General features: G+C 62.3%; 67 protein-coding genes (1 of these 67 only partly in view). All 67 read left to right on the plus strand.

Features of this window, described 5'->3' with window-relative positions; translation table 11 throughout:
* The first annotated feature begins 52 nt into the window (after positions 1-52).
* The gene (locus tag AQY21_RS20195; protein WP_152988289.1) at positions 53-3658 is read left to right on the plus strand and encodes a hypothetical protein; all 3606 of its coding nucleotides are present in this window, start codon (positions 53-55) and stop codon (positions 3656-3658) included.
* An 87-nt stretch (positions 3659-3745) separates the two neighbouring features.
* Positions 3746-4054, plus strand: a complete 309-nt coding sequence (locus AQY21_RS20200; RefSeq protein ID WP_065169970.1) for a DUF6127 family protein — start codon at positions 3746-3748, stop codon at positions 4052-4054.
* Between the two features lie 26 nt (positions 4055-4080).
* Positions 4081-4788 carry a hypothetical protein gene (locus AQY21_RS20205; RefSeq protein ID WP_058099389.1) on the plus strand — a complete coding sequence of 236 codons (708 nt, stop codon included), beginning with the start codon at positions 4081-4083 and terminating at the stop codon, positions 4786-4788.
* Entirely contained in the window at positions 4785-5051 is a 267-nt protein-coding gene (locus tag AQY21_RS20210) for a hypothetical protein (protein ID WP_058099390.1), read from the plus strand. Before AQY21_RS20205 ends, AQY21_RS20210 begins: the two co-directional genes overlap by 4 nt.
* Positions 5052-5116: 65 nt before the next feature.
* A complete protein-coding gene (locus tag AQY21_RS20215; protein ID WP_058099500.1) occupies positions 5117-5638 on the plus strand; it encodes a lysozyme in 522 nt (173 codons plus the stop codon).
* A 1-nt stretch (position 5639) separates the two neighbouring features.
* Entirely contained in the window at positions 5640-5996 is a 357-nt protein-coding gene (locus AQY21_RS20220) for a hypothetical protein (RefSeq protein ID WP_058099391.1), read from the plus strand.
* A 590-nt stretch (positions 5997-6586) separates the two neighbouring features.
* Positions 6587-8125, plus strand: a complete 1539-nt coding sequence (locus AQY21_RS20225) for an AAA family ATPase (protein ID WP_161906071.1) — start codon at positions 6587-6589, stop codon at positions 8123-8125.
* A gap of 105 nt (positions 8126-8230) precedes the next feature.
* Complete coding sequence (locus AQY21_RS20230) at positions 8231-8893, plus strand: hypothetical protein (protein WP_058099393.1); 663 nt, start codon at positions 8231-8233, stop codon at positions 8891-8893.
* 92 nt (positions 8894-8985) lie between these two features.
* Complete coding sequence (locus AQY21_RS20235) at positions 8986-9438, plus strand: DUF1257 domain-containing protein (protein ID WP_058099394.1); 453 nt, start codon at positions 8986-8988, stop codon at positions 9436-9438.
* 16 nt (positions 9439-9454) lie between these two features.
* Positions 9455-9664: a DUF2997 domain-containing protein gene (locus AQY21_RS20240; protein WP_058099395.1), complete on the plus strand. Its 210-nt coding sequence runs from the start codon at positions 9455-9457 to the stop codon at positions 9662-9664.
* Complete coding sequence (locus AQY21_RS20245) at positions 9661-10017, plus strand: hypothetical protein (RefSeq protein ID WP_152988290.1); 357 nt, start codon at positions 9661-9663, stop codon at positions 10015-10017. Before AQY21_RS20240 ends, AQY21_RS20245 begins: the two co-directional genes overlap by 4 nt.
* 308 nt (positions 10018-10325) lie before the next feature.
* The gene (locus AQY21_RS20250) at positions 10326-12011 is read left to right on the plus strand and encodes a hypothetical protein (RefSeq protein WP_152988291.1); all 1686 of its coding nucleotides are present in this window, start codon (positions 10326-10328) and stop codon (positions 12009-12011) included.
* On the plus strand, positions 12008-12574 hold the full coding sequence (locus AQY21_RS20255) for a hypothetical protein (protein ID WP_058099398.1): 567 nt from the start codon (positions 12008-12010) through the stop codon (positions 12572-12574). Before AQY21_RS20250 ends, AQY21_RS20255 begins: the two co-directional genes overlap by 4 nt.
* Complete coding sequence (locus AQY21_RS20260; RefSeq protein WP_058099399.1) at positions 12571-13857, plus strand: DnaB-like helicase C-terminal domain-containing protein; 1287 nt, start codon at positions 12571-12573, stop codon at positions 13855-13857. Before AQY21_RS20255 ends, AQY21_RS20260 begins: the two co-directional genes overlap by 4 nt.
* On the plus strand, positions 13854-16592 hold the full coding sequence (locus AQY21_RS20265; RefSeq protein ID WP_161906073.1) for a DNA polymerase: 2739 nt from the start codon (positions 13854-13856) through the stop codon (positions 16590-16592). Before AQY21_RS20260 ends, AQY21_RS20265 begins: the two co-directional genes overlap by 4 nt.
* Positions 16593-16661: 69 nt before the next feature.
* Entirely contained in the window at positions 16662-17147 is a 486-nt protein-coding gene (locus tag AQY21_RS20270) for a hypothetical protein (protein WP_058099401.1), read from the plus strand.
* A gap of 186 nt (positions 17148-17333) precedes the next feature.
* Complete coding sequence (locus AQY21_RS20275) at positions 17334-18356, plus strand: hypothetical protein (protein ID WP_152988292.1); 1023 nt, start codon at positions 17334-17336, stop codon at positions 18354-18356.
* Positions 18357-18733: 377 nt separating this feature from the next.
* Positions 18734-20374: a hypothetical protein gene (locus tag AQY21_RS29420; protein WP_058099403.1), complete on the plus strand. Its 1641-nt coding sequence runs from the start codon at positions 18734-18736 to the stop codon at positions 20372-20374.
* A 154-nt stretch (positions 20375-20528) separates the two neighbouring features.
* Positions 20529-23009: a Hint domain-containing homing endonuclease gene (locus AQY21_RS20285; RefSeq protein ID WP_058099404.1), complete on the plus strand. Its 2481-nt coding sequence runs from the start codon at positions 20529-20531 to the stop codon at positions 23007-23009.
* 7 nt (positions 23010-23016) lie between these two features.
* Positions 23017-23613 carry an AlpA family transcriptional regulator gene (locus tag AQY21_RS20290; RefSeq protein WP_058099405.1) on the plus strand — a complete coding sequence of 199 codons (597 nt, stop codon included), beginning with the start codon at positions 23017-23019 and terminating at the stop codon, positions 23611-23613.
* Between the two features lie 3 nt (positions 23614-23616).
* Positions 23617-24042 (plus strand): hypothetical protein, encoded by a 426-nt coding sequence (locus AQY21_RS20295; RefSeq protein WP_058099406.1) that lies wholly within the window; start codon positions 23617-23619, stop codon positions 24040-24042.
* Positions 24043-24159: 117 nt separating this feature from the next.
* The gene (locus AQY21_RS20300; protein ID WP_058099407.1) at positions 24160-25239 is read left to right on the plus strand and encodes a hypothetical protein; all 1080 of its coding nucleotides are present in this window, start codon (positions 24160-24162) and stop codon (positions 25237-25239) included.
* Entirely contained in the window at positions 25236-25604 is a 369-nt protein-coding gene (locus AQY21_RS20305; RefSeq protein ID WP_058099408.1) for a hypothetical protein, read from the plus strand. The genes AQY21_RS20300 and AQY21_RS20305 overlap by 4 nt, the downstream gene beginning before the upstream one ends.
* Before the next feature lie 178 nt (positions 25605-25782).
* On the plus strand, positions 25783-26637 hold the full coding sequence (locus AQY21_RS20310) for a hypothetical protein (RefSeq protein ID WP_058099409.1): 855 nt from the start codon (positions 25783-25785) through the stop codon (positions 26635-26637).
* 2 nt (positions 26638-26639) lie between these two features.
* A complete protein-coding gene (locus tag AQY21_RS20315; protein ID WP_058099410.1) occupies positions 26640-27245 on the plus strand; it encodes a hypothetical protein in 606 nt (201 codons plus the stop codon).
* 90 nt (positions 27246-27335) lie between these two features.
* Positions 27336-28628 carry a hypothetical protein gene (locus AQY21_RS20320; protein ID WP_058099411.1) on the plus strand — a complete coding sequence of 431 codons (1293 nt, stop codon included), beginning with the start codon at positions 27336-27338 and terminating at the stop codon, positions 28626-28628.
* A 512-nt stretch (positions 28629-29140) separates the two neighbouring features.
* On the plus strand, positions 29141-31450 hold the full coding sequence (locus AQY21_RS20325) for a ribonucleoside-diphosphate reductase (protein ID WP_152988293.1): 2310 nt from the start codon (positions 29141-29143) through the stop codon (positions 31448-31450).
* A gap of 58 nt (positions 31451-31508) precedes the next feature.
* Positions 31509-32738, plus strand: coding sequence for a hypothetical protein (locus AQY21_RS20330; RefSeq protein WP_058099413.1), 1230 nt, complete (start codon positions 31509-31511; stop codon positions 32736-32738).
* Positions 32739-32813: 75 nt separating this feature from the next.
* Positions 32814-33944 carry a hypothetical protein gene (locus tag AQY21_RS20335; RefSeq protein ID WP_152988294.1) on the plus strand — a complete coding sequence of 377 codons (1131 nt, stop codon included), beginning with the start codon at positions 32814-32816 and terminating at the stop codon, positions 33942-33944.
* Positions 33945-34041: 97 nt separating this feature from the next.
* On the plus strand, positions 34042-34464 hold the full coding sequence (locus AQY21_RS20340; protein ID WP_058099415.1) for a hypothetical protein: 423 nt from the start codon (positions 34042-34044) through the stop codon (positions 34462-34464).
* 126 nt (positions 34465-34590) lie between these two features.
* Entirely contained in the window at positions 34591-35409 is an 819-nt protein-coding gene (locus AQY21_RS20345) for a ParB N-terminal domain-containing protein (protein WP_058099416.1), read from the plus strand.
* A 5-nt stretch (positions 35410-35414) separates the two neighbouring features.
* A complete protein-coding gene (locus AQY21_RS20350; protein WP_152988295.1) occupies positions 35415-37034 on the plus strand; it encodes a ParB N-terminal domain-containing protein in 1620 nt (539 codons plus the stop codon).
* Between the two features lie 7 nt (positions 37035-37041).
* Positions 37042-37791: a methyltransferase domain-containing protein gene (locus tag AQY21_RS20355; protein ID WP_161906075.1), complete on the plus strand. Its 750-nt coding sequence runs from the start codon at positions 37042-37044 to the stop codon at positions 37789-37791.
* A gap of 47 nt (positions 37792-37838) precedes the next feature.
* On the plus strand, positions 37839-38930 hold the full coding sequence (locus AQY21_RS20360; RefSeq protein WP_161906077.1) for a hypothetical protein: 1092 nt from the start codon (positions 37839-37841) through the stop codon (positions 38928-38930).
* Between the two features lie 23 nt (positions 38931-38953).
* Entirely contained in the window at positions 38954-40987 is a 2034-nt protein-coding gene (locus tag AQY21_RS20365) for a hypothetical protein (protein WP_058099420.1), read from the plus strand.
* Between the two features lie 82 nt (positions 40988-41069).
* Positions 41070-41327 (plus strand): hypothetical protein, encoded by a 258-nt coding sequence (locus AQY21_RS20370; RefSeq protein ID WP_058099421.1) that lies wholly within the window; start codon positions 41070-41072, stop codon positions 41325-41327.
* On the plus strand, positions 41324-41623 hold the full coding sequence (locus tag AQY21_RS20375; RefSeq protein WP_058099422.1) for a hypothetical protein: 300 nt from the start codon (positions 41324-41326) through the stop codon (positions 41621-41623). The genes AQY21_RS20370 and AQY21_RS20375 overlap by 4 nt, the downstream gene beginning before the upstream one ends.
* Positions 41624-41732: 109 nt before the next feature.
* Positions 41733-42002, plus strand: a complete 270-nt coding sequence (locus AQY21_RS20380) for a type II toxin-antitoxin system Phd/YefM family antitoxin (RefSeq protein WP_058099501.1) — start codon at positions 41733-41735, stop codon at positions 42000-42002.
* Positions 41999-42268, plus strand: a complete 270-nt coding sequence (locus tag AQY21_RS20385) for a Txe/YoeB family addiction module toxin (protein WP_058099423.1) — start codon at positions 41999-42001, stop codon at positions 42266-42268. Before AQY21_RS20380 ends, AQY21_RS20385 begins: the two co-directional genes overlap by 4 nt.
* A 137-nt stretch (positions 42269-42405) precedes the next feature.
* Positions 42406-42630: a hypothetical protein gene (locus tag AQY21_RS20390; protein ID WP_058099424.1), complete on the plus strand. Its 225-nt coding sequence runs from the start codon at positions 42406-42408 to the stop codon at positions 42628-42630.
* A 22-nt stretch (positions 42631-42652) separates the two neighbouring features.
* Positions 42653-43063, plus strand: a complete 411-nt coding sequence (locus AQY21_RS20395; protein ID WP_058099425.1) for a DUF6283 family protein — start codon at positions 42653-42655, stop codon at positions 43061-43063.
* Positions 43064-43320: 257 nt separating this feature from the next.
* Entirely contained in the window at positions 43321-43536 is a 216-nt protein-coding gene (locus AQY21_RS20400) for a hypothetical protein (protein ID WP_058099426.1), read from the plus strand.
* Positions 43537-43560: 24 nt separating this feature from the next.
* Entirely contained in the window at positions 43561-44112 is a 552-nt protein-coding gene (locus AQY21_RS20405; RefSeq protein ID WP_058099427.1) for a hypothetical protein, read from the plus strand.
* A gap of 322 nt (positions 44113-44434) precedes the next feature.
* Positions 44435-45235: a hypothetical protein gene (locus AQY21_RS20410; RefSeq protein WP_058099428.1), complete on the plus strand. Its 801-nt coding sequence runs from the start codon at positions 44435-44437 to the stop codon at positions 45233-45235.
* A gap of 131 nt (positions 45236-45366) precedes the next feature.
* Positions 45367-45702, plus strand: a complete 336-nt coding sequence (locus tag AQY21_RS20415; protein ID WP_058099429.1) for a hypothetical protein — start codon at positions 45367-45369, stop codon at positions 45700-45702.
* Positions 45699-46349 carry a hypothetical protein gene (locus AQY21_RS20420; protein ID WP_058099430.1) on the plus strand — a complete coding sequence of 217 codons (651 nt, stop codon included), beginning with the start codon at positions 45699-45701 and terminating at the stop codon, positions 46347-46349. Before AQY21_RS20415 ends, AQY21_RS20420 begins: the two co-directional genes overlap by 4 nt.
* A gap of 84 nt (positions 46350-46433) precedes the next feature.
* Positions 46434-46595: a hypothetical protein gene (locus AQY21_RS29080; protein WP_161906079.1), complete on the plus strand. Its 162-nt coding sequence runs from the start codon at positions 46434-46436 to the stop codon at positions 46593-46595.
* A 7-nt stretch (positions 46596-46602) separates the two neighbouring features.
* Positions 46603-46848, plus strand: a complete 246-nt coding sequence (locus AQY21_RS28795) for a hypothetical protein (RefSeq protein WP_152988297.1) — start codon at positions 46603-46605, stop codon at positions 46846-46848.
* Positions 46845-47006, plus strand: coding sequence for a hypothetical protein (locus AQY21_RS29425; RefSeq protein WP_203416591.1), 162 nt, complete (start codon positions 46845-46847; stop codon positions 47004-47006). The genes AQY21_RS28795 and AQY21_RS29425 overlap by 4 nt, the downstream gene beginning before the upstream one ends.
* Positions 47003-47284 (plus strand): hypothetical protein, encoded by a 282-nt coding sequence (locus AQY21_RS20425; protein WP_058099431.1) that lies wholly within the window; start codon positions 47003-47005, stop codon positions 47282-47284. Before AQY21_RS29425 ends, AQY21_RS20425 begins: the two co-directional genes overlap by 4 nt.
* Entirely contained in the window at positions 47271-47618 is a 348-nt protein-coding gene (locus AQY21_RS20430; protein WP_058099432.1) for a hypothetical protein, read from the plus strand. Before AQY21_RS20425 ends, AQY21_RS20430 begins: the two co-directional genes overlap by 14 nt.
* The gene (locus tag AQY21_RS20435) at positions 47578-47877 is read left to right on the plus strand and encodes a hypothetical protein (protein ID WP_152988298.1); all 300 of its coding nucleotides are present in this window, start codon (positions 47578-47580) and stop codon (positions 47875-47877) included. The genes AQY21_RS20430 and AQY21_RS20435 overlap by 41 nt, the downstream gene beginning before the upstream one ends.
* Positions 47878-48200: 323 nt before the next feature.
* Positions 48201-48404, plus strand: coding sequence for a hypothetical protein (locus AQY21_RS20445; protein WP_058099435.1), 204 nt, complete (start codon positions 48201-48203; stop codon positions 48402-48404).
* Between the two features lie 26 nt (positions 48405-48430).
* Positions 48431-48733 carry a hypothetical protein gene (locus tag AQY21_RS20450; RefSeq protein ID WP_058099436.1) on the plus strand — a complete coding sequence of 101 codons (303 nt, stop codon included), beginning with the start codon at positions 48431-48433 and terminating at the stop codon, positions 48731-48733.
* Positions 48734-48857: 124 nt separating this feature from the next.
* Entirely contained in the window at positions 48858-49097 is a 240-nt protein-coding gene (locus AQY21_RS20455) for a hypothetical protein (protein WP_058099437.1), read from the plus strand.
* Complete coding sequence (locus AQY21_RS20460; protein ID WP_058099438.1) at positions 49094-49282, plus strand: hypothetical protein; 189 nt, start codon at positions 49094-49096, stop codon at positions 49280-49282. Before AQY21_RS20455 ends, AQY21_RS20460 begins: the two co-directional genes overlap by 4 nt.
* Before the next feature lie 67 nt (positions 49283-49349).
* On the plus strand, positions 49350-50111 hold the full coding sequence (locus AQY21_RS29185; protein ID WP_058099439.1) for a hypothetical protein: 762 nt from the start codon (positions 49350-49352) through the stop codon (positions 50109-50111).
* The gene (locus AQY21_RS20470) at positions 50104-50406 is read left to right on the plus strand and encodes a hypothetical protein (protein WP_058099440.1); all 303 of its coding nucleotides are present in this window, start codon (positions 50104-50106) and stop codon (positions 50404-50406) included. Before AQY21_RS29185 ends, AQY21_RS20470 begins: the two co-directional genes overlap by 8 nt.
* Positions 50403-50555, plus strand: coding sequence for a hypothetical protein (locus AQY21_RS29085; RefSeq protein WP_161906081.1), 153 nt, complete (start codon positions 50403-50405; stop codon positions 50553-50555). Before AQY21_RS20470 ends, AQY21_RS29085 begins: the two co-directional genes overlap by 4 nt.
* A gap of 34 nt (positions 50556-50589) precedes the next feature.
* Positions 50590-50865, plus strand: a complete 276-nt coding sequence (locus AQY21_RS20475) for a DUF4031 domain-containing protein (protein ID WP_058099441.1) — start codon at positions 50590-50592, stop codon at positions 50863-50865.
* A 52-nt stretch (positions 50866-50917) separates the two neighbouring features.
* Positions 50918-51160, plus strand: coding sequence for a hypothetical protein (locus tag AQY21_RS20480; protein ID WP_058099442.1), 243 nt, complete (start codon positions 50918-50920; stop codon positions 51158-51160).
* Between the two features lie 48 nt (positions 51161-51208).
* A complete protein-coding gene (locus tag AQY21_RS20485) occupies positions 51209-51544 on the plus strand; it encodes a hypothetical protein (RefSeq protein ID WP_058099443.1) in 336 nt (111 codons plus the stop codon).
* A gap of 5 nt (positions 51545-51549) precedes the next feature.
* Positions 51550-51729, plus strand: coding sequence for a hypothetical protein (locus AQY21_RS20490; protein ID WP_058099444.1), 180 nt, complete (start codon positions 51550-51552; stop codon positions 51727-51729).
* Between the two features lie 170 nt (positions 51730-51899).
* A complete protein-coding gene (locus AQY21_RS20495) occupies positions 51900-52196 on the plus strand; it encodes a hypothetical protein (RefSeq protein ID WP_058099445.1) in 297 nt (98 codons plus the stop codon).
* An 86-nt stretch (positions 52197-52282) separates the two neighbouring features.
* The gene (locus tag AQY21_RS20500; RefSeq protein ID WP_058099446.1) at positions 52283-52591 is read left to right on the plus strand and encodes a hypothetical protein; all 309 of its coding nucleotides are present in this window, start codon (positions 52283-52285) and stop codon (positions 52589-52591) included.
* Positions 52588-52836 (plus strand): hypothetical protein, encoded by a 249-nt coding sequence (locus AQY21_RS20505; RefSeq protein WP_058099447.1) that lies wholly within the window; start codon positions 52588-52590, stop codon positions 52834-52836. The genes AQY21_RS20500 and AQY21_RS20505 overlap by 4 nt, the downstream gene beginning before the upstream one ends.
* Positions 52833-53502 carry the 5' portion of an N-6 DNA methylase gene (locus tag AQY21_RS20510; RefSeq protein ID WP_058099448.1) on the plus strand. It continues 83 nt past the right edge of the window, so 670 of the gene's 753 nt are visible here — the first part of the coding sequence; its start codon is at positions 52833-52835; its stop codon lies off the right edge, out of view. The genes AQY21_RS20505 and AQY21_RS20510 overlap by 4 nt, the downstream gene beginning before the upstream one ends.

Genomic DNA, 53502 nt, shown 5'->3' on the forward strand with positions numbered 1-53502 from the left:
CGGSGCTATCGAAGCTGCCAGCATCGCCTCTGGTGCGACCMCAGCAGACAAGTTGTCCGCCAATGCGGTGACTGCCGACAAAATCCAAGCCAACGCTGTGACCACGGCCAAGATCGCGACGAATGCTGTCACGGCCAACGAAATCGCAGGCGCGACCATCATCGCCGAAAACATCCCGGCCAACGCCGTCACCACCCCGAAAATCGCGGCGGGCGAGCGCGAAACGGCCAAGGTGGGCGCCGGGTCTGTAGTCGCCGACCCTGTCGCCGCAGGCGCGGTGACCGCCGACAAAGTGTCGGCCAACGCCGTCACCGCAGACAAGATCGCGGCGAATGCGGTGACCACCCAGAAGATCGCGACAAACGCCGTAACGGCAAACGAAATCGCCGCTGAAACTATCGTTACGGCTAATACCGCGCCGAACGCTGTCACGACTGCCAAGAACGCGGCGGGTTCTGTGACGGCCAATGAAAACGCCTACGGGGCGATCACCGGCGATAAGGTCCCAGCCAATGCCATCACGGCTGGAAAGATCGCCGCTGGGGCCATCACTTCTACCGAAATCGCGGCCAACGCCATCACGGCAGACAAGGTGCTGATCGGCAATACCGCGAACCTTCTGGCCGAACCCGACTTCAATGCAGGTGGCGCGGGTTGGACTGGTGTCCCCAGCGCCAACTTCAACATCGTCAGCGGGATAGGCCCGCAAGGCAGCAGGAGCAACGTGATGCGGGCCACCCCAACAGCGGCGGACGTCAGCGTCAACAACSGGGATTGGCGCGTCACTACGCAGACGCTTCGCCAAGTCGTTCCGGGGTCGGCATTCCGATACACGATGACGGTTCGCCTTGTGAGCGGGAATTCTGGCTCGATACGCATCAACCCAGTTGAGTGCGTGACCCCGGATGGATCGAACCACTGGATCAATCCGGGTATCGCCGACGCCGCGACCATGACGCCCGGAGAATGGGTCACCCTGACCGGAGAGAGGGCATTGCCGTTTGCCCGGGGCTTCATGGGCCTGCGTGTCCAATGCTCCAACGCGGTCGGGACAGTTTTCGAGGTTGCCGACGTCTCCATGCAAATGATGGGGACGGGGGAATTGATTGTTGACGGGGCCATCACCTCGCTCAAGATCGCCACCGGCGCGGTTACCGCAGACGCTGTTGCGGCCAATGCGATCACCGCTGACAAGGTTGCGGCCAACGCCATCACGGCAGCCGCCATTTCGTCGGGCGCTGTCACCGCTGCCAAGGTCGCGGCTGGTGCCATCAAAACGGCCAACTTGGCCGCCGGGGCTGTGAACGCCGACAAGCTGGCAGCCAACGCCGTCACCGCAGACAAGATCGTATCCAATGCGGTGACCACCGCAAAGATCGCGGCGGGCGCTGTCACGGCGAACGAAGTCGCGGCCAATGCGATCACCGCCGTCAAGATCGCGGCGGGCGCAGTCGAGACTGCCAAACTGGCCGCCGGGTCGGTTGTGGCAGACAAGCTGGCTGCGGGCGCGGTCACGGCTGATAAAGTTGCTGCAAACGCCATCACCGCCGACAAGCTGGCGGCGAATTCGGTTGTCGCTGGAAAGATCGCTGCCGGGGCTGTCACCGCCACCGAGATTGCGGCGGGCGCGATTACGACCTCGAAACTCGCCATCGGCGACTTCACCAACCTGATCACCAACAGCGATCTGACCAATGACCTCGGAGCCACCGGATCGAGTGACGGCTTCACGCTGAACAACGCCACGATCTACGGCTCCCCCTCGAACCAAGAGGGGAAATGGGCAATCCGGTTCGAGGCTGTGGAAGGGGGCGCGTGGGCGCGTTGGAACCAGCGCATCCCGGTCAAAGAGGGAGACAAGTTCTACCTCTCCGGCATTTTCCGGGCCTCCACCACCACGCCCTACACGACTAACCGCATTTCGGTTAACCAATACGATGCAGACGGTGCATACACGTCCGTCTCTCATGTGGCGGTAGAGACCTTCCAGACTACCTCTCCGCAGCACATGTCTGGCGTCTACACCGTTGGCCCTGGGGTGGCTTACATCCAGCCGATCTTCTTCAGGGTTTGGAACGCTTCCCAAAGCGGCCAGACGTTCCTGACGAAGCCGACCATGCGGCACATGGCGAGCGGAAGCCTGATCGTTGACGGGGCCATCACCTCGGAAAAAATCGCTGCCAATGCGGTGACCGCTAATCAAATCGCGGCGGGGACCATAACCGCCGCCGAACTCGCGTCCGGCTCCATCACCACGGCAAAGCTGGCTGCCGGGGCGGTGACGGCCACCTCTATCGCCACGGGTGCGGTTGTCGCTGACAAGATTGGGGCGAACGCCGTCGTATCGGACAAAATCCAAGCCAACGCTGTGACCACGGCCAAGATCGCCGCCAACGCGGTGACCGCCAATGAGGTAGCCGCGAATGCGATCACCACGGCGAAGATCATGGCCGGTGCGGTGACGGTTAACGAACTGGCAGCCAACTCGGTCACCGCCGCGAAAATCGTCTCGGGCGCGGTGACCGCCGACGCACTGGCGGCCAACTCCGTGACCTCCGACAAGATCGTGTCGAATTCGGTGACTACCGCGAAGATCGCGGCTGGGGCCGTTACCGCCACGGAAATCGCGGCGAACGCCATCGCCGCACGCCACCTCATGGTCGGGGACTTCACGAACCTCGTTCCCAACGCGGACCTATCCGACCAAGCGTCGTGGACTATTCCGTCCCCGTGGGTTTTGGGCGTCTCTGGTTCGGCCTATAAAGGGTCGCATTGGACCAGTCTCGACGTTGCCGCCGGGGAGACTGGGAACTCGCCTGTCGTCGTATCGCAGGAATTCTCGGTTGATACCGGGGTGGAATACTTCACATCTATCCAAGCCCGCAGCAACGGCGCGTCGGAAACGATCAATTTCGTATGCAACATCCAGTGGCTGAAAACCGACGGCACCTCGATCTCCTACTCCTCCATCAGAAACCCAGCGACAGAAGGGCCGATCACCCATACGGCAACCACCTACTCGGCGTCCCTTGTTGCACCGTCCGAAGCCACCCGCGCGCGGTTCCGCTGGTATGTCGCCCGCACCAACTCGGTTGGTAAAGCTCTTGTAGGATCGCCCGAAGTCCGGCGGAAAAACGACGGTAAGCTGATCGTTGACGGGGCCATCGTCTCGGAAAAAATCGCTGCCAATGCGGTGACGACGGCCAAGATCGCCGCCGGATCGGTGACTGCAAACGAACTGGCTGCCAACTCGGTGGTCGCGGGAAAAGTTGCGGCTGGCGCGATCAGCACCGACAAGCTGGCCGCCAACGCGGTGAACGCCTCGAAGATCGCGGCGAACTCGATCACCTCGACCCAGCTTGCGACGAACTCGGTCACCGCAGACGCCATCGCTGCTGGCGCTGTTCAGGCGGCGGCGATTGCCGCCGGGGCGGTGGTGGCTGACAAGATCGGGGCAGGGGCCATCACCACGGCGAAGCTGGCCGCCAATGCGGTCACGGCAGACAAGATCAACGTGTCGAGTCTGTCTGCCATATCGGCGACCATAGGCTTCTTCCAGACCGCGACTAGCGGCGCACGGCTGGTCATCGCGGATGACAGGATCAGGGTCTTCGATGCTACAGGAACGCTGCGCGTGAAGATCGGGAACTTGGCATGAAGTGTGCAACGGGTTGCAAGACATTAACACTTGTAGCTGTCAATGCTGGCGTGGTATCTTGCCAAAACTGTCCACATGGGGGATGCCATGTCCAGCAGCGACGAATTCCGGGACCATCCGGACGCCATCATCGAACTGACCCGCCGCGACCTCGAAGACATCATCGAAGGGGCCGCTCGGCGTGGTGCAGAGCAAGCCCTGAAAGAGGTCGGACTTGATACCACCTCGGCAGGTGACGACGTGCGCGAACTACGCTCGCTGCTGAACGCCTTCCGGTCGGTCAAGTCCACGGCGCTCGATACCGTCGTCAAGAGCCTGACCATGACCTTCCTGTTGATCCTCGGCATCGGCGTGTCCGCCAAGCTGGGTCTCTTCGGCGGCCTGCCGAAACCCTAGTGCAACCCGTTGCAAAGGAGGAGCCTATGGCCGTTCCGCGTCGTCTGCCGCCAAAAGTCGTCGCCACCCCGGTCGAGGGGGTTTCCATCCTCGCGCTGATCGGGCCGAAGCAGGTCGGCAAGACCACCGTCGCCAGTCACCTGCAAACCGAATACGGCTTCCACCGCGTCCGGTTTGCAGACCCCCTGAAGGACATGGCGGAATGCCTCGGCCTGACCCGAGAGCATCTGGACGGCTGCCGAAAAGAGGAGCCGATGGAAGCCCTCTGCGGCAAGACCCCGCGCCACGTCATGCAGACGTTGGGAACAGAATGGCGGAACATGATCGGCAAGAATCTCTGGGCCAACATCCTCGTGTCACGGCTTGCCGTCCTTCCAGAAGAGCGCCGATTTGTCGTCGTGGATGACATGCGGTTCCCGCATGAGCTTCAGGCGCTGAACGAAGCCTTCCCCGGGCGGGTGCGCGTCATCCGGATCACCAACGGTCAGAAAGGGCGCGCGGTGGTGGCGCAATGGCTGTGCCGCAGGCGCTGGGGTCGATTGGTGGTCCGTCTGCTGGGCATCGACATGCACGAAAGCGAAGCGTGGTGGCCGGTGCTGCCTGCCGACGCGGAGATCGAGAACACCGGCACTCTCGATCAGCTTAGAGACAAGGTTCACACGCTGCTGCGCGACTCCGGAGCCGTGAGCAGCAACAAGGCGCAGCGCCTGTCTGTGCAACGGAGCGACACATGAAGACTTTGAAACTGATCCCCAACTGGCGCTATGTCCTGACCCGGGCATGGTCTGTCCGGTTCGCCGTGCTGGCTGCGCTTCTGTCCTCGGTGGACTGGCTGCACGGCACGCTCGATGCCAGCCTCCCAATCCTGCAAGCGGTGCTTCCGTCCGAGTATGAAGGGACGCTGCGCTTCCTGATCACGCTCTGCATCGTCGCCTCGGCGGTGTCCCGACTGCTGGCCCAGATCGGCATCACCCATGCCGAACCCGAGAAGGAATGATCGCCATGTGTGTCTTCAAGTCCAAGCCCAAGATCACCCAGACCGCGCCGCGCACTGGGCTGCGCATGAAGAAATCCGCCACCTTCGCCGCTGTCGTGGTCGCGGCGGTCGGGGGGTTCGAGGGCTACCGTTCCTCGGCCTACCTCGACCCAGTAGGCATCCCGACGATCTGCTTTGGCGAGACCAAAGGGGTCAAGATGGGCATGACCAAGACCCGCGCCGAGTGCGAAGCCATGTTGGCCGATAGCCTCGCCGAACACGAGGCCGGGATGGAAAAATGCCTGTCGAACCACGCCACCATCCCGGACAAGCCTTACGGCGCATTCTTGTCTCTGACCTACAACATCGGCACCGGCGCGTTCTGCGGATCGACCGTCCGCAAGCGCGCCGAGGCGGGCGATCTGAAGGGGGCATGTGACGCGATCATGTCGTGGAACAAGGCGACCTTCTCGGCGTCGGCGGCTATCGCACAGCGGGCGCGGGGCGAAACCTGCACGAAGAAAGCCGACGGCAAATACCTCTGCACGATGTCCGGCCTGACCAAGCGGCGGGACGCCGAACGCGCCATGTGCCTCGAAGGACTGTGACATGGCGCGGCTGATCTCGCCCATCTGGGCCATCGTTGCGGTGCTGGGGATCATCCTCGGCACCGTCGTCTATGTCGGGGTAATGCGCGCCGAGGAGGTCAAGCAGGCCGTCCGCCGCGCTACCATGGAAACACTAGGTCTGGTCGAGACTGAAGCCCTCAAAGCAGAGAACCAGCTTCTCCGGGACCAGTTGACCAAGATCGACAATGCCGGGCGTCAGTGGAGAAAGGCCGCCGCCGAAGCGGAAGCCGAGGCCCGAGAAGCACAAGCAAGGATCGACCGCTATGAACGCGAAAACCGCATTCCTGACACTTGCGCTGTCGGTGACAGCCTGCTTGGCCGCCTGCTCGCCCCATGATCCGATTGCCGAGCGCGTTGGACGGGCAGGGGCGTCTCTCGCTGCCGTCCGCGCGCCCGGGCTTCCGGACCTTCCCGAAGATTGCAGGGTTCAGGTCCGTGCCGGACTGACCACGGGGATGAGACTGGATATTGCGGTGCTGCACTACGATCAGGCCCTAAGCACCCAGAATTCCCGGGTTTCACGCTGCGCCGCATGGTATGACACGGTAGCGGGAAAGGCCCCATGAGAGAAAATTCGACAAAGTTAAACTTCCTTATTGCAACGGGTTGCACCGTTTGCTAGGGTGAACTTGCTCACGCACCCTAGCGGGTGCTCAAGTTTGATTTGACTTTCAGGGACGTCCGCCGGGTTCGGCTGGGCGTCCTTCTTTTTTGCCCAGTCCCACAGTCGAATTGTGTTGACGAAGGATTTAAGATACGGTATAAAGCAAGGGTCGAACGGAAAACTGAAAGGGACCACCGATGAATACGACGATGACCGCCATTCAGGCGTCCATCCGGAACGCGGACACTTTCCGCGACCAGTTGAACATCCTTGACGCAGCAGCCGTCGGCGTGATCCTCTGCCGCACCCGCGAACCGCATCGCGTGGTCGAGGCGGTCAAGGCTTACGCCTTCTCCCGGCAGCGGGACTTCTTCAACTGGTCGCTGCTCTACGGATGGGAGACCTATTCCCGCACCAGCCCGACCGATCCACCGAAGACCGACGGAAACCAGAACCCGGTGGACGCGCTGAACAAGATCGGTGCCGTTGGCCCGAACCCGGGGGAGGCGATGCCGAACGGCTTCTACACCTTCATGTTCCCGCATTTCTGGCTGAAAGACGGCGTGGGGCAGCGCGTTCCGATGATCTTCGCCCTGAAGGAATACACCCGCATGTTCGCGGTGAACAAACAGCGCCTGATCATGGTGGCCCCCCTCGGCTTCACCTTGCCGCCCGAGGTTTCCGAAGACGTCGTTGTGCTGGACTTTGACGCCCCGAGCTACGCAGAGCTTATGTCGGAGCTTGACGGCTTGATGTCTTCCCTGCCGAAGCAACCGCGCCTGACCAAAGAGGACCGCGACCGCATCGTCGCCGCAGGCATGGGCATGTCGCAGCAGGAATTCGTCACCGCCGTCAGCCGGGCCGTGGTGACGCATCGCCACCTCCTGCCTGCCGTCCCGGTCGATGACCTCGTGGACGAGGTGATGAAGGTCAAGACCGAAGTGGTCAAACGCTCCGAGGTCTTGGAGGTGATGCCGACCACCAACATGTCGCAAGTCGGCGGCCTCGACCAGTTGAAGGAATGGGTGCGGAAGCGGTCTCGGTGCTTCTCGCAGGACGCCCGGGATTACGGGATCGAAGCCCCAAAGGGCTGCGGCCTGTTCGGCCCTCCCGGCACGGGTAAGTCGCTCTCGGCCAAGGCCATCGGCCATGCCCTCGGGCTGCCCCTGATCAAGTTCGACGTCTCTCGCGTGTTCCAATCGCTGGTCGGACAATCCGAAGAGCGGGTCCGCGCGGCGCTGAAGATGCTCGACGCAATGGCCCCCTGCGTCGTCCTGCTGGACGAGATCGACAAGGCGTTCCAGCGGTCGAGCGGAGGCGACAGCGGCGTGAGCCAGAGGGTTCTGGGCGCGATCCTGACCCACATGCAGGAGACCGAGGCCCCGATCTTCTGGGTCTTCTCGGCCAACCGGGTGGACAACCTGCCGCCCGAACTTCTGCGAAAGGGCCGCCTTGACGAGATTTTCGCGGTCACCGTTCCGGACGAAGGTGAGCGGCTGGAAATCCTGAAAATCCACTTGCGCAAGCGCGGCCACAACCCGGACACGGTGGCGAACCTGCAAATCGCGGCGCAGAAGTCGGACGGCTATGTTCCCGCCGAGATCGAGCAGGCTGTAAAGGACGCGCTGATCGACGCTTTCACCGACAAGGTTCCCGTTACCGGCGACCTGATCGCGCACCAGCTTGACAACATCAAGCCGCTGTCCGAAGCCTTCGCCGAGGACTTCAACCGGATGCAATCGTGGGCCGAGAACAACGCACGCCCGGCGTCGAAGTCCATCATTCAGAGAAAGGCTGAAAAGGCCATCATCCCGGTTCGCACCCGCCCCGGGATGGGCCGCAGCCTCGAAATGGGTGGGTAAACGGTCCCGGCGCGGCTGGCCGTTCGACACCCAGCCGCGTGCCCACCTTGCCCCGGCGATCCTTCCGACCCAGATCGCCGGGGCACCATATCACAGGAGGATGAAATGCTCATTCAGGTCACGACCGGATCAGAGTCGTTCAAGACGGGTGCCTCGAAATATCACGTCTTTGTCGTTCCCAGCACGCGCTACAACCTTCCCGACCGCAAGGAACAGCACATCGGAATCGTCCAGCGCCTCAACCTTCCTTCAATCCCTGTCAGGCAGGTATCGGCAGAGCGGTCTCCCGCAGCCGCCGGGTCCATGGTAGACCTCGGATCGTGGACCAAAACCACGTTCGAGGTTCCCGATGGGCTGATCCTCAAGGTCTGGGGCCAGCGCACCTTGTCCGGGGCTGCAATCGGGGCGGATCGGGGTGTTACCGGCATCGGGGCGATGCTGATCCAGACCCGGGCATCTGCCGCGCTCCGGCGCATCACCTGCCTGCGCGTCCCGGACAGGCAGGCGTCCGTCACCACGGTCACGCTGGAAGGCAGGTTCGACGTCCTGACCCTGCGAGACGCGGCAGAGCAGGGCGCGGCCTTGCCGATGGATCGGATCGGCCAGTTCACCTCGCCAGCCGCCCGGCAGATTTTCGCGGTCCACCAAATCGACGGCGAGCTTTCGGCGCGACCAGTCGCCACGGTCGAGACCGTGAAGGGCGAGCGCGGCGAGGCGGTGCAGGTGCAGACCGTCAAGATGCGGCGAGCCATCGACCTCGGCGACTGATTGCAACCCGTTGCAACATAAATCTGTTGACAAACAATCTAGCACTTGTTATCAAGGTGCTATGGAAACCCCTGTCAGAGAAGGAACCCAGAATGTCTCACACCACGACACTGAAAGGCATCGCCATCAAGGACACCACCGCCATTGAACAGGCGGTCGCCGACTTGCAAGCCAAAGGTGTCAGCATCTCTCTCCTGCGCGACGCCACCCCGCGCATGTATTTCCGCGAGCAGGAGCGCGAGGTCGGCATCTGCGAATACGTCCTGAAACTCCCGGGCCGCTATGATGTCGGTCTGAAATGGGACGCCGAGAAGCAAGAATACACCGCCTATATGGATACATGGGGCGGCGACGTCCGGAATGCCATCGGCGCGGCCTGCCCGCTCCCCAGCACCGACCGGGATCGTGAAGGCGAGCACGCCATCGGCGCTTTCACCCAGCGTTACGGCGTCAACGCCGCAAAGAACCAAGCCGCTGCACAGGGCTATATGGTTACCGAGCGCGCCGCCGAGGACGGAACCATTCACCTCGAAGTCCAGCTTTAATCGAAAGGCCACGACCATGTTCGACAAGAAAATCCTGATCACCATCCCGCCCTACGGCGCACCGAAGATCGAGGCAGAAGGCTTCAATGGGATCGGCTGCGCCGAGGCCACCGCCGCGTTCGAGCAGGCCCTGTCCGGCGGTGCCATCGAGAACCGCACCTACAAGCCCGAATGGTCGAACCCGGAAACGGGGACCGAGCAAGAACAGGAGGGCCTGACGTGGTGACACAGGTTATCACCTTCGAGACCTCTGGCCGGGTATCCGGCCTTCAGGTCAAAAAGGGGCGCGGGCTTGACCTACGGTCCTTCGGACCGGCCAAGATCGTTCGCGCTTCGGAGATCGTCTGGGATGAGGACAACCAAGCATGGGCGGTCGAGATCATGGACGCGCCCGGGTTTGAAGACCTGAAAGGGTGCCGCCTCACGCACAGGTCTGCCGCCGTGATCGGACTGGAATTGACCAAGGCGCTGCCGCCCTTGCCGGGCGATTACCCGGTCGCACTCTTCGAGCACTATGAAGACGCCGTCGAGTTCGAGATCGCGTATCTGGACGCTCACCGTCTAGCTGGCAGGTTCTGAAAAACTTTCGGTTGCAACCCGTTGCAGCCGATCCCGCGTTGACACAAGGTCTTGGGGCTTATCTTAAAACGACCCCAAGACTTACACTGGAAGCTGCCGGACGGTCCCTAAAAAATTTATTGACAGAGGCGTGATCCTTCGTCAGTTTGGACCGCAATAAGAAGGGAATCGAAGGACCGGGAAACGGCCCGAAACCCCCATCAAACACGAACTTGAGCACATAGGGTCTGCCCCCAAACTAGCGTCGAAAATCCGGGCGAGCCGGGTGGATTATTGCGCGACGAGGGCAGGCGATAGGGACATGAGACATGGCACAACTCGCCGCTGACAGGAACGTCGTTAATTTCCGTTATCCGGGCGCTACAAGTGTGGCGCAGAGGCTGGCTACAGGTGAAGCTCTCACCGTGATGGACAAGCTGCTGTTCCGGGAGCGCGTGGACGATGTCTGGCTTGCGCATCTCGACAGCACCGAAGCCAACGTGATCCAATACATCACGCGCCGCACCGTCCATTGGGGCCGAGACAGGTTCACCGCATCCACCGAAAACGTGCTGAACGGGACCGAGAAGTATCCCGGGGTCCGGGTCGGAAAGACGGCCTACTTCTCTGCCCTCAAATCGCTCGAAGCCAAGGGCATGATCCAGCGGGTTCGCCACAAAAACGGGCGCGTCACCGTCGTCATCAACACTGAATGGACCCCGGAGGACCAAGAAATGATCCCGGTTCCGAAGCGCCTGAAGGGCGAAAAACCGCAGGAAGCCGGTTCGCGAGACGAACTGGGTCAGTTCGCGAGACGAACCCTGAATACAGACAATGGGATTTCAAACAGTCTTATTGGCGAGGTCGCCGCTGACGCGCCGACCCCGCGCTTGTTCACGCCGAAGGAAAAGACCGAGAGGAAGCCTTCCCCGGATGAAAACCAAAAGCCGTGTTTTTTCGGCGCGGCCAAAGAAACTAGGAAGTGCGACACCGAGGCGGTGCAACCCGCTGCAATTGCCGTCCGTCAGCGCATTTCCCGGGTGCAGGCCGAAATGCGCGAGAAGACCGAGAAGCGGGCCGAGGCCGCGCTGAAGCGCGCCACCGAGCGCAAGGCTGGTCTTCCGACCGCGACCGAGCTTGAGCGGGTCTGGATCAGGGCGCTGATGGAAGCTCACCCGCTCCGGCTGCACGTCGCATGGTCCCGCAAGGAGCAGGGCATGGTGAAGCAGGCCCAACGGAAATGGGCCGAGGCCAAGACAGGCACCTTCGCGGAATTCCTCGACTTCGCCGCCCGGAACTGGGGCGCGGTGGTTCAGCGCAAGCTGGCGTGGATGACCAAGCCCGCTGCCCCGACCTATCCGAGCCTCGACTTCCTGATCTGGCGGCTGCGGGATTTCGTGGAGGTCTGGATCGACCGCAAGTCGCACGTTTTCGCCACCGATGCCGACAATGATCGCTACGCCCGGCTGATCGCTGCTGGCATGGGCCACGACGAAGCGGTCAAGGAGATTGCCCGCGAACAGGCCGCGCTGGACATGCGTCGCGAGATGGAGCGCCGGGAGGCCAATGTCGCCAAGCAGGCCCGCCGCGCCAAGGAGCGCGAGGAACGCGCCGCCCGGCTGGAAGGTTTCGCCGAACGCGCTGCCCAGCTTCCGGACGGGTCGCAGGTGAAGGTCACACCGGGCACCCAACGCCGCCCCGGGCAGGTCTGGGGGCACCAGCCCGTGCTGAAGGTCGAAAAGCCAGAGCCTCCAACCCCGGAGACCCCGCGCCCGGCACCGCCGCCGCTGACGGATGTCCCGGCCATGCCGATGATCACCGAGACTTGGGAGGAGGCCCGCGCCCGCGTCATGGCCGAGCAAGCCGCCAAGCGCAACAAGGAGATCGCCGCTGCCAAGGCCCGCATGGAAGCCCAGAACAAGCCGGTTCTGAACCTGATGATCACCGAGACTTGGGAGGAGGCCCGCGCCCGCCGCGCCGCTGGTCTTCCCGCACCGAAAGGAACTGACGCATGAGCCTACCCCCCGAGCATGTCAAATCCCTGATCCGGGCCGGGGTCGGGATGACCTACCACGACAAGACTTTTGCCGATTACGGAACGCTGGGCCATGGTTATGCCGCGTGGGTGCAGGAGAACGGTCCAGACCTGAAACGGAACGGCGGACTGGTCATATTCACCGGCATGGGCCAGCATTGCGAATTGCGCATGGTGGCAAAGAATTTCCACCTGAATGGGGCAGGGGTCCGGATCAAGTCCTTGGTTCAGCTTGTCACCTGTCTGGATCGGCGGGGTGAAGCCTTCGAGGACATGGACGAAGCTCCGGTCCTGATGGTCTCGCCGATGCAGCGGTCGCGCGGGCTGACGCCATTGTCGCCGTGGCAGATCGAGCAGGTGATAGACTATCTGCGCGCACGCCTCGACCGGAGACAGGTTGTGCTTTTGGAATGGGCGAGTGATGCGGGACTTGATGCCGTGGACCCCATGTTTCAATGGTGGCCGTCAGACGTTATCGGCTGGCTGCGCAAGGTTGGTAGCATCGTGGACATGGCCGAGATTGAAAAGCGGGGTCGGCAATGAGCGCCGGGCTTCAGCTTCTGCGCGCCATCATCGACAACAGCGCGCGCACCATCTTCCGGCAACTGGATGAGCGGTTCTTCACCGAAGACGAGCTTCCTGCATTCCGGTTCGTCGCCAGCTACTTCGACCGCTACGGCGGATTACCCAGCGTCGATATTTGCACCGACAACCAGATACCGCTCTATCCGGTCAACGGGCCAGTCGATTATTTCCGCGACGTGGTCAAGAACCGCGCGATCTACAACCTGTATTTCCAGCGCCAGCAAGACCTCATGGAGATGTTGCAGCGGCAGGAGATGGATAGGTTCGTCTCGACCATAAGCAACATGGCCCGGGAGATGTCGAGCGTCGATGCCCGGCAGGACACCTATACGATGGTCGAGGCGATGCAGATGGTGATCGCCGACTTCGAGGAGGCGCAGCGTCATCCCGGGATGCGCGGGGTGACCTATGGCTGGCCGACGCTGGACGATGTGACCGGCGGGGCACGCACCGAAGACCTGATCACCATCGTTGCGCGCCCGGGTGTCGGCAAGTCCTTCAGCATCACTCGCATGGCCTGCATGGCGTGGGGTGCCGGTCACTCCATCGGGTTCGTCTCCATGGAGATGGGTGCAATCGAGACGGCGCGACGTGTTCTCGCCATGGGGTCTGGGGTAAACGCCGACTTCATCCAGCGCGGGCACGTTTCTCCATGGGGCGAGGAACAGGTGCGGGCCACGGTTGAGCGCGTTTCCGGTATGCCGCCGTTTCACATGATGGTGGGCGATCTGTCCAAGAGCGTGCGCGACGTGGACGCGATGATCCAAGAGCACGATCCGGACGCGATCTATGTCGATGCCTCATACCTGCTGCGCCCGACAAACGACCGCGATCTTCGCAAGAGGTTCGAGCTTGCCTCGCAGACCATGCGGGAACTGAAGTCGCTCGCCATCTCGCGCCGCAAGCCGATCATCCAGACGGTCCAGTTCAACCGCTCGCAGAAGGCGGATGAAGAGATGAGCATCGACAACATCGGCCAGACCGACGAGGTCGGGCAGATTTCGAGCTTGGTTCTTGGCGTGCGCAAGGGCAGCGCCCCCAATGAGACCACGACCCGGAATTATCGGGTCATCAAGAACCGTCACGGCGCGGACGGCATCGTCTTCGACACACGCTTCGACCATTCGCCATTCAACATGGATGAGATCGAGGACGCGCAAGGCGACGGCACCGACGAGAACGGCGATTACGATGGAACGCAGGGGCCTGCCCCCGCACGAGACGAATGGACGACAGCATGACCATGATGACCACGATCCAGACTCCGCTATTCGGGGCAGAGGCGCATGACGCCATGGTGCAACAAGTTGCAAATGAATGGAAAATACCGCTCCGGGGATTTGCCGACGCGCCGGTTATCGTGCTCTGCGAGCCGCCCAGCATCGAGGCCGCCCGGCAGTCCCTGCCCATGGATATGTCCCTGCTGAAGCTCTGGGCACGCGAGGCCAAGCGTGCCGGGTTTGTCGAGGCGGACTTCCTCATGGTTGGATTGTGCCCGCCGATCCCAAAGGCGGCGCAAGGCTCGGAGCGCGCCAAATGGGAATACGTCAGCCAGTATATCCCGGCGGTGCAGGAAGTCATCGAGAAGCACAAGCCGAAGCTGGTGGTTACCATTGGCGCGACACCGGGCCGGGTGATGGCGGGCCGCGCCGTATCGGTCAAGAACTGGCGCGGCATGTTTCACCCCTCCAAGATGGGGATGCCGTTCTTCCAGACCTTGTCGCTCAATCTGGTCTCGATACAGCCGGACAACCGACCCATTTTCGAGGCCGACCTTGGCATCCTTTCTCGGGTCAAGGCAGGCGGCTGGAACCCCGACGTTCTTGGCCGGATCGAGACGGATTACCGCTGGGCCGACGATCTGCAATTCATGCTGGACAGCAGACCCAAGATCATCGCGGTCGATACCGAAACCACGGGTATCGACACTCAAGCCGAGGACTTCCGTGTTCTCACCGTGCAGTTGACGATCAAGGAAGGGCAGACCTTCGTCTGTCGAGTCTGCCCAGACTATTTCCCGGACCATTTCGCCCGCCTTGGGCAGGACCGGGACACCTGCGCCCGGCTGCGCCGACAGATCAAGGCCCTGATGGAAGACCCGTCCATCGTGAAGGTCTTTCACAACGGAAAATACGATTTCAAGGCGATGCGATCCATTGGGATCGAACTGACGGAGTTCTGGGACACCGAGCTTATGGCCCGGTTCGTCAACGAGAACTTCATGCAATACAACCTTGACGACATGATCCGCATCTATGTCCCCGAGATGGGCGGTTTCAACGACCGCTTCAACGAGACCGTAGACAAGAACCGCATGATCGAGGTTCCTCCGGAAGATGAGATCGGGCCGGACGGCAAGGTGTTGCGCTACGGGATGCGCAGCTATGCGGGTGGAGACACCGACGCCACATTCCGCCTCGCCAAGGTGCTCACGCCCCTGATGCGGCAAGACCCGCACAACGTCCACGTTTTCAACCGGGTCCACAGGCGGGCGCTATTCGCCATGACAAAGACCATGGAGACCTTCGGCTTCACCATTGATGAAGACGCCCTGCGCGCCTTCCAGACTGAACTGGAAGAATGGGTGACGCAGGAGACCCAGTCGCTCTACCGCTTGGCTCCGGCAGCCGTCCGGCGCAAATACCTGACCGATCCGAAGGGGTTCAAATTCTCGCGCGACGAGGTGATGCGGGACGTCCTGTTCTCGAAGGAAGGGTTCGGCCTGAAGGCGTGCGTGTTCACGCCGGGCACCATGAACAATCCTGATCCGAGCAAGCGCATCCCCTCGGTATCGACCAAGGATCACATGCCCTATTTCCTCGACGCGCCGGGCGTCGCGGGACAGTTCGTTCAACGATACATCGAACTGAAGAAAGCGCAGAAAATGCTTGACACATATGCGCGGGGCTTCTGGAAATATATCAAGCCCGGCGTTGGTGGCGAGAACAAGATTGTTCCGCAATACAACTTCAGAACCAACACCAAGCGGTCGAACTCGTCTGATCCGAATGGTCAGAACTTCCCCAAACGGGGCCGCTTTGCCAAGCCGTTCCGCCGCCTCTTCCGGGCCAGTCAGGGAAAGGTTCTGGTTGCCTCTGACCTGTCGCAAGCCGAGCTTCGCATCGCCGCGTGGATGGCGAATGAACCGGAGATGCTGCGCATCTATCGCGACGACGGCGATATTCATGCCAGCACCGCTGCCATGACCATGAAGATTGACGACATCGCCTTTGCGGCGCTTGATCGGGCGATCAAGAAAGCAAAGCGCCAGAATGCCAAGGCGGTCAACTTCGGATATATCTATGGCGCGCGCGAGCAGACTTTCATCACTTATGCCAAGACCAACTACAACGTGGACTTCTCTCTGCGCGAGGCCACAGAGATTCGCGAAGGGTATTTCCAGAAGTTCTCGGCGTTGTTGCCGTGGCACGAGCGCATGAAGGCGTTCGCCAAGGAGCATGGCTATGTGAAATCCCTGCACGGTCTGACCCGGCACCTGCACGCCATCTATTCGACGGATTGGTCGATCATGTCGGGGGCCGAGCGCAACGCGATCAACAGCCCGGTTCAGAACTTCGGGTCCGACCTCGGGATCATCGCCTTCCTGCGGTTGTCCGCACAGGCCGATCCGAACCTGATCCGGCCCATCGGCTTCATCCACGACCAGTTGGTTGCCGAGGTGGATGAGAACTATGTCGCCGAGGGCATGGGCTGGCTGAAATGGGTGATGGAGAACCCGCCGCTCGAAGAATGGTTCGGCATCCGCCCGCCGCTGCCGATCAAGTCGGACCCCGAATGGGGGCGAATACTTGGCGACACGACAGAGCTTGCCGATGCTCCGGAGATGGCCGAGCGCGTCGCCGAACACGTCCGCAAACCCGACTGGTGGGTGGACGATGAAGAGGCGGTCTGGGCGCAGTATACGGCCAATGCACAGGTTCCGGTCCACCTGATCCGAGAGGCGTTCTTCGACTGACACAAGAAATGTGTTGACTAACAATTATGGGTGCGGTATAAGATAAGGGTCAGAGACAAGGAGCTTGCCATGAACGCACCCGTTAATCCCCGCCGCCTCACCGGCAACCCCGAACGCGCATCGCGCATCGCCACGCCCGTCCGTGAGCGGGCACCGCGCCCCCGGGCCGTGGAACTGGACAGTGATGCGCCCAAGGACACGGCGCATATCGCTGCGCTGAAGGAATACGTCCGGGCGAACAAGGCCAAGAACGCGGCCACCCGCGAGGAGAGCGCCGCCAAGAAATCGCTGGAACGCGCCATGGCATCGTCCAAGATGCCCGCCTTCAGCCATGTCGTGGACGGCCTGACCTATGACGTCACCTTCAAGCCCGGCGAAAAGGACTTCGTGGACGTGAAGGAACTCTACGGCAAAGTCGATCTGGATACCTTCTTGCAGATCGTCGGGGCGTCGCAGGGGGCGGTCAAGGAGATGGCGGGATCGGTCATTCTGGCGCAGGTGCTGAAGACCGAAAAGACCGAGGCCGCCGTGAAAGTCAGCCAGCGCAAGAACTGATGGCGGGGCCGGTGGACTCCCGGCTTCGCATCCCGGAATATTGCAACCCGTTGCAGGGAGTCGGGTATGCGCTATGACGATCTGCGGCGGGTCTTCCAGCGAATGGGAATGGACCTGCCGCAACCCAACCATTCAGGGTGGATACACCTCGCCTGTCCCTACGCGCCGTGGAAACACAAGGGCGGCGTGGACAGGTCACAGGGCTTCTCGGTCAAGGTCGAGGACAGCGGCATCAGCGCGTTTTCTTGTCCGGCCTGCAAATCGAAGGGCCGAATAGAGAAACTAGTCCGCGATCTGGGCCAACTTCGCGGCCACGATTACAGCGCCTTGGAGCGCGAGGTCTCGCAGGTCGAGACCATGGGGGCGATGATGATCCCCGCATGGGAGGACAGGCACAGCCGGTCTTTCGGCATGGTAGAGACGCTGGGAACGCCTTTGGACCCTGTGGCCTTCGATCCCGAAGCGATTTTCGAGGACGCCGCTGCGATCCGGGAAGCTCGTCTCTACATGGTGAACCGGCGCATCACCCGGCAGGGGATGGAGAAGGCTGGTATCCGTTTCGACCCGGACAAGCGGCGTCTGGTGTTCCCGGTCTATGATGGCGAAGGGCATCTCTACGGCTTCACCGGACGGACGATCCTGCCAAAGGAGCAACTGACCTACATGCGCGCCGACGGCACGCCTGTCACCCTGCCGAAGGTGCTCGACTACGCCAACCTGCCCAAGCGCCTGCTGATCCTCGGCGAGCATCGCTGGCAGAAGGGCAGGGGGACCGTCATCGTGGAGGGCCTGTTCGCCTATGCGCGGTTCCTGTCCGAGGACGTGGACGCGCATTTCAACGTCGGTGCGCTGCTCGGCTCGGAACTGACCCCGGGCAAGGCAGCGATCCTGCGCAAATGGGGAAACCCGGTCTATCTGATCTTAGACCCGGACGATGCCGGGGACGCTGGCATCTTTGGCAAGGTCTTCGAGGCCGGGCGAGACCCGCAGACCGGGGAGCCGATCATGGAGAGGGATGTCACCACCGGCGCGCTTTACCAGCTTGCCGACCATGTGCTGACCTATGTGCCGCAATATCCGGACGGGGTGCTCGATCCTGATGACCTGACGCTGGAACAGGTGCTGACCATGTGCCGCGCGGCGATGCCGGTTCCCAAGCCGCAGCCGCCGCGACGCCGACGGGGCCATCCCGGCGGGAGCAGATATTGAAGTTTGCGATTGACGAACAAATTCAAACCTGATAAACAGAATGCACAATAACGGAACTCGCATCGAAATGTCTGACCAGACCACGTCCCTTATCGAGACCCTAGCCCAGCGGCTCGTGACCACTGGTTTCGCCATGTCGCGGACGTCGTCTGGCAAGCGCCTGTTTTTCCTTTCGACGCAGGCGTTTTGCGAAGAGACTCAAGAGATCGTGGTCGCATTGGAAGGCTCTGGATGCTTTGTCTGGGACGGTAACCGGGAGGTGACCTCCTTTCGGCTCGTCACGGCGGGTTTCGGTATTGAGGCATCAGCTACACTTGCTGCTGTGCTGAACCAAGTCTATCATCGGATGTCTCACACCCAAGACGAAAGACCGACCGATGGATACGCCGGAAGACCTGTCGAAGACCGAAGACCAATCCAAAGATCAGACCGAGACGACAGACCTCTCGAAGACCAGTGAAGAACCGCAGAACTCCAAAATCCTGTCAGAGCACGGAGAGCAGACCATGAACACGATCAACCCCAACGGGGGGCAATACGGAGGCCCCGGACATCCCGGGGGACAGCATCCCGGCCACAACGGCGGCCCGGGCAATATCGGAGGGCAGCACCCCGGCATGGGTCCGGGTGCGGGCATGGGTCACAATCCCGGCCCCGCTGGCATGTATGGCGGTCAGACGCAGCAAGGCAACGGCGGAATGGGGGGCGGCATCGGCGCGGGTATTGGCGGTGGTTTCGGCCCGCGCGCCCCGATGGGCGGCCATGGTGCCTCGCGTGGTCAGCAGCGTCGCGGCGACCTGTCGTGGGTCCGCACCGGCATGTCCGGCGCGCAGACCTCGACGGCCATCAACCAGCAGGTTGAGCAGCGTCGCGCCGAAGCCCGCGAGCGCGGCTATTTCCCGAACCGCTACTATCTGCGCCCCACCCCCGGCAACACCGGGCAGGACCATATCGGTCAGATCATCATTCTGGATGCCGAACCGGGTCCGCGCTATTGGGAGCACGCCCTGACGGACTCGCGCACCGGGCGGAAGAGCAATTTCGAGCCGTGCCCCAAGGAATTCGACAACTGCCCTCTCTGCCCGCCGAACGGGTCGGATGAGAGCTACTGGGTGATGCTCCTCACGGTGCTGAACCTGAAGGGTTATTACAACCGGAACACCGGGCAGCACGTCCATCCGACGAAAGAGCTTCTGGCGGTGAAGGTCAGCCAGCATCAGGTCTTCGACCGGCTCTATCAGAACCATGGCACGCTGCGCGGCCTGCAACTGACCATGATCCGGGACGGTAACCGCTCGCCGAGCATCGGCAACCTCGACCCGGCGACGCCCGTCGTCCGTCACGAGGACGCGGCCATCGAAGCCTACCTCGGCCAGAACGGAAAGCTGACGCCACTGGTCTCGCGCCGCGACGGACGGGTTATCGACCCCGATCCCCGGCACATGATGAAGCCCTACGACTATGCCACCTTCCTGCACCGCCCCGAGGCGGATCGCCTGCGCCGTCTTTACGGTGGCGTCGCGCCGATGGGCCACAGCCAGTATGGCGGCGGGCAGGATCAAGGCCAATGGGGCCATCAGGGTGGTCAGGGCGGCTATTACCAGCCCGAGGCCGCGCATCCGCCCGCAGGATACGGCGGCATGGGACCGGGCGCTGGCATGGGTCCGGGTCACCAGCAGGGCGGCTACGACCACGGCGGACAGGATCATGGCGGCTACGGCTCGGACATGACCCAGAGCTACCAGAGCGGGGCTTTTGGCGGGCCGGGCGCGGGAAACGGTCACCCTGCCCACGGTGCCCAGACTGCCCCGGGCCAGAACCAGACTTCTGCCCAGTCACCGGGGGAACAGTCTGCCCACCAAGGGTCTGATCAAGGGGGCGGCGACATCGCTGTTCGCTCGCGTGGGGCACCTCCGGGCAACCAGACCGGGCAGTCCCAGCAGACTGACAACTGGTTCCAGTCCGGCGCGGGCGCGACGCCGGGGCAACCTGATCTGGATGACGACATTCCTTTTTGAGGTTTGATAATACCACAGGAAGGTGCGGCCTGCCGCCGCGACAATCGGCCCCAAGGAAGCGCCAACGGGTGGCGGGCCGGGAACCAGAAGGGCATGACGGCTTAGGGGTGGCTGAAAGCAGGAACCCCCTCCAATTTTGCAACGGGTTGCAGGTATGACGCATCAGGGACAGATCAATGTGGGGGGGCCGGGGGTTCAGCGTATGCCCCCGGCAATTCTGCATGGATGGTTTTATGTCCCCTATGCGGCCATCGGATCGCGGGAGGCTCTGGACGGCGAGAAAAAGCGCCTGACCTTCGTCCCCAAGTTCGCAGAGCCGGAAGACCCGCCGATCCGCCTTTATCGCGATTTGCCGTCGCGCGGCTATCTCGGGGTGCCAAAAGCCTATGGCCTGTCCCGATACCCGTGGCTTCAGATTGACGACCGGCGGACGTCAGGGGTCGAGATCGAGCGCGCGCCTCGTCTTCCCGACCCTAACCATCCCCGGGTGAAAGACCCGGCCCAGCAAGCCGCGTTCATGCAGAGCCTGCTTCAGGCTGCGAACCAGCATGAGAGCTTCGTTGCCAAGGCGGATACCGGATGTCACGCCGCAGGGACGGAAATCCTGATGTATGACGGAACGGTCAAGCGGGTGGAAGACATCCGGTTCGGAGACCTCGTCATGGGACCGGACAGCAAGCCACGCACTGTCCTGCGCACCGTCAAGGGTCGGCAGATGATGTATCGGGTCGCCCCTCTGCGCGGGGGAGCGCCGTTCGTTGTCAACGAAGACCACATCCTGTCTCTGACCCGCACGCGCACCGTGGCGACCGACCTGACCCGAGCAGGAGAGATCGTCAACGTGTCCGTTAAGGAATGGCTGGCATGGGCACCCCGCCGAAAGCACCTGCACAAGCTGCGTCGCCTTGCCGTGGACTTCCCGGCACCTCGCGGTGCGCTTTCTCTGGACCCCTATTTTCTCGGATTGTGGCTGGGCGACGGGGCGTCCCGGCACTCGGCCATCACGACGGCGGACGCGGAAATTCAGTCCTACGTTGCGGCCTATCACGCCGAAATGGGCGAGGATACGCGGGTCGAAGCTATGGCGAACAACCGGGCCGTGAACGTCCATGCGCGCGGCAGCCGACACGGGTCCGGGGCCATCCTTTCCCGCCTGAAGGGACTGGGGCTGGTCCAAAACAAACACATCCCGCATCGCTACCTGACCGGCAGTCGGGACGTTCGCTGGGCTGTTCTTGCCGGGTTGGTTGATAGTGACGGGCACCTGACCGGGAACGGGATCGAGATCGTCCAGAAGCGCGAGCGGTTGGCGCGGGACATCATTTTCCTCGCCCGGTCCCTTGGCTTGCGCGCAACCATCTCGGACAAGGCCGTGAATGGCGACGTCTATCAACGGATCATGCTGTCTGGCGACTTCGCGGATATGCCGGTCCTGCTGGATCGCAAGCGCCCCGCCCCTGCCGCCCAAAAGAAGAACCCGCTGGTGTCGGGCTTCACCGTGGAGGCGGTCGGAGAGGGGGATTTCTACGGTTTCGCCCTGTCAGGTGACCATCTCTATCTGACCGCCGATTTCACCGCGCATCACAACACCGGCAAGACCGTGTGCGCTCTCTGGCTGTCACAGCAGCTTCTGCGCCGGACTACGATCCTCGTTCCGCTGGAACGGCTCATGGACCAATGGCTGGAAGAGATCAGGGACAAGCTGGGCCTGCCCGAGGAGCGCATTGGACGGGTGCAGGGGCCGACCTGCCAGTTCGAGGGCAAGGACGTCATCGTCGGGATGATGCACTCCTTGTCCATGCGCAACAGCTATCCGCCTGAATTCTTCCGCTCGGTCGGGCTTGTGGTCTACGACGAATGCCATCGGGTCGGGTCAGCCGTGCTGTCGCGGTGCGCCTCGCTCTTCCCGGCCCAGTATCAACTGGCCCTGTCCGCGACGCCGGATCGTGCCGACGGTGGCGACCGCGTGGTCTACTGGCATGTCGGGCCTGTCCGGGTGGTGTCGAAAGCCCCGGCGCTGGAATGCACGGTCTATGTGAAGCGATACCGGACCCGGCGCGAGCTTTACGGCAAGCATCCCCAGTCGCGGGCGAAATGCCTGTCTCAAGACCCGGATCGCAACCGGATGATCGTGGACCTGATCTTGCGGAACTGGCGCATAGGGCGCAATATTCTGGTGATCGGCAAGTTCATCGACCACCTTCAGGACTTGATGGAGGCGTGCATTCGTGCAGGGATTCCGGTGACGGATATGGGCCAGTTCACAGGTCAGCAGAATGTCCGACAGACCGTGATGACGCATGAAGGGCCGCGCCGCAGGACGGTTCGATCCATGAAGGTGCAGAAGACGGAATACGACAGGATCAAGGCAGAGAGTCGGATCATCTTTGCGACCTACGGGGTCTTCAAGGAAGGGATCGACGTGCCCCGGCTGGATTGCGGCATCGACGTCTTGCCCCAGAGTGCCGCAACGCAGGTGATCGGTCGTATCCGGCGGCCCATGGAAGGAAAACCGACGCCCTACTGGATCACGATCTTGGATGAGGAGTGCGCTTTTTCGCAGAGCATGTTCATAAAGCGCGTCAAGGACTATCGAGCGACAGGGTGTCGCATAGTGGATAATGGAAGAGTGTGAGGACAGGATGAGCACCGACAACAAGCACCCGGAACTGCCGGACCTGAAGAACGCCCGGGATGATCCGGAATGGTGGGCAGAGCGCAACAAGCGCCGTCGGCAGCGATACGCGGAAGACCCCGAGTATCGCAAGAAAGCTCGCCTGAACAGCCGCAGCACCTATCGCGTCAAGGGCAAGACCGAACCGTTCGACCCGAGGCAGAACCTGTCTCGGATTGATGATTTCGGCAAGGTCCGCCCTGTCACCTTCCCGGATGGCCGCGTGGTCGAACGCTGGTGTATGACCAAGGCCGAGGTCGCCGAGATTTTCGGTCGTTCGACCAAGCTGTTCTACCACTGGATCAAAGACGGGCGGTTCCCGGACACGGTGCTCACCGCGACCGATACGTTCATCACCCGGGATTACAAGAACAAGAAGGGTGTGAAGGTGCCGCAGACGGTCGGGGTCTATTCCTCGGAAGAGGTGATCGCCGCGATCAATGCGCTGGGTCCGCACCTCTCGAACGTGGTCTATTTCCGCACCGACCATGATCGGGAGCGCGAGATGGTAGCCATGGCTGTCGCCGAGGCCCGGGCATCCATCGGGGTCAAGCTGGGGGAATAAGCCATGACCATGTCGCCGCCTGTCAGGAACCGTGCGCCGAGGGCTGTCGATCTGGACGCGCCCTCGGCTCCGGAGAGCGCGCCGACGCAGCCGTCCAAGGTCGGTGCCGTGGGTTACGTCACGACCCAGCGGACAAACTACTACGGCCAAGAACACCAGCACATGGAGGAGGTCCGGGTTCCGGTCTTCCATCCCCAGCCCGCCCGCGTCCGCGTCGGCGGCTCCGTCACCCAGAACCTCGGTGACTACAATTCGGCCCGGGTGGAGGTCTCTATCGAGATGCCCTGCCTGCCGGAGACCAGCGAGGTCGAGCGCGTCTACCTGATGTTGTCAGAGCAGGTTGATGTGATGCTGCGCCGCGAACTGGAAATTGCCACGGGGGTTCCGCCCGCCTCTGTGGACGTGCCGTCCACCGGCACCATGAACTGAAGCCAAGAACAAAACCCAATCCTGTCAGGTGAACGAATGAACGAGCAAGTCAGACGCCGGGGTTCCCCGCCCCCGACCTTGCCAACAGATGAAGCCGTCATCCCGCATGATCCGGCTTTGCCCCAGCCGGAAGACGATTTCCTGTCGCGGGGGGAGCTTGGGGAGGTGCTGAAGCAGGCCGCCAAGGTGCATGGCCCGAACGTGATCCGGTCAGCGGAACTGCGCCCGCGCTTCAAGCACATTCCGACCGACATCTTCAGCCTCGACATGGGCTTGTTCGGAGGCATCCCCGAGGGGGTGATCAGCCTCGTTTATGGCTGGGCGGGTAGCGGCAAGACCACGCTTTGCGGGCGGGTGATCGGTCAGGCGCAGCGTAAATATGCCGACAAGGCCGCCGTGTTCATCGACGCCGAGGGCACATATCAACCGGAATGGGGCCGCAAACATGGCGTGGACAACTCGCGCATGGCGCTGGTGCAGCCGGAGAGCGGCGAACAAGCCCTTGATCTGGCCCGGGCCATGGTGAAGGCCGAAGAGGTTTCGGTGATCGTGGTGGACAGCCTTGCGGCTCTGGTTCCGATGAAGGAACTGGACAAGTCCATGGAAGACCTGACAGTCGGCGAGCAGGGGCGGCTGATCTCGCGCTTCTGCCGGGTGCTTCAGGCCGACCTTCTCGGCGAGCGAAAGCGCGGCCATCGCCCGGCCATCCTCTGGATCAACCAATATCGCATGAAGATCGGAACCATGTTCGGCGATCCGCGCACGCTGCCCGGCGGCGAGGCCCAGCATTTTGCGGCGGCGGTCAAGATCGAGATGAAGAACAAGGAGGTCATGGGCAAGACCGCCAACGGCATCCAGACGGTGGACTACAACGAGCACGCCTTCAAGATCGCCAAGAACAAGATCGGCACCGGCATTCGGGAAGGCGAATTCGTCATGGTGCGCAACCCGACCAACCCGCTCGGCCCGGGCTTCGTGGACGATGCCCGCCCGGTGATCAACTGGGCGCGAACCACGGGAAAGATCACCGGCGGCGGATCGTCATGGCGGGTTCAGGGGCTGGATGAGAAGTTCTCGCGCCTTCAGGACATCGCCGATTATTTCTATTCCGATCTGGACTTCTATGCCCATTTCCGGGACGGGCTGATCCGGGACTACCGGGTGGCCTGCGGTCTGCAAGAGGAATATCTGGCATGACGGTCATCGTGCCCAAGCGACTTGGCGGCGGGTCCATGACTTCGGCATCGCACCGCCGGTCGCGCGAGCAGGAAAAGGAGGCGGCGGCCCGACTGGGTGGCCGCATCACCAAGGCCAGCGGAGCGGGTGCTTTCGAGAAGGGCGACGTGAGGGTCAAGGGATTGCTCCGGGTTGAAGCCAAGACCACCAAACACAAGTCCTTCAGCGTCACCGGCGAGATGCTGGACAAGATCGAGCAGCAGGCCGTCATGGCAGGGGAGTTCCCGGCCATGGAGATCGAGATCGAGGGTGGGGCGCGGCGGGTCTATGTCGTGCCGACATGGGTTCTGGATGACCTGATCCGGATGGTGCAGCAGGGGAAATGACATGGCATTGTTGAGGGGGTTGGCGAACGCATCGGCGCAGGCGCGCAATCGGCAACTGGGCGTGCAACCCGTTGCACCGACGATCCAGTCGCCGCAGCCTTTGACCGCGCCACCGTCCCCAGCCGTCGCGCCGCCAGCGCCCATCAGCACGATTAGCGCCCCGACGACGATCCGCCCGATGCAGACCCAGCACCCGCTGCTGCGCGATGGCGGTATCATGGACATCGTGGACAAATGGGATCAGCGCCCAGAACGGTCGCGCGAGGGCGGAACGAACGGCTATATGCACGTATCCAGCCTGATCGGGCTGATCTGCACCAGACGCGCCACGCTGATCTCCCAGAGCGACTACGTCGCCACAGAGGCAGTCACCGGCGGCCATAGGCTCATGTGGGCGCAGGGTCGGGCGACCGAGGCGCATATCCGGGAGGCGGTGATCGGATCGACCGACGGGTCGGTGGTCTATGGGAACTGGAAATGCCGTTGCGGCAAGGCTGCGCATCGCGGCTTTCGTCCCGCGTTCGACAACCGCTGCCATACCTGCGGTCACGCGCTGGATCAATATGGCGAAATCGTGCTCATGGACCACGAGCACAGGATCACCGGCTCCTGCGACCTGTCCCTGATCCCGGACAACAAGGTTCTGGTGGCCGAGATCAAGTCCATGACGCCGGAGCAATTCGATGCGCTCACCGCGCCGCTCCCCGACCATTGCAATCAGGCGCTGATGTATCGAGAGATGTATCGCCGCTCGGGCTATGCCGTGCATGACCATGTCGTCATCCTCTACGGTCGCAAGCAGTTCCGCTGGGGCGGTGGAAATTCCCGAAAGCCGGTCTATAAGGAATTCCGGGTGCGGGCCGACACCGCACAGGCGAGGAACATGGTGGACACCTGCTATGCCACGGCACTCGAAATCGCCCGCCACAACGCGGCGCGCAGCCACCCAGAGCGCACGAAATGCCAAGACGCCACCTGCAAGACGGCCAAATCCTGCCCGGTGGCCCACCTCTGTTTCAGCATTCGAGGCTAGCCATGGAAGTCCGCACCCGACCGCCCCGCGAAACCGACCGTCTGAACGCCCTGCTTTCGCGGGGGCAGGCGATGCCTAAGCCGGTCTCCTTTCCCATTCTCGGAATCGACGGCTCCGTCGCCAAGGCAGGCTACGCGGTCGCTCACGGCTGCCGGATCGCGGCATGGAAGTTCGAGACCAGCAAGACCGGCGTCGCCCGGCTGGCCCATCATCGTGCCGAGATCACCGATCTGGTGACGGGGCTGGGTATCCGGCACGCGGTTATCGAGGGGTATTCCATGGGGTCCAAGGGCAATCGGGCCTACGCCACGGGCGAGGCGGGCGGCACGATGCGCCTCACGTTGATCGACCTCGGTGTCGCGGTGCTGGAAGTCCCGCCCAACTCGCTGAAGATGTTTTTGTCCGGGAAGGGCAACACGCCCAAGACCGGGATGCCGTTGGCTCTTTACAAGCAGTATAGTGTAGAATACGCAGGTGAAGACGAGGCAGACGCCTGCGGACTGGCGATGTTCGGGGCCGCCTATTGGGGAGCATACGGGGGAGAAATCCATAAATATCAGGTCAATGCCTTGAAAGGCGCTGCCCTGTTGTCAGGCGCAAGAAAATAATTGCAACCCGTTGCAAAAGCGTTTGACAAAGAAACCAAGCTACGGTAAAAGATACTTACGGGGACACCCACAACTGTCAGGAGACATGAAATGACGCAGAACTCGCTGGTTGGCCGCAGGGCCACGTTCAAAGACTACGCCCAACTCGAAGAGGGCTTCGAGCCGATCCTGAAGTCCGGACAGCTTCTGGAAATCACCAAGGTTGACGACAACGGCAACTTTGTCGTGGTCGCCATCGCCGAGGACGGCACCCGCCTCAACATGGAAGGCAATGCCATGGCCGACGGCGACACGCCGATGGCGGATCAGGTCTGGGAACAGGAGATCGAGGTGCTTCCCGAGACCGAAGACGCGGGGGACGACATCACCGATGATCCGACCGCCGTTGTCGAGGGCATGAAGGGCGCGGAACTGGACGACTGGGCCTCGCGCAACGGCGTCGAAACGCCGGACGGCTGGAACAAGATGAAGGTCGCCGACAAGCGCGCGTTCCTGAAGGACTGGATCAGCAGCGCGAGCGCCGAAGTCCCGCAGGCCGATGCCGCCCCCGAAGAGGCGGCCACCGCGCCCGAGCAGGGGGCTGCCGAGCCGGTCGCCGAGACCCCGGCGCAGGAACCCGCCGCCCAGACCGGCAGCGCCGAGCCGACCGCGACGCTGATGCGGACCATGACGGACAGCGAAAGCGTCCGGAATATCCTCGCCGAGCAGGATGCGGTCGATGCCGCCATCCAGTTGAACGAAAGCATCGAGCGGACCTACTACATGCTGGGCGGCGTGCTGGCGCACATTGACGAAACCGGCATCTACAAGCGTCACGGCTATGAGGGCAAGAAGGGCTTCGAGGAGTTCTGCCAGCAGACCGTCGGCATCGCCTATCGCAAGGCCCGCTACCTGATCGACATCTATGTCACCTTCCGGAAGATCGGCTTCGATGAAAGCCGTCTGGCGCAGATCGGCTGGTCGAAGGCCAAGGAACTCGCTCGGATCGACGCCGCCCGGCTGGAAGCCGACATCGACGGGCTGCTGGAATACGCCGCCTCGAACACCCGCGAACAACTGATCAACCACATCAAGGAAAACTACGAGGTGGCGACGCGGGCCGAGACCGTGAAGACCACCACCTTCAGCTTCCGGGTGGTCGAGACCGAGGCCGAGACGGTCAATCTGGCGCTGGAACACGCCAAGACCCTGATCGGCGAAGACGACGTCAACCGCGCCTTCCTGCATATGTGCGGCGACTGGATGAACGCGGGCAACAGCACCGATCTGGACCTCGACACCTTCATTGCTCTGGGCATCGGTCGCTTCGGCAAGGACGCCGTTCTGGCCGCGCTGAACACGGATGAAGCCAGCGCCGAGAGCGCCGAGGCCCAGTCCGCCTGATGCTGGCGGGGCAGGGGGTGCAGACCTCCTGACCTGCCGCCCTCGCCCCGGCAGCGCCCGCCCGGTTCCCCGACCGGGCGGGCATTTCCATGTCTGGTGGCTTGCCCATGGTGCAACCCGTTGCAACCAAATCTGGTTGATCGAAGCGGCTACATTTGCTTATGTGGTGCGGTCAAATCCGGCGGCTACAATCTATAGCCCCGAGCATCTTGGAGCACCCTATGAACGTCCACGCCTGTCCCGAAGCCGGGAACTTCATCCCGCCGCAAACCTCGCGCCCGCTGCATCCGACCATGGGTCAGGGCGTGGCAGAGCGGACCTATCTGCGCCGGGTTTTCACCGACGAACAGCGCACCAAACTGGGTGGTTGCCGCGTCCTGCTGAACCCGACCGATCCTCTGTTCCAGAAATGGTATGTCGCGGCCCTGAACTCCGACTTCGCGGTTGACGTCAGCACCGATCACCCGGTCGCGGCGGAAGAGCCTGAAACCCGCTGGGAGACATGGGCCGACGTGGCGCATCGGGTCGCCATCGGCAACGTGTCGATCCTGAAGCGCGAGCGCCCGGAACTCTATCTCACCAGCGCCATCCCGGAGCACCGGGCCATGGCCGACGCTATCGCCGAGGGCGCGCTGCTGATGTCGGGCCGACACCTTCAGCAAGGCGACCAGAACCAGAGCAACCGTCCGATGGAGGTGTTCACCAACTGCTCGACCGCCGCGACCAGCTTCGCGCTGTTCCAGCTTCTGCTGAACGGGTCTGGCGTGGGTCGCGATTATTCGGATCAGATGATGGCCGTGGACTGGGCCAATGACATGCCGAACGTCGTGGCCGTTCTGGACGCGGACCATCCCGACTTCCAATGGGGACGGCACATGTCGCGCCGGGACGCCCAACACCTCTATGCCGACGCGCCCGGCGTAGTCTGGCATCGCGTGGCCGACAGCCGCGAAGGCTGGGGAAAGGCCATCGAAAAGATCGAGGTGGCCGCTGCCTTGAACGTCTTGGACGATGAAGAGGCTGTCACCACCTTGGTCATCGACTTCTCCGACGTCCGCCCGCAAGGCGCACCGATCATGGGGATGCAGGGCCGCCCGTCTTCCGGCCCGGCACCGCTGATGGACGCCATCGAGAAGATCGCCAAGGTGCGCGGGTCTGGCATGGCCCCGTGGCGGGCCACCCTCTACATCGACCATTTCCTCGCGGAGCCTGTCCTTGTCGGTGGCGCGCGCCGTTCGGCCCGGATGTCTACCAAATGGTGGCAGGATGCCGACATTCTGGAATTTGTGGAAGTCAAGCGTCCGGTCGAGCTTCTGGGCAAGAGCCGCGAGGAGGTTGAATCCTATCTCGCCGATCTCACGGCCAAGGGCCTGCCGAAGCCGCTGTCTTTCCTCTGGTCCTCGAACAACTCTGTTACCGTGGATGAAGACTTCTGGGATCGGGTGAACGGGCCGGAAAGCGACGACCCGCTGACCGTGAAGGCAAAGGCCGTCTATGACAGGGTCATGGCCTGCGGCTACAGCGACGGCACCGGGGAGCCGGGCTTCATCAACGTGGACCGCCTGACCTCGAATGACGAAGGGTTCGACCGCGAGGCGTATCGGAACGGAGCGTTCCTCGGATCGCTGCGCTACCAGATTGACGACAGGACGCGCTTCTATCTGGACACGCTTCTCGAATGCTTCGAGGCTATGCCCTACCACTACATCGTGAACCCCTGCGGCGAGATCGCCCTGTCGATCCTCGGGGGGTTCTGCGTCATCGCCGACGTGGTGCCGGTGCATTGCGACAGCCCAGAGCACGCCATTGAGGTGGCGCGGATCGCGACGCGCGCCCTGATCCGTGTGAACCTGCTGGATAGCCTTTACAACGCCGAGGTTCGGCGCACGAACCGGATCGGCGTGGGCGTCACGGGTATCCATGAAGCGGCTTGGAAATTCTTCCGTGTCGGTTTCAGCGATCTGGTCAATCCGGACTTCGAGGCATTCGTCAATGCTGTCGATGCGCGGGACAACGTCAACCCCCGCGTCCGGGCCGCCGCATTCTGGGAATGGTCGGGCGAACTTAGCCGTGCGGTTCTGTCCGAGGCCGACAGCTATTCCGGGGTTCTGGGTGTCACCGCGCCGCACACTGTCACCACGGTAAAGCCGTCGGGTTCGGTCTCGAAACTGTTCGGCCTGTCCGAAGGCTGGCACCTGCCCGCGCTGCGCCATTATCTGCGCTGGGTCCAGTATCACAAGAACAGCCCCATGATCGAGGAATACCGCGCCATGGGCTATCCCGTGCGGGAACTGAAATCCTACCGCGACCACTGGATCGTCGGCTTCCCGACCGAACCGGCTATTGTCTCCATGGGCATCGGCGACAAGCTGGTGACGGCGGGCGAGGCTACGATGCAGGAACAGTTCCGCTGGCTGAAACTGGGCGAATTCTTCCTGATGGAGGGCGGCAGCGTCGGCGAATATCTGTCCTGTGAAGGCAGCCTCGATACCTTCCTCGACATCCGTGGCTACGCCTTCGGCAACCAGATCAGCTACACGATGAAGTTTCGCCCTGATGACACCGACTTCGATACCTTCTGCGATGTCATCCGCTGCAACCAGCCCTATGTTCGCTGCGTCTCCGTGATGCCGCAGGAGAACGGGGCGAGCTACGAATACCTGCCAGAGGAGCAGGTTTCGGTGGCGGAATATCAGGCGATCCTCGCAGCCATTCGCCGGGATGAGGCGTCGGCGTCCGAGGATGTCGGTCTGGAACACCTCGACTGTTCCACCGGGGCCTGTCCTATCGTTTTCGACGGTAAGGCAAAGCAAGACCTCTGATCATGCAACCAGTTGCAGGGGCGGGAAACCGCCCCTTGCCATTTCCGAGGAGACCACGATGGACTACTTGAACGATGTGCTGATCGGCGATTGGGCACCGGGAGGAAAGCCGTTCACCCTGCGGCGGCACTGGCTGGCAAGCACGCCGGGGGTTATGCCCCGGCTTGGGGCGGACGTCACCGCGACCGGGAAAGAGATCACCCTGCGGCATTCGCATCCGGGCACGGTCTCGCTCTATTACGGCAACTGCGGGCGCACCCTGTTCTTTTCCGAAAGCAAGATGCACCTGCGCCGAACATTGAAGACCATGGGCGTGCGCGGCGGAATTTCGTCTCTGGACTCGGGAGAGACCGTGACCTTCGACGGCAATGCCTACGACATCCAGCGCGAACCCTTCCCGCTTCCGGACATCCGTTCCGACATTGGTGAAGATGATGCCCTTGACGAATGGTGGGATCGGTTCCTGAACGCCACCTACGAGATGCACCGTGACCATGGCGGAGGGCCGGTCACCGTGGCAGCGTCCGGCGGCACCGACAGCCTTATGGCGCTCGTCGCTTTGAAGGAGATCGGTGCGGACGTTCTGGCAATGTCCTGTGGTCTGACCCGCGACAACTTCGATCCTCGCTGGGCACGCGCGGTCAGCAATCATCTGGGCGTTCCATTCGAGTTCATGCAGCTTCCCGTCGCCGAGGAGGATCAGGCTCGGCTCATGCTTGAAGCGTTGCGTGTGGTCGGGGATGTCGGGTGCGCGGACAACATCCATATGGCGATGTCTTGTTGGCTGATGCAGCGGCGCTGCGCCGATCTTGGCCGACACACGATCTATCTCGGCTTCCGGGCGGACAGCTTCATCGGCAACAAGATGGGCGCGGTCGGCATCTACAACAAGGTGGCCGAGGCCGAGCGGACTGATCAGACATGGCAGGCTGCCCGTGCGGCCATCTCGACCGGCGTCATCCCCTATCTCGAACAGGTGAATGGGAACTTCCGGATGCCCGGCTTCCGCTGGCGCGTGCCGTTTTTCCACCCCGAGGTGCTGGGCTATACCATGAGCCTGCCGCGACGGCTGGTTCCGCCCTACCATGGTCGCAAGGTGTTTTTCGAGAAGGCATTGAACCGCTACCTGCCCGAGGGCCTGCGACCGTGGGATGTCTCTGCCAAGGTCGCGTTCAACTCGGGTTCCGGTTTCTATCAGGCCGCCAAGGCGCAAGGCGATGCAGGCCCGCTCGGCAAGGACGGCATCCGGAGCACCTTGCGGCGGGTTCGGACAGAATTCGGTCTCTGAACGAAAAATCTTGACCTTGCTATCTGATTGCGTTATTCTGTCTAAACAAAGACTTAGCAAGGTTTCAACGAGCAGATGCCCGAATTTACAGTTCACGCCCTCGAAACGATCCGCTTGTCCCGGCACTTCATGCTGCTGGATTTCATGTTTGACGCCCATTGGCCCTATCAGGGCGGCGCGGTCGAAGCGCAAGACCTGTCCAGCATCATGCAGGGCGGCAGACTTGAAGAGGCGCGGCATCTCGCCTCGAACCTGATGGAGCGGCTGACCACGCTGTTCGGCCCTTCCACCATCGCCGCTGGGTTCAGCCCCTGCACCGAAAGCTCGCCCTCGCCGCATTGCTTCCTGCCTGCGCACGGGGCGGCGGTGGACGCCGTCTTCCATGACTGGGTCAGGCCCGGTGCGTCGCGCCCGGAGGGGCGTGCCCCAGTCGAGATGCTGAATGATGTGCGCCAGACGCAACTGGTATTCGACCGGCTGATCGGCTACGCGGGGACCGAATTCATGTGCATCGCCGACCGGGCGGCAGGCCCGCGCTTCAAGGTCTACAACAACCGGCGCTATCCCGAGTTCAACGCCGACCTTGGCGGGCAAGGCATCGTGAAGCCAGAATTCCAGACCCTGTCCCGTAGCGGGAAGCAATGGACGGCGTTCCGGGGGATAGATGCCCAGCCGGGATGGCGGCGGGTGGAGGGCGAACCCGTGTTTCATACCCAGCGGAGCCTGCGCGTCCAGCACATCAGGACCGGGCGATATTTCACTCTGGTCGATTTCATCAAGTCTCCGGTCGGCATCGTGAACCGGATGAAGAACATTCCGTCCACACGCCCGTCCCGGCAGATCAAGACGGCGCGCATGTTCTCCGAGGTGCTGGACCCGGTGGTCGAGGCCGTTGGCCGGATCACCATCATTCGGGGTATCGAGGGACAGGCGGTCTCGAACCGCTGGCAGGACCATGAGACCGCCTCTCTGCACCGCTGGAATCAGCCGCTGAACCGGATCGAGTTCATCGCGCCAGAGGGGCATGATGAAAGCGCGCTGCTGGCGGCGCTGGATCATGCCAACGTCTTCGAGGTGGCGACGCGGGAAAACGGGGCAGGGGAGCCGATCTATGCGGTGATGATCCGGTCATTTGAGCCTGCCGTGCATTTCACCTCGGCGCTGTCCGATCAGGGTCACGGGGCTGGCTGCCGGTGTTGCGCATAAAGGTGCAACGGGTTGCAAATATCCGGTTGACAAAGAAACTAGGCAATGGCATAAAGGTCTTGTCAGAGAGATAAGCACCCCAAAGGAGACCCCTGCCATGGCTACCAAGAAAACCGCTGCCCGCCTCGCTGCTGCCTCGCGCCGCGCCGCTCGCGCTGCCGTCAAGGCCATCGAGCAGGTTCGCCGCTTCGAGGATGGGGTTCTGAAGTCGGGAGAGAGCTTCGTTCGCAACGAGATCACCTATGTTGTGGACAAGGCGGGCCGTGCCGTGCGCCAGCCGACCAAGGATCGCCCGGTCACCCGCGAGGATTGCTTGTTCTTGCTGAAGAACGTCAGGGCGGTCACCGACGATGAGGTTCTGGAAGCCGTTGGCCCGAACGTCCACAAATGGTTCCTCGACAGTGGAATGCTGGTGCGCGACACGAAGGCCCGCTCTCTGCTGTGGATCACCAAGAAGGCCCAAGCCTATTACGGCCTGCCCCTGCCGGTGATCGGCGGCGTCGCCTGCGCGTTCCAGTAACCGTGCAACGGGTTGCAACGGGCCGCCGGAAATATTCCCGGTGCAACCCGTTGCAACGCCTACAAGTGTGGACATCGGAAATTCCATCCGCTAGATTTGTCTCCAACCCCATTCCCGGAGACGAACATGCGCCCGCAAATCGAACACTCCGTCCGCGACGTGGACGACCTGATCCCCTACGAATTCAACCCGCGTCAGAACGAACCGGCTGTCGCTGCGGTGAAGGAGTCGATCCGCCAGTTCGGTTTCCTCGTTCCGGTGGTCATCGACGCCGAAAACGTGATCGTGACGGGCCACACCCGGCATCAGGCCATCAAGGAACTGGTGGACGAAGACCCCGAGAACGCGAGCTACTGGCGGGCCATCCCGGTCATCCTCGCCTCGCACCTGACCGACGATCAGCTTCGCGCCTTCCGCCTGATCGACAACAAGACCTCGGAACTGGCGACGTGGGATTTCAACCTGTTGGCGCAGGAGATCGGATACCTGCATGAGACCGGCGTGGATTTTCAGTCCTTCGGCTGGTCGCAGGAAGAGGTGGATTGCCTGACCTCGGTCGTGGCTGCCGACTGCCTGACCACGGCAGCGGGCGATGCCGCCAGCGCGCCGGGCGCGGAGAACACCTACGGCACCTATGTCGAAGGCGAGAGCACGGGGCGCACCCAGTCGATCCGCGAGACAGGCAACGGCTCCGTGCGGGTGGTCTTCGGTGATCTGGCGTTCTTCGTGCTGAAGGACGATTACACGAACTGGCTCACCGGAATGATGCGCGATGCCAACTATGACCCGACCGCCGTCATCGAGCGCGTGGCCGAGGCCATGGGTCTGCTGGACGCCAAGCGCCGCCGGGATGCCAGCGTCCGGGCCGGGGAGACCGCGCCCGAGACCGAGGAGGCGTTCGGTGACGCTGCGCCTGTCCCCGAGGAGCAGGTCTCGGTGGAGTGATCGCCATGCCCCAGCTTGTCCCCCTGTCGAGTATCGAGCGTGCCGAATACAACCCGCGCGAGGCTGACGCCCAACGGCTTGAGGCTCTGAAGATGTCCTTGCGCAAGCTGGGGTTCATCCTGCCGCTCTATACCACGACGGGGGGACATCTGCTGTCCGGACACCAGCGGTCCACCGCCGCGATGATGTTGGGCTGCAACCACGTCCCGGTCGAGTCTGTCGATCTGGATGAGAAGTTCACCCGCAACGTGAACCTCGTCTTCAACCGCGCCACCAACGACATGCGCGCCGACGACGACAGCAACGAACTCTGGGGTAAGCTGGGGCTGGAAAATGTCGTCCGTCTGGCGGACGCCGTCCCGGATCGTGACCCGGACACCGAGGCGTTTTATCGCTGCATGAACCCGGTCATGGTCCCGGTCGCTGACGTCGTGGGTCAGGTGGACATCCCCTATGAAGCCCAGCCGGTCGCCATGTGCGAGAAGCTGTTGTCGCGCGGCATCGTCATGCCGGTGGTGATGACCAAGTCCGGTCGGATCGTGAACGGCAAATACCGCGCCATCGCGGCAGCCGAGCGGTCTGGTCGGTCGAAATACCGCAAGCACAAGCTGACCGAATATCCCGTCGTCTTTATCGAGGACGAAGAGGGCGAGCTTTCGGACGCCCTGCTGAACCTGATCTCGATGCGCTTCACGATGCAGAACCAATATGCCGACCAGCTTCGGTTCGGCGCGTTCCGTCGGGCGCAGACCATCGTTCCCGGCCTGCTGCCTGCCTATCGTTTTCTCGCTGACAACTGGGTGCTGAAGCCCTCGCACGCTTCCATGGCGAAGAAGGAAGACTTCTGGCACCGCTTCCGCAAGAACTACGGTGAGTCGATTTGCGATCTGGGCGCGGGTCAGCGTCGGACCCGGCCATATATGGAGAAGCGCGGCATCTTCATCTCGGACTGGGAGCCTTATCCGCTGGACTGGCGCGATCCGAAGGAATGCCCGGAGGATGATACGCCGGAGAACCGCCCGAGCCTCGGCCTCGCGCGTAAACTCACCGAACGGTTCCTGTCCGACATCGAAAGCGGCGTTCAGTATTCCACAGTGGCGCTGCCAGCCGTGCTGAACTCGGTGCCGTTCCGCTGGGACCGGATGTGCCTGCTGGCGATGGCGCATTCGCTCTGCGGTGTGAAGACCCAACTTGTCGGCACGGCCCGCGCGGTCGAGGCCAAGGACTTGAACCGCTCGATCAATCGCGTGGACCCGGAGACTGGCAACGTCAAGGCGGCCCAGACCCTGTTCCCGTTGGACTACGAGCCGGGCATCATCCTCGGGGACATCAACGTCATGCCCAAGGTGCAGAAACTGCACTCGCTCACCGAGCTTGAGGCCGACTTGCGGGTGTTCTTCGAGGAGGTTCGGGTCAAGAATTTCAGCGCGTCGCACGCCTTCCGCGCCGCCTGTCCGAAGCGGGTCAGCCTGCCGGTTCTGAAGGCGGCGATTATGCACGAATTCGATCTGCCCTATGACGGTGGCCGCAGCCTCGGCATGGCCGAGCGCGCGCTTGCGGCCTTCGGGAAGCGCCTGCGGGTGGACTTCACCAAGATCAAGGCAGTCGAGAAGCCGGAGAACTGATATGGCTGTGGAACTGGAAACCGGGCGTCACATTCCCAAGAACCCTGACCGCTTCGTCTTCGATGAGGAGGTCGCGCCGATCTTCGACAACATGGCCCGCCGCTCGTTGCCGCTCTATGAGCACGTCTACGACATGGTGCGCGAAGTCTGCCGGGACGTCGCGGTCTATCCCGGTGATCAGGTTTGGGACTTCGGCGTCTCGACCGGGCGTGGCCTGCGCGCCGTGCGTGCCGGGTTCGATGAACCGCTGGTCGATTACTGGGGCTGTGACATCTCGCAACCGATGCTGGACATCGCCTCGGAACGCTGCCCTTGGGCGCGGTTCCGTCGGGTGGACTTCGAGGGTGACGGGCTGCCGGTCGCCGACATGCGGAATGTGCGCGTCGCGCTCTGGGCATGGACCCTTCAGTTCCTGCCGGACTACGAGCTTCGCGTCCGTCTGCTGTCCGAGACCTATGACCGCATGGCCCCGGGGGGCGTGCTGTTCCTGATGGAGAAGTGGCAGCACGCGGGCGTGCAACCCGTTGCAACTTCGCCGGTTCCGCCCGCTCTTCAGCGCGCCTACATGCACTTCCGCCGCGACAACGGCTACATGGCCGATGAGATCGTGGCGAAGAGCACCGCCCTGAAGGGGGCCATGTGGCCGTGGAGCCGCGCCGAAGCCGTCAACGCGCTGGTGCTGGCCGGGTTCGAGGTCGAGAACATCACCGGCCTCTATCAGATGTTCAATTTCGGGGGTCTTGTGGCGGTGAAGTGACCGACCCGAAAGAGCCTCGCAGCAATCCGTGGATACGGTGGCAGCGAATGACCAGAGACAGAGGGGATGAAATCGTCGCCCGCCAGCGACCGCCGCGCCCCAAGCGAGTTCCAAGCCCTCTTGGACGGGGGATAGAAAGCACGCCAACAAGCGCGCCTCACCCCAGCCTCGTGCCCAGTGAAACCGGGGCAGGGGTCTATCGCGATGGCAATGGCCTGCGCATCACCGAAGAGCGTCGCGAGACCCGTCCGAAGGTTGACCCGGAAACGGCGTCTCCGCAGGTGCGTGGCCGCCTGACACCTGACGGCGGTTTCACCGATGGTCGCGACATCCGCCGTATCCAGACCGAGATCAGGGCGAACACCGGAGCCATCTCGCCCCGGAACATCACCGGAGACGCCGCAGACGAAGAGATCGGTCGCGCGGCCATGTCGGCTGAACCCATCTCGCTCGATGAGGCGTTCCCGACGCCGGAGAGCTATGCCCCGCAGATCGAGGAGCGACCCGGGGAGCCGGTGCAGCTTCCGCCGTTCCTGCGCCAGAACTTGCAACAAGTTGCAAAAGCGCCGGGGGAAAATACGCCCGCCGCCCGCCTCACCCATGTCGAGCGCGACTATCCGGAATACGCCCAAGAATATAAGCTGCAACTGCTGCATCGCCTGCTGCTGCGCGGCCTGCCGCTCGACGTGATTGCGACGATGCTCGGCGTGAGCGTGAAGACGATCCGCGCGTGGCGCGTCACCCTCTACGACCGGATGCGCAAGGAAGCCCAGAAGATCGACATCTATGGGCTGGCCGGGCAGACCATGGGCTTCTACAACGAGGTCCGCGCCATGGCGATGAAGATCGCCTCGGAGCCGGACAAGACAACGCCCGCCGCCACCCGCATCCACGCGCTGCGCACGGCTCTGAATGCCGAGGCCGACAAGCACAGGTTCCTTCAGGCATCCGGCTTTTACGAGAACACGCGCTACATCCCGGACAGCGCCGACATGGAAGACGAGATCGAGGGTAGCGCCAAGCAACTCGGCAAGGAGGTCATGTCCATGGTGGCCGGGCTGCTGGGCACCGACGATCATCCGGCCACGCCCAAGCGTGATCGCCAAGCAGAGCAAGACGACGATCTGCGCCTGATCTGACCATAGACAAAGAGGAGGTCGCGATGACCGTTCAAGACCCGCGTCTGAAACAGGAGATGCTGGACAACTTCATGCGCCGCGCCGAGCGCCTTGTCCGGAACGCCGAAGGGGTAGGGGGTCCGCATTCCCGACTGGCCCGCATCGCCACCCATGCCGCAGAACAGGTGATCGTCCACGGCAACCCCGCCTTCGTCCACGGGCTGACCATGATGAAGCATCTCCCGGTCACCATAGAGGAGTTCATGGAGAGCAACGAATTCCTCGGCGGGGTGGAATACGACATCTGGCCCGCGCTGAAGCAGGACGTCTACGAGATGAACCCCGATGTCATGGCCGGAGAGCCTGCCGTGCATGAGGTCTACCTTGGGGGGGCTACCGGCACCGGGAAGACCTTCACCGGCTCGGCAACCATCATGTATCAAGCTTACATGCTGACCTGCTTCGAGAAGCCCCAGAAGCTCTTCGGCCTGTCGCCCACCACCCCCATCGTCTTCATGCTGCAATCGGTATCCCCGACAGTAACCAAGCGGGTGATCTACACGCCCCTGCGCAATGCCATCACCAACATGCGCTACTTCCAGAAGCACGTCCCCTTCAACAAATACGTCGAGGGGGAGCTTCAGATGGAGCAGGAGATCAGGATCATCCCAGCCCTCGCCAGCCTGCAATCCATCCTCGGCCAAGCCGTCTGCGGTGCCCTGCTGGATGAGGTCAACTTTATGACCATCGTGGAGAACTCCAAGAGGGCCGCCGGACCCGCTGGACTGGGAGGCAAGTTCGACCAAGCCGAGGAGACCTACTCCAACATCTCACGCCGCCGCAAGCGTTCCTTCACCACAAGGGGCATCTCCATCGGCTGCATCGTGGCCGCATCCTCGACCCGCTATAAGGACGACTTCCTCGACCGACGCATCGACCAGTCCATCAAGTTCGAGGAACCCAACGTGATCCACTTCCGACACGCGCAATTTCATGTGAACCCCAAGTTCAACGACCCCGCCCTCTTCGGAGGCACCTTCCAGATCGCCGTGGGGAACGACGAACAGGGCACCACGGTCATAGAGGAGGGGATGCTGCCGGGGGTCCACTACCCCGCCACCGCGCAGATCATGGACATCCCCATGCCCTACAAGCCCGACTTCCAGAAGAACCCGGATGCGGCCCTGCGCGACATCGTGGGTATTGCCACGGATGCGATCAGCCCCTTCATCCGGAAGCGCCAGAAGATCGTGGATGCGATCAACCGGGGGATCATCCGTGCCATCCCCTCCATGGTCGAGAAGGACGACGTCGAGCTTGCCACCGACGGGATGCCTGTTCTGAACCGCGACTACTTGATGCGGCTGTCCCCGGCCCAGAGGCGCAAGCCTCGCTGGGTGCATGTTGACCTTTCCCGGAACAAGGACAGGTGCGGCATCGGCATGGTCGCCCTAGAGGGCTTCGTGGCATCCCCGGTTGGGGACGTGGAAGGCATCGCCGCCAGCCTGCCCAAGTTCACGGTGGAATTGGCGGTGGGGATCAAGCCCAGTGCCGTGGCCGAAATCGACATTGCCGATGTGCGCAACTGGGTGATGCAACTGGTTGCAGTCTACGGTCTGAACATCGCGGGCATCAGCTTCGACGGCTTCGACAGCCGGGAGACGATCCAGACACTGAACAAGGCGGGCATCCGCGCCAAGGCCCTGTCTCTGGACACCAGTCCGGTTCCCTATGAGGACTTCCGGGACGCGCTCTATGAGGATCGGATCGACATCCAGCCCGACTGCGAACTGTTGAGCGTGGAACTGCGCACGCTTGAATTCTACCCCCAGAAGAACAAGGTCGATCACCCGCCGCGCGGCACCAAGGACGTGTCGGATGGGGTAGCGGGTGCGGTGGCGAACGCCTTGCGGTCTCGGATCGTGCGCACCGGCATCCATCTCGATCAGGACAGCGAGGACGGCTGGCATGAGAACCACCGGGGAGAGCCAGAGCGCGATCCGCATGGTCAGTCCGTCCCCCGGTTCCGGGTGCGCAGGGAGACGGTGAAGGTGGCGCGGGACCGCTCGCGCAGATAATTGCAACATGTTGCAAAGGCTGTTGACAAAGAATCTGGATCATGGCATAAAGAGGGTGTCAGAGACGGAAGGAGACAACCCCATGGCACCCAAGACCTACACCAAAGACGAACTGCGCCGCATGGGCGTGGACACCTCGATCACGGCGCTGGATGGCCTCACGCTCGGTCAGCGCGTCCGCCCCTTCGGAACCCTCGGCATGGGCACGATCATCGGCTTCGCGCGGATGCAGGACTTCTCGGACAGCGTGTTCATCGCCCTCGACAGCGGGAGGGGAAACCGTCGCACATACCATGTCTGCGGTCCGATCTGGGCCGAAGCGGTGGAGGAGGCGGCATGAACCACCAGACCCTGATCCAGCAACTCGGGGGGAGACAGTTCGCCCTCCTTACCGGGGCCAAGGACTTCGTGGCTGGGGAAGACCGGCTGACCATGCGGATCGGTCGCAACCCCAAGAGGGTTTCACACGTCAGGATCACGCTGGACCCCTCGGACACCTACCGCATGGAGTTCCTGAATGTCCGCGCCGGGGAGTGCCGAACGGTGGCAGAGGTGCCCGGAGTCTACCATGACCAGTTGAAAGACGTTTTCGAGGCGCACACTGGGTTGTTTGTCACCCTGTCGCCTCGGCACTGATTGTAACCCGTTGCACCGCATCTGTCCAGAATCCTGTCATTCCCGTTGACATGACCAGAATTCTGTGCATATATGGTGCAACAAGTTGCAAGCCATGGAGGGCACGCCGATGGACGTCATCACCTATACCGACGCGCGGAACTCGTTCAAGGATGTGCTGGACCGCGCCATCAACGACCGCGACCCCGTGATCATCACCCGCAAGAAACGGGAAGCCGCCGTGGTCATGTCGCTGGAAGACTACAACTCGATCCAAGAGACCCTGCACCTGCTGCGCAGCCCGAACAACGCCCGCCGCCTGATGGAATCCATCGCGCGCCTCGAAGCGGGAGAGGGGGAAGAACACGCCCTGATCCAGCCCGAGGGCGAGCCTGCATGAACATCCTGTTCGACCGGAGCGCGTGGGATGACTACCTGTGGTGGCAGGAGCAGCCCCAGACCAACACGCTGGAACGCATCAACGAGTTGATCGAGGCCACCCGCCGCCAGCCCTTCAAGGGGATCGGGAAGCCGGAGCCGTTGCGGGGCAACCTTTCGGGCTACTGGTCGCGCCGGATCGACGGTGAACACCGCTTCGTCTACAAGGTGGCAGGTAAGGGGGATGATCAGGTGCTGCGCATCGCGTCCTTGCGCTATCACTACTGACCAGATCGCCGCGTTGAGCCTGTTTAGAGCCGTCCTCTGGGGCGGCTTTTTGCAACCCGTTGCACTCAAGGCGAAGAAATCTGTTGACAAAGAAACTACGGTATGAGATAAATGACCGTAGAGAAGGAGATCACCAGATGACCAACCGCTACGAGGACGCCGCAAGGGAAGTCGAGGCCGAGATCGCCCGCCTCGAAGATCGGGCCGCCCGCTGGGAGAAGCACCCGACGCTGTTCAGCCGCGTTCCCGGCATCCGTGAGGAGATCGCCGTGTTGAAGGCCAAGCCGCTCGCCAACTGGCGTGCCACCGGCAAATGGGCCAACGAAATCTGGGGGACTGCTGTCCCGAAGACGCACTCGTGACCGCATAGAGGAGCCAAGGCGCATGACCGACCTCCCAAAGCCACCCAAGCGCCCCTGCGGATCGTGCCCCTATCGGAAGGACGTTCCCTCGGGCGTCTGGGCCGCAGAGGAATACGCCAAGCTGCCGCAATACGACGGGAGCACCATGGACCAACTCCAAGCGGGGGCACTAGGTCTGTTCATGTGTCATCAGCGGGACGGCTGTCTGTGCGGCGGCTGGTTGCAGACACACGACACGGACCATCTGCTGGCCCTGCGGTTCAACCCCGTGGACGAAAGCGCCTACGGCTACCAGTCGGACATCCCCACCTTCGGCAGCGGACGCGAGGCGGCAGAGCACGGGATGCGGGACATCGAGAACCCCGGACCCGATGCCAAGGCCCTGATGCGGAAGATCGGACGTCTCTCGGGCGTGAAGTGGGCAGACGAATGATCATCTTCGTCCTCGGAATGCTGGCAGGAGCGATCATCGCACATACGCGCGGGCTTCGGCACGCTCTCTTGTTGATCGCCGTGATAGGGGTCGCCCATCTGATGGACACCCTATGGGGAAGGCAGGTGGGGGCGTGGCTCGCTGAAGTCACCCGTGCGGTTCTCGGATGGTAATTGCAACCCGTTGCACTTTTCCTGTTGACAAAGAAACTGGGATATGGGATAAGTAATCATCAAGAGAGGGAAAGGAACTAGATCATGGCAATCCGCATCGAGACCCGCGCATACGAAACCGCTCATGGCAAAGCCCCGCGCGGAAAGGGCATGTGGGCCTTCACCCGTGAAGCGTCGCACGGCCATGCGGCCCGCATGATCTTCACCCCTGCGATGACCTACCGCGAAGCCTGCGCATGGGTGCGCCGCGCGGTTCGCGCCGAGGGCTTCCAAGATGCCGTCCTGACCGTCGGCGCGTAATCGAACCCCAGAGGAGATCACGACATGACCACCATCTTGACCAACGGCAAGACCATCCCCCTGACCGACATCAAGGAAGGGGACACCTTCCGGTTCGGGGGCACGGTCTATGTGTCCACCGGGCCGACCGGGATGCTGGGCGGAAACGTCGTCATCCCCGCCAAGCGCGAAAACGAGGCCATGCCCAGCGGATGGGAACTGGCGAACCTCATGGAACCGCCCACGGCCACCTGCACGATCTGCACGCGCACCAACATCAAGGGCCTGCCCGAGGGGCACACCTACTTCACCGAGAAGGGCTACTCGCAGGCATACCCGTGGGTTGAGGTCCGGCGCACGGACAAGACCGTGACCCTGCACAAGGTCAACGTGCAGGCCGACCCCATGTGGAAGCCGAAGATCGCCCCGGGCGGCTTCGCGGGGCACTGTGAGAACCAGTCGGAGCAGACGTGGCTCTTCGGCGGTATCGACGCCGAGCGCGAGATCACCATCCGCATGACCAAGCGCGGCTGGGAGCGGCGTGGCGCGATGTTCATCGAGAATGTTGCCCGCGAATTCTACGATTACAACTTCTGACGAGAGAGAGGGCGTCTGGATGGCACGCATCGACACATACCCGTGCGCCTGCGCATTCGCAAAGACGGTGGGGGACAAAGACCCCTGCCACTTCCCCCGGGTGGGCATGGCGGACAACGTGCTCTATCGCGGATGCTGGATCGTCAAACACACGCTGACCGATACCGAGGCATATATCCGAGACCCCAAGCGACCGCCCCTGCACGCAGAGGCCGACGTCTGTTGCTTCGGGTATTTCGTGCAACCCGTTGCAACCGATCCTTGTTGATAGGTTAATTTCCAAATGCTACAAAGGTGGCACCTGTCAACAAGGAGACCGCCCATGCAGACCCTCGGAGAGTTCCGCATCGACGTTCGGCACAACCCCTCGGGCAATCCGCTCGTGGACGAGATCAAGCGCAAGGGCGCGGCCCTGATCGACCTGCTGAATGACCAGATCGCCATTCCCGTGCGGAACCATTCCAGCGCCGAGAGTGATCTTGCGCATTTCATGCAGGTGAGCGAGATCGGTCGGCTGAAGGCTCTCGCCATGACCCAGATCGAGCACGGCGTCATGGACGCTATCAAGGCTGTCACCAAGCCGCTGCCGATCCGGGAAGAGACTGCGCAGGCATCGCCCAAAATCACGGCTGGGGCGCTCACCTCCGGAGACATGGTCTGGGCCAGCAAGCAAGCGACACCCATCGCGCATGGCGCTGTCATCGCCGAGGGGCGTATCGTCGCGAACCGGATCGGTGGGCTGTATCGCAGCAACGGCGGGTGGTTTGCCATCGAAGTGGGGAACCGGGCCATCCGGGAATACGACGGCGCGGGCAAGCTGGGGTTCACGCATTTCCCGCTCAATGGTTACGCTTTCGAGGAACACCAGATCAGGGTATGGAAGGAATGGGCCGACCTCACGGAACGCCTCGACAAGCTGCGCGCCTTCCAGAAGACCGAGGCGTTTGCTCTCTTGTCCATCGCGGAACAGGAAGACCTGACCGCCCAAGGCAACGTGATGACCAGCTATCTCGTTATCCTGAAGAGCCGGATCGTCCGCTTCACCCGCACCACCGAGGAAGTCAAGCTCGATTTGGACGTCCTCGCCAAGGGCCTCGACGCTGGCGTTGCCGATCACGACTGACCTGATGCAACCCGTTGCACAGCATGGGCCGCCCTTCGGGGCGGTCTTTTTGCATCTGTGGCGCATAAATGTGTTGACGAACAAACTAGGGTTTGCTATAACTAACTTGTCAGAGAGAAGGAGACCGCCAGATGGCCTACGCCCCGCACACCAACAACGAAGTCCGCGCCGAGCGCCGCATTGGCCGGGTCAACCTGCCGCTGATCCTCGGCTGCGCCACCAGCGGGGCAGGCACCTTCTACGAGTTCGCCGAGCGCGCGGGTTTCCCCGAATACTTCGCCCCCGAGATGGATCGCGTGGTCTATGTCGGTCCGAACCAAGCGGCGCGACTGGCCCGCGTTCTGAAGACGGTCATGCACATCGTCGTGGACGAAGACGCTGACGGCAACCCGGTGGTCGAGACGATCAAGCTGAAGGCCCGCCGCGACTATCCGACCGACTGGGTTTTCGCAGGGGTGACGGCATGATCCCGAACCTTGCGCCCAACGCCCCGCGCTTTGCCGGGAGGCTGACCTATACGGACGGCACCCTGCTTCAGCCCGGCCCCCTGACCACCTTCACCCATGTCTCGGACAAGGGGGTTGTCCGGGTCTGGCACATCGAGCGGATGATCGAGATGGCCCGCTCCAAGGAGGTCTGGGACACCCCGGTAGACGCCGAGTTCGCGCAGATCGTCCGCGACCGCCGTGGCGTCGAGGCACACCGCCTTGCGCGCATCTCGCCCGCCGACCTGACGTTCCCCGTGATCTATGTCGAGATGGAAGCCGAGTTCGACCATGAGCCGCCGATCTCGCATCTGCTGGTGGACGGCAACCACCGCTACGTCAAAGCTGCCGAGTGGGGCAGGGAGACCATCCCGGGCGTCATCTTCAGCAAGGCAGAGGCGGACAGGTGCCTGATCGTCGGCATCGTGAAGGCTGTCGCAGCCGGGCAGGACGTGACCGAAGTCGCCAAGGCATTCGTCGCGGCATCACCCCTGACCGGGGAAGAGGTCGTGGCCCAGAACCGCCGTCTGAAGAAGGCCCTGCGCGAGGCGCATGAACTGGCACGGGAGCGTCGCTGGCCCCTCGTGCAATCCGTCCTCGAACGGGCACAACCAGACGCCAAGGAATAGTTGCAACCCGTTGCAAATTCGTGTTGACAAAGAAACTAGTAATAGGTATAGAGGTCTTGTCAGAGAGGGAAAGGAGACCCAGACATGACCCGTGATCAGAAACTGAACACGATCTACCGCAAGATGCCCCGCGACTTCAAAGGCAAGATCGACGGCGAGCGCACGGTGATGATCCTGCGCGACGGTGGAACCCGGCTGGTCTATCTTCGCGACCTGACCGACAACGAAATCGAACGTCTGCTGTGAGGGAAGCATGAAAGTCCGCAAAGACGACAAGGGTCTCTACATCGTCAACAACCGAGGCGACGGACCTTATCGCCCGGGAGGTATCACCGGATACGATCACGTCTGGGACATGAGCTATGGGGGGCTGCAAGAAGGGGACAACCCACGCGCCTATCATGTCGCCGGAGCGCCGCTGTTGCGCATCAAGGTCGATGGCCGGGACATCTATTGGGCGGCGGAAAGCCTCCACTATCAGGAAGGACGGTTCAAATGACCATCAACCAGTTTCGCAGTTTCCTCTATGCCTTCGCCCGTGGTCTCGGGGACGTGCAGGCTCTCACCTCGAAGAAACCGGGAGCGGTTCCCCGCCGCATCGGTCGTCGGGTCGCGGGCAAGCTCACGGGGCGTCTGTTGCGGGCGCTGTTCAAATGAGCGCCTATGACATCGCCAAGGCGGAAGAGATCATCGACGCTGATGACTTCGAGGTGGACCTTGAAGAGGCTGTCGATGTGGACATCAACTATATCAGCAAGCATCCGACGCGCATGTATCTGATCCGCCGGGATGACAACCCCAACGTGTCGGCGACGTCGAAACTGATGCCCGGGGATGAACCCAGAGAGCCGGATGAGCGGGACCGGATGGTTGCCGAGAACATGGGCTACGCGGTGTCGTGGAAGACCGAGGAGAAGGCCGATGGCGAAGTCTAAGCCGATGGAAATGGCCGAGGCGCAACAGCGCGCCTTGGACATCTTGCGGCGCACACCGGGCACGGAAGAGCAGGCGCGCGGGGTCTGGAAGGTGATCTTCGAGATGATCGGGGACCGGGCAGAGAGCGCGACACCGAAGCTCAAGTATTACGAGGTGCATCACCAGCGCGAGCACGCGCGCCTCGCCATGCTGACGGCCATTGCCGAGGGGAAAAACCTCACGCAAGCTGACGTGGCTGCCAGAGAGGCAGTCGGCTTGCCGGTTCAGATCATTCAAGCAGGGGAGGTTCCCGTTGTCCGAGTCCGCCAACGACCGCCGCAGCCAGCATCTTGACCGCATCGACGTCCCCCGTGACCTCGCCATCCGGGCCTACAAGATGGCTATGGGAACGGATACGGAGGACGTTTTCTTCGCCGCGATGCGCGACCAGATCATGGGATCGACGGCTCCGAAGACAATCCGCCTGCCAAGGCATTTGGTCCCGGCGGCTATCCTGACCGAGATGGAGGCCCGGGCAAATCGTGTTCCAGCCTCGGGCATCACCGCTGAACCGGGAACCTATCTGCACGAGGTCTGCAAGGTCGTCGCCTAGATGCAGCCGGGGGATAGGTTCACGGTCCAGCGCGGGGCACTGGAAGAGAGCATTCCCAGCATCTTCCACAATGACGTCTGGTTCACTCCGGCGGACAGGGTGCTGGGGAACATCATCGGGTCCGCGTGGACGCATTCCTTCCATGTTGATGATCGCACGGGAGACGTGACGTTTCGTCGGCACGAGGAGACGGGCGAGCGTTTCTACTCGGCCCCGGACAGGCGCTGACCCTGTTGCAACGGGTTGCATCAGCAAACACTTGTAGCCCGCGACGTTTCCGCTAAGCTGTGGCGATCCGTTCCTGCCAGACAGAGGAAATCATCATGGCGAACTTCAAGGTTATCCGGGCCGACGGGGCGCAGGCCACCATCACCGCCGACCGTTTCGAGTCCGATGGCGCGGGCACCCGCTTCTACAACGAAGACGGCGGCGTCGTCGCCTCCTTCACCTACGGGCAACTGACCGACGTCTATCCGGCTGACGTCGTCTTCGAGGTGCCCGTGCCCCCGGCCCAGCCGGAAGACTGATCCCCGCAACCACAGAGGAGGTCGCCATGCGCGCCTACTTCCGATACCTGACCTTTCCCTTTCTCGGTGCGCTGCTCGGCTTGATGCTGGCGCTGGCATTGCCCACGGAAGGGCGGGCCTATGCGCCGCTGGAACGGGAATTCACGGCCCCGGTCCTCTATGTCGAGGTCGAGGTCACCGCGCCGATCCTTGCCCCGGACCCGGACCTGACGGCCCGATGTATGGACAAAGGCACCCGTTTGCAGGATGCCAGCTACCGCAGTCGCGAGGCCGTCCCCGATCCCGCGCGCATCTATGGTCTGGTCAGTCCGTTCTCGCGCTGGTCGTGAACCAGATAGGCCGTCCTTCGGGGCGGCCTTTTCAGTTGCAACGGGTTGCATTCGATTTATCTAAAAATGTGTTGACCAATAATCTAGGTTAACCTAGTCTGATGAAGTCAGAGACGAGGAACCGATGGAACACGATGACGAAAAGCGCCTAGCGGACGCAATCCGCAGATCGCGACGCCGCCGCGAATGGCTGGACGCCTTTGCCGACATCCTGATCATCACAGGACTGCTCATCATCACAGGACTGCTCGTGGTGATCTCGGCTGTTCTGACCTACCTGACGGGGTCGTTCGAGGTGGCCCGCATCCTGTCGCTGGTCTGCCTGTGTGGCCTGCTGCTGATCCGCTGGCAGGTGGGCAGATGAGCCGCCGATATGCGCAGGGGGCTGTCGCGGTCGCTGCCACCGCAACAGCCGGGGCGGTGATCGCCGCGCTCGAAGCGATGAAGGCAGTTCTCGGGGTCTACCCGGCCATCGTCGCCGCATTCACGCTGTCGGCTCTGTGCCTTGCTTTGCTGGTGATGATCCACCGATCTGAAAACCGGAAGTAAACCGCAATTCTGGGTCATGGCGCGGATCAACGCCGCAACCCGTTGCAGAACTGGGAGAATTGAGACGATGGACAAACCCACTGACAAGCTGGTCACCCGTCAGATCGGGCGTGGGACGTGGCAGGGACCGGAGAGCGAGGCCAACCGCATTTTCGGGCCGCAGCAAGAGGCAACCCGGCACCCGGACGACATCGCCGTGGATCGCTTCGCGCGGATGATGAAGGACAAGCTGCGCTACGCGCGCGAGGTCAAGGGTCGGAGCGGCTGGGATAGTCCCGAGGACTGCCCCGCACAACATCTCCGGCAACTTCTTCGAGAGCACATGGCGAAAGGCGATGGCGTCGATGTCGCAAACCTCGCCATGATGCTGGCTCTGCGGGACGAGCCGACCGCCACCGCCGATACGCAGGAAGACGACGCATTCGTTGCCGGTGCATGGTGGATGCAGGGCATGATCCTGAAGTCGGTGCTGCCGCAGCTTCGCTCCATGACGTCTCGCGGCGAAGTTGTCGGTATGATCCGGAGTGTTTCCGTTCCGAAGGGGTCGGTCCCGGCTGAACCGGACTACTGCTACGATCCGACCGACTGGGATGTCACGCATGTCTGGGGAGATCGGCATGAACTGGTGGGCAATATCTTGGATCGTGGTTCGGACGATGCGCCGGTCGAGATCGCCACGCTGATGCGTGGCCCCAGCAAATTCGTCGTCTGGGAACATCTGGATACCGACGGGGACGGGGAGGCGGATGATCGGGAACTGCGATGGTTCGACCGCCGCGAAGACGCTGTCGCCTACCAGAACCGGACCAAGGAGAGTGTCCATGGCTGACGGAAAGGCCCATCACCCGTTTCGTGATCTGGAAATCCATGTCTTTGTCGGCGTGGGCGCTGCGGAGGGCAGGGCGGTTGCCCGGTTCCACCCGTATGACGCTGTTCCGATGCTATTCATCGGATCGTCTCCGGAAGACGTGATCGGAAAGGCCGAGGCATTCCGGCAGGAAACCATCGACAAACACGAGGCAGTCTATGTCGAGCGCGTCGAACGCGCTGCCAAGGCCCGGGCTGCTCGCCTTGTGAAGGCCCCGGAAGTCCGAACTCGGAGGCCGAAAGGAGACGGCGCATGAGCCTGTTTGTCGAGCACTACACCGGGAGCAACCCGGAGCCTCACATTGAGACCAGCCGCGCGGCCATGCGCGCGGTGTTGGGCTTCACGCTGGCGGCAATCATCTCCGCGCCGGTATCGCTGATCGCTGCCGCGCTGACCTATGTATGAGGGGCACCATGAAAATCGCATCGGAGGGGCGCTGATGGCCGTCTATGTGGACTGCGCACGCGCCCCGTATCGCGGCATGTTCATGTCGCACATGGTCGCCGACACGTCCGAGGAACTGCTCGCCATGGCCGACCGGATCGGCGTGGCCCGAAAATGGATACAGAAGGCCGGAACGTCTCACGAGCATTTCGACATCTGCCAGAGCAAGCGGCGTCTCGCATTGGACGCAGGCGCTGTCGATGTCACACGATACCAACTGGCCCAGTTTTTGCGCGAACGAAGGGAGAAGGTCAATGTGTGCAAAGCCTAAGCCGGGGGACGGTCTGCGTCCCACTCAAAAGCGGATCGCGGCGCTTCGCGCCATGAGGCAGGACGCAGAGGGCTGCGTCGCCTTGAAAGCCGGGGTGGCCCGTGGCCTGCTGGAACACCGTCTGATCGAGAAGGCATTCGACCCGGAGACCGGCCACCATCTGAAGGGCAGGGAGGCTTGGACGATGATCTACTGCATCACCCGAGCCGGGAGAGACGTTCTGTCTCTCTGGGAAGCGATGCAACCCGTTGCAAAAGAAAACGGGCAAACCACCAACAAAAGTGTTGACGAATAAATAGGGATGTCGTATAAAGTAAGGGTCAGAGATAGAGGAGACCCGAACATGAACGCCATGACCGAATTCTGCGTCCCGACCGCCCAGTCCACCGGCACCGTGGCCGTGGCGGTCTATCGGATCGGCGACAAGGTGAAGATCGGAACCTTCACCGACGCCACCGAAGCCCTGAAGGAAATCAGCTATTTCGTGGAGAGCCTGATCTGGTCCGAGGTGACGGGCCGCCTCTCGAAGTGCAGCCTTGCGGTTCTGCGCGACTGGCTGGAAGAGGAGGGTGTCGAGGACGTCAGCATCGACCTCGTGGCCTCCTCGCCGATCTGGACCCGCGCCCAGACGAACAGCGCAGCGCAGGCCGACCGCACCCAAGCCTTCTTCGCAGCGTGATAGCCATGGACCTCGACGCCATCCTCTGCCTCGCCACGCCGGTCACCCTGACGCTGGTGATGCTTGCCGCAATCATCCGTCAGGCGGATGTCACGCTTGGCGAGGCCATCCGCATCATCGCCCTCGCTCCGGCAGCCCTCGCTGCTGTCTGGCTCGGTTTCGTGGTCGTGCTGTCTATCGGATAGCCCCGCCACATGCCCAGTCGCCGTTCGCCTGCGGCGGCTGGAAGACTGGGCGTGCTACGGTCTGCTCCTGCTCGCGCGGGCCGCAGCACGCCCTTTTTCGTCGTCCATCTGGGGTTGCAGAACTCCACGGCCTGCCGCATGAGACGCGCAGCGAGCACAGGGAGCGAGCCATGGAGCACAACATCGAACTGACCTTTTCCCGAGACAACTGGATCGAGGCCGAGCGCCAGCGGGATCGGCATCGCCAGAGGAACAGGGCAGGGGACCAGACGTGGTTCACGGGAGACGATGCGCGTTTCCTGATCAGCGAGGAGCCAGATCACGTCACCGTTCGCGGGCACTTCGCTCCGGCTCTTCTGGACATTTCTGACGCCTCTCGCCCGGACCGGCTGGTCCCGGTCTTCCTGTGGCTTCTGGCTGACCGCGTCGTCTATCTGAAGGATGGAACCGTCATCAAGGGTCAATGAAAAGACCGGCCCGGTTTACATATGTGTTGACAAAGAAAGTAATCAATGAGATAACATAAGGGTCAGAGAGGAAAGGAGACCCAACGATGCAACAGGTTGCACCGATTTTTCCCGCAGTCACGGATCGCGCTTATGGCGACGTATCGCAGCACATGATCCGGCAGGTCCGGAAGACTTTCGACCGCGATGAGGTGGCGCTGAAGGCGATCAACCTTTTCCCCGCTGCACCGATCAAGGCGCGCAGGCTGCTCCGAGAAAACCCCGACGCGCACAGCGTCGAACTGCTCTGCATGACCGCAACGGATGACGTTGTGCTCTTCCGCTTCGGCAAGCGGGGAGGCCGTCGGGTGATCTGGAACTTCACGACCGGCAACAACAAGGAGAGGACGCAATGAGGCGTCGAGACATCACCTATCCGCCTGCGGACAAGGCCAAACCCATTCACGCCGTCATCTGGTGCGAGTTCTTCGGGCCGATGAAGGAATATGCGACGAACCCCGAGCAGGCGGTGGCCCGGGCAAAGGAAATCCACGGCAGCGATGTTGCCCCGCCTTGCGCCGCTGTGACGCTGACAGAGGGCAACGCGCTGCACTTCCACTGGCGCAGCGACAATTTCGAGATGGAAGGCGAAGACGCATGAAGATCGAACGTCACATCATGGACGTGCTGGAAGCCGCGCAGGTGGACGGCAACAAGCTCGTGTTGGTCGGGCAGCTTGAGCGCAAGGTCTACACCGAGGCCAACAAGGTGCTCGAAGCCATCGGCGGGAAATGGAGCCGCAAGGACAAGGCGCATGTCTTCCCGGAGTCTGTGGCAGACATTCTGGACCCGATCCTTCTGACCGGCGAATACACCCGGAACAAGCAGGACTTCGGGCAGTTCGACACGCCCGAGGCGCTGGCATACGAGGTGGCGGCGCGGGCCGACATCCAGTTTGGTGATCTGGTCCTCGAACCGAGCGCCGGGACTGGTCGTCTGGTTGCAGCGGCGCTGGAATCCGGGGCGCGGGCGGTGCATTGCATCGAGCTTGATCCCAAGCGCGCGGCGCACCTGCGCGATGCCTTCGACCCGATCCAGCCGGTCGCGGAGGGCGACTTCCTCGAACGCGAGGCCGAGCCGGAATACAACCGCGTCGTGATGAACCCGCCCTTCGCCAAGCAGGCGGACATCGACCATGTCCGGCACGCATTCGACTTCCTCGCGCCCGGTGGGAGACTGGTGGCGATCATGTCGGCATCGGTGATGTTTCGGACCAATGCCAAGGCGGCCAGCTTCAGGGACTTCGTGGACGGGCAGGGTGGCGTCA

It is taken from the genome of Paracoccus sp. MKU1, assembly GCF_001447385.1.
In the GTDB taxonomy this organism is placed as follows: domain Bacteria; phylum Pseudomonadota; class Alphaproteobacteria; order Rhodobacterales; family Rhodobacteraceae; genus Paracoccus.

What these genes read in the sequence shown, in the direction of transcription:
- AQY21_RS20200 (WP_065169970.1), top strand. Translation starts at nt 3,746, where the DNA reads ATGTCCAGCAGCGACGAATTCCGGGACCATCCGGACGCCATCATCGAA.
- AQY21_RS20205 (WP_058099389.1), top strand. Translation starts at nt 4,081, where the DNA reads ATGGCCGTTCCGCGTCGTCTGCCGCCAAAAGTCGTCGCCACCCCGGTC.
- AQY21_RS20210 (WP_058099390.1), top strand. Translation starts at nt 4,785, where the DNA reads ATGAAGACTTTGAAACTGATCCCCAACTGGCGCTATGTCCTGACCCGG.
- AQY21_RS20215 (WP_058099500.1), top strand. Translation starts at nt 5,117, where the DNA reads ATGAAGAAATCCGCCACCTTCGCCGCTGTCGTGGTCGCGGCGGTCGGG.
- AQY21_RS20220 (WP_058099391.1), top strand. Translation starts at nt 5,640, where the DNA reads ATGGCGCGGCTGATCTCGCCCATCTGGGCCATCGTTGCGGTGCTGGGG.
- AQY21_RS20230 (WP_058099393.1), top strand. Translation starts at nt 8,231, where the DNA reads ATGCTCATTCAGGTCACGACCGGATCAGAGTCGTTCAAGACGGGTGCC.
- AQY21_RS20235 (WP_058099394.1), top strand. Translation starts at nt 8,986, where the DNA reads ATGTCTCACACCACGACACTGAAAGGCATCGCCATCAAGGACACCACC.
- AQY21_RS20240 (WP_058099395.1), top strand. Translation starts at nt 9,455, where the DNA reads ATGTTCGACAAGAAAATCCTGATCACCATCCCGCCCTACGGCGCACCG.
- AQY21_RS20250 (WP_152988291.1), top strand. Translation starts at nt 10,326, where the DNA reads ATGGCACAACTCGCCGCTGACAGGAACGTCGTTAATTTCCGTTATCCG.
- AQY21_RS20255 (WP_058099398.1), top strand. Translation starts at nt 12,008, where the DNA reads ATGAGCCTACCCCCCGAGCATGTCAAATCCCTGATCCGGGCCGGGGTC.
- AQY21_RS20260 (WP_058099399.1), top strand. Translation starts at nt 12,571, where the DNA reads ATGAGCGCCGGGCTTCAGCTTCTGCGCGCCATCATCGACAACAGCGCG.
- AQY21_RS20265 (WP_161906073.1), top strand. Translation starts at nt 13,854, where the DNA reads ATGACCATGATGACCACGATCCAGACTCCGCTATTCGGGGCAGAGGCG.
- AQY21_RS20270 (WP_058099401.1), top strand. Translation starts at nt 16,662, where the DNA reads ATGAACGCACCCGTTAATCCCCGCCGCCTCACCGGCAACCCCGAACGC.
- AQY21_RS29420 (WP_058099403.1), top strand. Translation starts at nt 18,734, where the DNA reads ATGGATACGCCGGAAGACCTGTCGAAGACCGAAGACCAATCCAAAGAT.
- AQY21_RS20285 (WP_058099404.1), top strand. Translation starts at nt 20,529, where the DNA reads ATGACGCATCAGGGACAGATCAATGTGGGGGGGCCGGGGGTTCAGCGT.
- AQY21_RS20290 (WP_058099405.1), top strand. Translation starts at nt 23,017, where the DNA reads ATGAGCACCGACAACAAGCACCCGGAACTGCCGGACCTGAAGAACGCC.
- AQY21_RS20295 (WP_058099406.1), top strand. Translation starts at nt 23,617, where the DNA reads ATGACCATGTCGCCGCCTGTCAGGAACCGTGCGCCGAGGGCTGTCGAT.
- AQY21_RS20305 (WP_058099408.1), top strand. Translation starts at nt 25,236, where the DNA reads ATGACGGTCATCGTGCCCAAGCGACTTGGCGGCGGGTCCATGACTTCG.
- AQY21_RS20310 (WP_058099409.1), top strand. Translation starts at nt 25,783, where the DNA reads ATGCAGACCCAGCACCCGCTGCTGCGCGATGGCGGTATCATGGACATC.
- AQY21_RS20315 (WP_058099410.1), top strand. Translation starts at nt 26,640, where the DNA reads ATGGAAGTCCGCACCCGACCGCCCCGCGAAACCGACCGTCTGAACGCC.
- AQY21_RS20320 (WP_058099411.1), top strand. Translation starts at nt 27,336, where the DNA reads ATGACGCAGAACTCGCTGGTTGGCCGCAGGGCCACGTTCAAAGACTAC.
- AQY21_RS20330 (WP_058099413.1), top strand. Translation starts at nt 31,509, where the DNA reads ATGGACTACTTGAACGATGTGCTGATCGGCGATTGGGCACCGGGAGGA.
- AQY21_RS20335 (WP_152988294.1), top strand. Translation starts at nt 32,814, where the DNA reads ATGCCCGAATTTACAGTTCACGCCCTCGAAACGATCCGCTTGTCCCGG.
- AQY21_RS20340 (WP_058099415.1), top strand. Translation starts at nt 34,042, where the DNA reads ATGGCTACCAAGAAAACCGCTGCCCGCCTCGCTGCTGCCTCGCGCCGC.
- AQY21_RS20345 (WP_058099416.1), top strand. Translation starts at nt 34,591, where the DNA reads ATGCGCCCGCAAATCGAACACTCCGTCCGCGACGTGGACGACCTGATC.
- AQY21_RS20350 (WP_152988295.1), top strand. Translation starts at nt 35,415, where the DNA reads ATGCCCCAGCTTGTCCCCCTGTCGAGTATCGAGCGTGCCGAATACAAC.
- AQY21_RS20360 (WP_161906077.1), top strand. Translation starts at nt 37,839, where the DNA reads ATGACCAGAGACAGAGGGGATGAAATCGTCGCCCGCCAGCGACCGCCG.
- AQY21_RS20365 (WP_058099420.1), top strand. Translation starts at nt 38,954, where the DNA reads ATGACCGTTCAAGACCCGCGTCTGAAACAGGAGATGCTGGACAACTTC.
- AQY21_RS20370 (WP_058099421.1), top strand. Translation starts at nt 41,070, where the DNA reads ATGGCACCCAAGACCTACACCAAAGACGAACTGCGCCGCATGGGCGTG.
- AQY21_RS20375 (WP_058099422.1), top strand. Translation starts at nt 41,324, where the DNA reads ATGAACCACCAGACCCTGATCCAGCAACTCGGGGGGAGACAGTTCGCC.
- AQY21_RS20380 (WP_058099501.1), top strand. Translation starts at nt 41,733, where the DNA reads ATGGACGTCATCACCTATACCGACGCGCGGAACTCGTTCAAGGATGTG.
- AQY21_RS20385 (WP_058099423.1), top strand. Translation starts at nt 41,999, where the DNA reads ATGAACATCCTGTTCGACCGGAGCGCGTGGGATGACTACCTGTGGTGG.
- AQY21_RS20390 (WP_058099424.1), top strand. Translation starts at nt 42,406, where the DNA reads ATGACCAACCGCTACGAGGACGCCGCAAGGGAAGTCGAGGCCGAGATC.
- AQY21_RS20395 (WP_058099425.1), top strand. Translation starts at nt 42,653, where the DNA reads ATGACCGACCTCCCAAAGCCACCCAAGCGCCCCTGCGGATCGTGCCCC.
- AQY21_RS20400 (WP_058099426.1), top strand. Translation starts at nt 43,321, where the DNA reads ATGGCAATCCGCATCGAGACCCGCGCATACGAAACCGCTCATGGCAAA.
- AQY21_RS20405 (WP_058099427.1), top strand. Translation starts at nt 43,561, where the DNA reads ATGACCACCATCTTGACCAACGGCAAGACCATCCCCCTGACCGACATC.
- AQY21_RS20410 (WP_058099428.1), top strand. Translation starts at nt 44,435, where the DNA reads ATGCAGACCCTCGGAGAGTTCCGCATCGACGTTCGGCACAACCCCTCG.
- AQY21_RS20415 (WP_058099429.1), top strand. Translation starts at nt 45,367, where the DNA reads ATGGCCTACGCCCCGCACACCAACAACGAAGTCCGCGCCGAGCGCCGC.
- AQY21_RS20420 (WP_058099430.1), top strand. Translation starts at nt 45,699, where the DNA reads ATGATCCCGAACCTTGCGCCCAACGCCCCGCGCTTTGCCGGGAGGCTG.
- AQY21_RS29080 (WP_161906079.1), top strand. Translation starts at nt 46,434, where the DNA reads ATGACCCGTGATCAGAAACTGAACACGATCTACCGCAAGATGCCCCGC.
- AQY21_RS28795 (WP_152988297.1), top strand. Translation starts at nt 46,603, where the DNA reads ATGAAAGTCCGCAAAGACGACAAGGGTCTCTACATCGTCAACAACCGA.
- AQY21_RS29425 (WP_203416591.1), top strand. Translation starts at nt 46,845, where the DNA reads ATGACCATCAACCAGTTTCGCAGTTTCCTCTATGCCTTCGCCCGTGGT.
- AQY21_RS20425 (WP_058099431.1), top strand. Translation starts at nt 47,003, where the DNA reads ATGAGCGCCTATGACATCGCCAAGGCGGAAGAGATCATCGACGCTGAT.
- AQY21_RS20430 (WP_058099432.1), top strand. Translation starts at nt 47,271, where the DNA reads ATGGCGAAGTCTAAGCCGATGGAAATGGCCGAGGCGCAACAGCGCGCC.
- AQY21_RS20445 (WP_058099435.1), top strand. Translation starts at nt 48,201, where the DNA reads ATGGCGAACTTCAAGGTTATCCGGGCCGACGGGGCGCAGGCCACCATC.
- AQY21_RS20450 (WP_058099436.1), top strand. Translation starts at nt 48,431, where the DNA reads ATGCGCGCCTACTTCCGATACCTGACCTTTCCCTTTCTCGGTGCGCTG.
- AQY21_RS20455 (WP_058099437.1), top strand. Translation starts at nt 48,858, where the DNA reads ATGGAACACGATGACGAAAAGCGCCTAGCGGACGCAATCCGCAGATCG.
- AQY21_RS20460 (WP_058099438.1), top strand. Translation starts at nt 49,094, where the DNA reads ATGAGCCGCCGATATGCGCAGGGGGCTGTCGCGGTCGCTGCCACCGCA.
- AQY21_RS29185 (WP_058099439.1), top strand. Translation starts at nt 49,350, where the DNA reads ATGGACAAACCCACTGACAAGCTGGTCACCCGTCAGATCGGGCGTGGG.
- AQY21_RS20470 (WP_058099440.1), top strand. Translation starts at nt 50,104, where the DNA reads ATGGCTGACGGAAAGGCCCATCACCCGTTTCGTGATCTGGAAATCCAT.
- AQY21_RS29085 (WP_161906081.1), top strand. Translation starts at nt 50,403, where the DNA reads ATGAGCCTGTTTGTCGAGCACTACACCGGGAGCAACCCGGAGCCTCAC.
- AQY21_RS20475 (WP_058099441.1), top strand. Translation starts at nt 50,590, where the DNA reads ATGGCCGTCTATGTGGACTGCGCACGCGCCCCGTATCGCGGCATGTTC.
- AQY21_RS20480 (WP_058099442.1), top strand. Translation starts at nt 50,918, where the DNA reads ATGAGGCAGGACGCAGAGGGCTGCGTCGCCTTGAAAGCCGGGGTGGCC.
- AQY21_RS20485 (WP_058099443.1), top strand. Translation starts at nt 51,209, where the DNA reads ATGAACGCCATGACCGAATTCTGCGTCCCGACCGCCCAGTCCACCGGC.
- AQY21_RS20490 (WP_058099444.1), top strand. Translation starts at nt 51,550, where the DNA reads ATGGACCTCGACGCCATCCTCTGCCTCGCCACGCCGGTCACCCTGACG.
- AQY21_RS20495 (WP_058099445.1), top strand. Translation starts at nt 51,900, where the DNA reads ATGGAGCACAACATCGAACTGACCTTTTCCCGAGACAACTGGATCGAG.
- AQY21_RS20500 (WP_058099446.1), top strand. Translation starts at nt 52,283, where the DNA reads ATGCAACAGGTTGCACCGATTTTTCCCGCAGTCACGGATCGCGCTTAT.
- AQY21_RS20505 (WP_058099447.1), top strand. Translation starts at nt 52,588, where the DNA reads ATGAGGCGTCGAGACATCACCTATCCGCCTGCGGACAAGGCCAAACCC.